Annotated in this window: 46 protein-coding genes, 1 tRNA gene, 2 pseudogenes and 1 riboswitch (1 of these 50 only partly in view); of the genes and pseudogenes, 18 read left to right on the forward strand and 31 right to left on the reverse strand. The window is 62.5% G+C overall.

What is annotated here, in order from left to right; genetic code table 11:
• From NKK47_RS16340 to NKK47_RS16375, 8 genes and pseudogenes are all read right to left on the reverse strand, one after another.
• Nucleotides 1-159: the start of a heme-copper oxidase subunit III family protein gene (locus tag NKK47_RS16340; protein ID WP_023678903.1), read on the reverse strand. The gene continues 564 nt to the left of window position 1, outside the view; only the first 159 of its 723 coding nucleotides appear in the window; its start codon is at nt 157-159; the stop codon falls past the left edge of the window.
• 13 nt (nt 160-172) lie between these two features.
• Entirely contained in the window at nt 173-877 is a 705-nt protein-coding gene (locus tag NKK47_RS16345; RefSeq protein WP_023678902.1) for a cytochrome c oxidase subunit 3, read from the reverse strand.
• Nucleotides 874-2643 (reverse strand): cytochrome c oxidase subunit I, encoded by a 1770-nt coding sequence (ctaD, locus tag NKK47_RS16350; protein WP_023678901.1) that lies wholly within the window; start codon nt 2641-2643, stop codon nt 874-876. The genes NKK47_RS16345 and ctaD overlap by 4 nt, the downstream gene beginning before the upstream one ends.
• 91 nt (nt 2644-2734) lie before the next feature.
• Nucleotides 2735-3550 (reverse strand): cytochrome c oxidase subunit II, encoded by an 816-nt coding sequence (coxB, locus tag NKK47_RS16355; RefSeq protein WP_352454467.1) that lies wholly within the window; start codon nt 3548-3550, stop codon nt 2735-2737.
• A 167-nt stretch (nt 3551-3717) separates the two neighbouring features.
• Nucleotides 3718-3910, reverse strand: a pseudogene (locus tag NKK47_RS16360) (efflux RND transporter permease subunit); the annotation flags it as partial.
• Nucleotides 3911-3916: 6 nt separating this feature from the next.
• The gene (locus NKK47_RS16365; RefSeq protein ID WP_352577607.1) at nt 3917-5263 is read right to left on the reverse strand and encodes a PQQ-dependent sugar dehydrogenase; all 1347 of its coding nucleotides are present in this window, start codon (nt 5261-5263) and stop codon (nt 3917-3919) included.
• The gene (locus NKK47_RS16370; protein ID WP_352454465.1) at nt 5263-5712 is read right to left on the reverse strand and encodes a DUF2231 domain-containing protein; all 450 of its coding nucleotides are present in this window, start codon (nt 5710-5712) and stop codon (nt 5263-5265) included. The genes NKK47_RS16365 and NKK47_RS16370 overlap by 1 nt, the downstream gene beginning before the upstream one ends.
• Before the next feature lie 129 nt (nt 5713-5841).
• The gene (locus NKK47_RS16375; RefSeq protein ID WP_352451366.1) at nt 5842-6198 is read right to left on the reverse strand and encodes an SPW repeat protein; all 357 of its coding nucleotides are present in this window, start codon (nt 6196-6198) and stop codon (nt 5842-5844) included.
• A gap of 494 nt (nt 6199-6692) precedes the next feature.
• Here NKK47_RS16375 and NKK47_RS16380 point away from each other — a divergent pair, with 494 nt between their 5' ends.
• The 3 genes from NKK47_RS16380 to NKK47_RS16390 all read left to right on the forward strand — a co-directional run bounded on the left by NKK47_RS16380 (nt 6693) and on the right by NKK47_RS16390 (nt 11821).
• Nucleotides 6693-7787 carry a glycosyltransferase family 4 protein gene (locus NKK47_RS16380; RefSeq protein WP_352454464.1) on the forward strand — a complete coding sequence of 365 codons (1095 nt, stop codon included), beginning with the start codon at nt 6693-6695 and terminating at the stop codon, nt 7785-7787.
• Between the two features lie 237 nt (nt 7788-8024).
• Nucleotides 8025-8891, forward strand: a complete 867-nt coding sequence (locus NKK47_RS16385) for a class I SAM-dependent methyltransferase (RefSeq protein ID WP_352454463.1) — start codon at nt 8025-8027, stop codon at nt 8889-8891.
• Nucleotides 8892-9241: 350 nt separating this feature from the next.
• On the forward strand, nt 9242-11821 hold the full coding sequence (locus NKK47_RS16390) for a bifunctional diguanylate cyclase/phosphodiesterase (RefSeq protein ID WP_352454658.1): 2580 nt from the start codon (nt 9242-9244) through the stop codon (nt 11819-11821).
• 88 nt (nt 11822-11909) lie between these two features.
• On the opposite strand, the gene radC is transcribed toward NKK47_RS16390, so the two are convergent.
• Nucleotides 11910-12656: a RadC family protein gene (gene radC / locus NKK47_RS16395; protein WP_023678891.1), complete on the reverse strand. Its 747-nt coding sequence runs from the start codon at nt 12654-12656 to the stop codon at nt 11910-11912.
• Nucleotides 12657-12708: 52 nt separating this feature from the next.
• A complete protein-coding gene (map, locus tag NKK47_RS16400) occupies nt 12709-13536 on the reverse strand; it encodes a type I methionyl aminopeptidase (RefSeq protein WP_352454462.1) in 828 nt (275 codons plus the stop codon).
• Nucleotides 13537-13831: 295 nt separating this feature from the next.
• Between map and NKK47_RS16405 the strand changes: the two genes are divergently transcribed.
• The gene (locus NKK47_RS16405) at nt 13832-14128 is read left to right on the forward strand and encodes a DUF982 domain-containing protein (protein ID WP_352454461.1); all 297 of its coding nucleotides are present in this window, start codon (nt 13832-13834) and stop codon (nt 14126-14128) included.
• 124 nt (nt 14129-14252) lie between these two features.
• Here the strand turns inward: NKK47_RS16405 and NKK47_RS16410 are convergent.
• The 3 genes from NKK47_RS16410 to phaC all read right to left on the reverse strand — a co-directional run bounded on the left by NKK47_RS16410 (nt 14253) and on the right by phaC (nt 17778).
• Nucleotides 14253-14327 (reverse strand) — tRNA-Glu (locus NKK47_RS16410).
• Between the two features lie 175 nt (nt 14328-14502).
• Nucleotides 14503-15726 (reverse strand): YcbK family protein, encoded by a 1224-nt coding sequence (locus NKK47_RS16415; protein WP_352454657.1) that lies wholly within the window; start codon nt 15724-15726, stop codon nt 14503-14505.
• 216 nt (nt 15727-15942) lie between these two features.
• Nucleotides 15943-17778 (reverse strand): class I poly(R)-hydroxyalkanoic acid synthase, encoded by a 1836-nt coding sequence (phaC, locus tag NKK47_RS16420; RefSeq protein ID WP_352454460.1) that lies wholly within the window; start codon nt 17776-17778, stop codon nt 15943-15945.
• Nucleotides 17779-17875: 97 nt separating this feature from the next.
• On the opposite strand from phaC, the gene NKK47_RS16425 reads away from it, so the two are divergent.
• The 5 genes from NKK47_RS16425 (at nt 17876) to recJ (ending at nt 23905) form a co-directional block, all read left to right on the forward strand.
• Nucleotides 17876-18262, forward strand: coding sequence for a hypothetical protein (locus NKK47_RS16425; protein ID WP_023678887.1), 387 nt, complete (start codon nt 17876-17878; stop codon nt 18260-18262).
• A gap of 40 nt (nt 18263-18302) precedes the next feature.
• Nucleotides 18303-19520, forward strand: coding sequence for an LL-diaminopimelate aminotransferase (locus NKK47_RS16430; protein ID WP_023678886.1), 1218 nt, complete (start codon nt 18303-18305; stop codon nt 19518-19520).
• A gap of 40 nt (nt 19521-19560) precedes the next feature.
• Complete coding sequence (locus NKK47_RS16435) at nt 19561-20874, forward strand: homoserine dehydrogenase (RefSeq protein WP_352454459.1); 1314 nt, start codon at nt 19561-19563, stop codon at nt 20872-20874.
• A gap of 202 nt (nt 20875-21076) precedes the next feature.
• Nucleotides 21077-22060 (forward strand): class II fructose-bisphosphatase, encoded by a 984-nt coding sequence (gene glpX / locus NKK47_RS16440; protein WP_352454458.1) that lies wholly within the window; start codon nt 21077-21079, stop codon nt 22058-22060.
• 60 nt (nt 22061-22120) lie between these two features.
• Nucleotides 22121-23905 (forward strand): single-stranded-DNA-specific exonuclease RecJ, encoded by a 1785-nt coding sequence (gene recJ / locus NKK47_RS16445; RefSeq protein ID WP_352454457.1) that lies wholly within the window; start codon nt 22121-22123, stop codon nt 23903-23905.
• A gap of 18 nt (nt 23906-23923) precedes the next feature.
• On the opposite strand, the gene NKK47_RS16450 is transcribed toward recJ, so the two are convergent.
• From NKK47_RS16450 to folE, 3 genes are all read right to left on the reverse strand, one after another.
• On the reverse strand, nt 23924-24895 hold the full coding sequence (locus NKK47_RS16450; protein WP_352454456.1) for a patatin family protein: 972 nt from the start codon (nt 24893-24895) through the stop codon (nt 23924-23926).
• 84 nt (nt 24896-24979) lie between these two features.
• A complete protein-coding gene (gene hisI / locus NKK47_RS16455) occupies nt 24980-25450 on the reverse strand; it encodes a phosphoribosyl-AMP cyclohydrolase (RefSeq protein ID WP_352454455.1) in 471 nt (156 codons plus the stop codon).
• A gap of 10 nt (nt 25451-25460) precedes the next feature.
• Nucleotides 25461-26123: a GTP cyclohydrolase I FolE gene (folE, locus tag NKK47_RS16460; RefSeq protein ID WP_023678880.1), complete on the reverse strand. Its 663-nt coding sequence runs from the start codon at nt 26121-26123 to the stop codon at nt 25461-25463.
• Between the two features lie 240 nt (nt 26124-26363).
• Between folE and NKK47_RS16465 the strand changes: the two genes are divergently transcribed.
• Entirely contained in the window at nt 26364-26810 is a 447-nt protein-coding gene (locus NKK47_RS16465) for an iron-sulfur cluster assembly scaffold protein (RefSeq protein ID WP_352454454.1), read from the forward strand.
• On the opposite strand, the gene NKK47_RS16470 is transcribed toward NKK47_RS16465, so the two are convergent.
• The gene (locus tag NKK47_RS16470; RefSeq protein ID WP_352454453.1) at nt 26807-27721 is read right to left on the reverse strand and encodes a LysR substrate-binding domain-containing protein; all 915 of its coding nucleotides are present in this window, start codon (nt 27719-27721) and stop codon (nt 26807-26809) included. The genes NKK47_RS16465 and NKK47_RS16470 overlap by 4 nt on opposite strands.
• Nucleotides 27722-28060: 339 nt before the next feature.
• On the opposite strand from NKK47_RS16470, the gene yidD reads away from it, so the two are divergent.
• The 3 genes from yidD to thrS all read left to right on the forward strand — a co-directional run bounded on the left by yidD (nt 28061) and on the right by thrS (nt 31538).
• Nucleotides 28061-28435, forward strand: coding sequence for a membrane protein insertion efficiency factor YidD (gene yidD, locus NKK47_RS16475; protein ID WP_352454656.1), 375 nt, complete (start codon nt 28061-28063; stop codon nt 28433-28435).
• A gap of 146 nt (nt 28436-28581) precedes the next feature.
• Complete coding sequence (blaOXA, locus tag NKK47_RS16480) at nt 28582-29397, forward strand: class D beta-lactamase (RefSeq protein WP_352454452.1); 816 nt, start codon at nt 28582-28584, stop codon at nt 29395-29397.
• Between the two features lie 167 nt (nt 29398-29564).
• Nucleotides 29565-31538 (forward strand): threonine--tRNA ligase, encoded by a 1974-nt coding sequence (gene thrS, locus NKK47_RS16485; RefSeq protein ID WP_352577608.1) that lies wholly within the window; start codon nt 29565-29567, stop codon nt 31536-31538.
• Between the two features lie 265 nt (nt 31539-31803).
• Here the strand turns inward: thrS and NKK47_RS16490 are convergent, their stop codons facing one another.
• Nucleotides 31804-32769 (reverse strand): RgsD C-terminal domain-containing protein, encoded by a 966-nt coding sequence (locus NKK47_RS16490; RefSeq protein ID WP_352454655.1) that lies wholly within the window; start codon nt 32767-32769, stop codon nt 31804-31806.
• Nucleotides 32770-32925: 156 nt separating this feature from the next.
• Here NKK47_RS16490 and NKK47_RS16495 point away from each other — a divergent pair, with 156 nt between their 5' ends.
• The gene (locus tag NKK47_RS16495; protein ID WP_352454450.1) at nt 32926-33510 is read left to right on the forward strand and encodes a nitroreductase family protein; all 585 of its coding nucleotides are present in this window, start codon (nt 32926-32928) and stop codon (nt 33508-33510) included.
• Between the two features lie 19 nt (nt 33511-33529).
• Here the strand turns inward: NKK47_RS16495 and NKK47_RS16500 are convergent, their stop codons facing one another.
• Entirely contained in the window at nt 33530-34411 is an 882-nt protein-coding gene (locus tag NKK47_RS16500) for an HpcH/HpaI aldolase/citrate lyase family protein (protein ID WP_352577609.1), read from the reverse strand.
• A 3-nt stretch (nt 34412-34414) separates the two neighbouring features.
• Nucleotides 34415-34906 carry a MaoC family dehydratase gene (locus tag NKK47_RS16505; RefSeq protein WP_502901046.1) on the reverse strand — a complete coding sequence of 164 codons (492 nt, stop codon included), beginning with the start codon at nt 34904-34906 and terminating at the stop codon, nt 34415-34417.
• A 110-nt stretch (nt 34907-35016) separates the two neighbouring features.
• On the opposite strand from NKK47_RS16505, the gene NKK47_RS16510 reads away from it, so the two are divergent.
• Nucleotides 35017-36138, forward strand: a complete 1122-nt coding sequence (locus NKK47_RS16510; RefSeq protein ID WP_352454447.1) for a DUF2336 domain-containing protein — start codon at nt 35017-35019, stop codon at nt 36136-36138.
• On the opposite strand, the gene NKK47_RS16515 is transcribed toward NKK47_RS16510, so the two are convergent.
• Together NKK47_RS16515 and parE are read right to left on the reverse strand one after the other, a co-directional pair.
• Entirely contained in the window at nt 36135-38204 is a 2070-nt protein-coding gene (locus tag NKK47_RS16515; protein WP_352454446.1) for an FUSC family protein, read from the reverse strand. The genes NKK47_RS16510 and NKK47_RS16515 overlap by 4 nt on opposite strands.
• A 42-nt stretch (nt 38205-38246) precedes the next feature.
• On the reverse strand, nt 38247-40298 hold the full coding sequence (gene parE, locus NKK47_RS16520; protein ID WP_352451346.1) for a DNA topoisomerase IV subunit B: 2052 nt from the start codon (nt 40296-40298) through the stop codon (nt 38247-38249).
• Between the two features lie 274 nt (nt 40299-40572).
• Between parE and NKK47_RS16525 the strand changes: the two genes are divergently transcribed.
• Nucleotides 40573-41742 (forward strand): GGDEF domain-containing protein, encoded by a 1170-nt coding sequence (locus tag NKK47_RS16525; RefSeq protein ID WP_352454445.1) that lies wholly within the window; start codon nt 40573-40575, stop codon nt 41740-41742.
• Between the two features lie 72 nt (nt 41743-41814).
• Here the strand turns inward: NKK47_RS16525 and gcvP are convergent, their stop codons facing one another.
• From gcvP to gcvT, 3 genes are read right to left on the reverse strand one after another with little or no spacing between them, the layout of a single operon-like run.
• Entirely contained in the window at nt 41815-44625 is a 2811-nt protein-coding gene (gene gcvP / locus NKK47_RS16530; protein WP_352577610.1) for an aminomethyl-transferring glycine dehydrogenase, read from the reverse strand.
• A 16-nt stretch (nt 44626-44641) separates the two neighbouring features.
• Nucleotides 44642-45010 carry a glycine cleavage system protein GcvH gene (gene gcvH, locus NKK47_RS16535; RefSeq protein ID WP_352454443.1) on the reverse strand — a complete coding sequence of 123 codons (369 nt, stop codon included), beginning with the start codon at nt 45008-45010 and terminating at the stop codon, nt 44642-44644.
• A gap of 5 nt (nt 45011-45015) precedes the next feature.
• Complete coding sequence (gene gcvT / locus NKK47_RS16540; protein ID WP_352454442.1) at nt 45016-46134, reverse strand: glycine cleavage system aminomethyltransferase GcvT; 1119 nt, start codon at nt 46132-46134, stop codon at nt 45016-45018.
• 148 nt (nt 46135-46282) lie between these two features.
• A riboswitch (glycine riboswitch) is annotated at nt 46283-46369 on the reverse strand.
• A gap of 204 nt (nt 46370-46573) precedes the next feature.
• On the opposite strand from gcvT, the gene NKK47_RS16545 reads away from it, so the two are divergent.
• A complete protein-coding gene (locus NKK47_RS16545; RefSeq protein WP_352454441.1) occupies nt 46574-47572 on the forward strand; it encodes a hypothetical protein in 999 nt (332 codons plus the stop codon).
• Nucleotides 47573-47586: 14 nt separating this feature from the next.
• Here the strand turns inward: NKK47_RS16545 and NKK47_RS16550 are convergent, their stop codons facing one another.
• Nucleotides 47587-48405 carry a transporter substrate-binding domain-containing protein gene (locus NKK47_RS16550; protein ID WP_352454440.1) on the reverse strand — a complete coding sequence of 273 codons (819 nt, stop codon included), beginning with the start codon at nt 48403-48405 and terminating at the stop codon, nt 47587-47589.
• Nucleotides 48406-48503: 98 nt separating this feature from the next.
• Between NKK47_RS16550 and NKK47_RS16555 the strand changes: the two genes are divergently transcribed.
• On the forward strand, nt 48504-49106 hold the full coding sequence (locus NKK47_RS16555; protein WP_352454439.1) for a DUF3011 domain-containing protein: 603 nt from the start codon (nt 48504-48506) through the stop codon (nt 49104-49106).
• Between the two features lie 23 nt (nt 49107-49129).
• On the opposite strand, the gene NKK47_RS16560 is transcribed toward NKK47_RS16555, so the two are convergent.
• The 5 genes and pseudogenes from NKK47_RS16560 to NKK47_RS16580 all read right to left on the reverse strand — a co-directional run.
• Nucleotides 49130-49939 (reverse strand): molybdopterin-binding protein, encoded by an 810-nt coding sequence (locus NKK47_RS16560; protein ID WP_352454438.1) that lies wholly within the window; start codon nt 49937-49939, stop codon nt 49130-49132.
• Between the two features lies 1 nt (nt 49940).
• Complete coding sequence (locus tag NKK47_RS16565) at nt 49941-50813, reverse strand: cytochrome b/b6 domain-containing protein (RefSeq protein WP_352577611.1); 873 nt, start codon at nt 50811-50813, stop codon at nt 49941-49943.
• Nucleotides 50814-50915: 102 nt separating this feature from the next.
• Entirely contained in the window at nt 50916-51593 is a 678-nt protein-coding gene (locus tag NKK47_RS16570; RefSeq protein WP_352454436.1) for a DUF1345 domain-containing protein, read from the reverse strand.
• A 5-nt stretch (nt 51594-51598) separates the two neighbouring features.
• Nucleotides 51599-52066 carry a YaiI/YqxD family protein gene (locus NKK47_RS16575; RefSeq protein ID WP_352454435.1) on the reverse strand — a complete coding sequence of 156 codons (468 nt, stop codon included), beginning with the start codon at nt 52064-52066 and terminating at the stop codon, nt 51599-51601.
• Nucleotides 52067-52132: 66 nt separating this feature from the next.
• A pseudogene (locus NKK47_RS16580) lies at nt 52133-52218 on the reverse strand (S-(hydroxymethyl)glutathione synthase); the annotation flags it as partial.

Genomic DNA, 52218 nt, shown 5'->3' on the forward strand with positions numbered 1-52218 from the left:
GATGAACGTGTCGCTGAGTAGGAAGATCCACATCATGGCCTTGCCCCAGGACACGTTTTTGAACGCCCGCTGATCCGAGGACCAGTCGGCGGCGATGCCTTGCCAGCCTGCGGGCCGCGGCTCTGTTCGGCCGATGTGGGCCAGTGTCGTCTCTGCCATCCGCCCGTTCCTCCTAGGTCAGCAACCCTCGGCAAATGTCGATTAGAGTCGAAGCCCAGCCGGCCAGAAGCGCAAAGATGGCGAGCCAGACGAAAAGCAGGAAATGCCAGTACATGGCGCACAGCTCGACACTGAGGCGAAGCCGCTGCGGCTGCGCTCCGTTCCAGGCGCCGACGCTCGTTCTGCCCAGCCCGACCAGTCCTCCCAGTATATGCAGGCCATGCATTCCCGTTAGCAGGTAGAAGAAGCTGTTGGCCGGATTGGATGCCAGAAAATAGCCGTCCGCACTCAGTTCCCGCCATGCCACAAGCTGTCCAATCAGGAAGACGAGCGCCGTGAGTCCAGCGGTGGCGAGGCCAAGCCTGACCATGTCCACTTGGCCCTTGCGCGCCGCGAGCGAAGCGCACTGTATTGCAATGCTGCTCAAGACCAGTACGCCGGTGTTAAGCCAGAGCAGGGGCGGGATGGGCAGCGGCCGCCAATCCGACAGCGCCATGCGCATGAAGTAAGCACTGGTGAACAGCGCGAACAGGCAGCCGACGACGGCAAGGAAGACGCCGAGACCGATCTTTGCGGTCGGCAGCGCCGATCGGTCCAGAGCGACAAAATCCCCGATCATACCTTGCTCGAGCCACGGCTTCGTCATTAGCCGCTGATGGGAAAGCCACCACCCGGCAATACCGGCGATCACGAGCAGGAAGACCAGGATTACGCTCATGCCGGCTCCCTGGAGGGCGCGAAGGAGCCCGGAACGTTTTGCGGTATGAAGTCCTCCTTGGCTCCCGGTACGCTGTAGTCATAGGCCCAGCGATAGACGATCGGCAGATCCTTGCCGAAATTGCCGTGGGCGGGCGGTGTTTCGGGCGTCTGCCACTCGAGCGTCGTTGCCCGCCACGGATTGCCGCCAGCCTCACGGCCATGGCGGATGCTCCAGATGAGATTGAACAGAAACACAATCTGAGCAAAACCGACTATAAAAGCCATGATGCTGATAAACGAGTTCAGGTGGTGGGCCGATTCCGTCATGATCGTCATGTCGGTCAATTCGTTGTACCGCCGCGGCACGCCCATCAAGCCGAGATAGTGCATGGGAAAGAAGATCAGATAGGCGCCGAGGAAGGTGACCCAGAAATGGAACCGGCCCAGTGTCTCGTTCAGCATCCGGCCGGTGACCTTCGGATACCAGTGATAGATCGCGCCGAAGATTACGATGATCGGGGCAACCCCCATGACCATATGGAAATGGGCGACGACGAACATCGTGTCCGACAGCGGAACGTCGACGACGACATTGCCGAGGAACAAGCCGGTCAACCCGCCATTGACGAAGGTGACGATGAAGGCCAGGGCAAAAAGCATCGGAATCGTGAGGTGGATGTCGCCGCGCCACAGCGTCAGCACCCAATTGTAGACCTTGATGGCTGTTGGGACGGCGATGATCAATGTCGTTGTGGCGAAGAAAAAGCCGAAATAGGGATGCATGCCACTGACATACATGTGGTGCGCCCAGACCACGAAGCTCAGCGCGCCGATGCCGACGATGGCCCAGACCATCATGCGGTAGCCGAAGATGTTCTTGCGCGCATGGGTGCTGATCAGGTCGGATACGATGCCGAAGGCCGGAAGCGCCACGATGTAGACCTCCGGATGGCCGAAGAACCAGAACAGATGCTGGAACAGGATCGGGCTGCCGCCGCCGTGCTGCAACTGTTCGCCCATCTCGACGATCGCCGGCATGAAGAAGCTGGTGCCGAGCGCCCGGTCGAGCAGCATCATCACGCAGGCGACGAACAGCGCCGGGAAGGCGAGCAGCGCCATGATGGTGGCGGTGAAAATACCCCAGACAGTAAGCGGAAGGCGCATCAGCGTCATGCCGCGCGTGCGCCCCTGCAGCACCGTCACGACATAGTTCAAGCCGCCCATGGTAAAGCCGACGATGAACAGGATCAGCGAGACAAGCATCAGGATGATGCCCCAGTCCTGGCCGCCTGGCGTACCGGTCATGATTGCCTGCGGCGGATAGAGCGTCCAGCCGGCACCCGTCGGTCCGCCGGGCGCAAAGAAGCTCGACACCAGGACCAGCACCGCGAGCAGATAGATCCAGTAGCTCAGCATGTTGACATAGGGAAAGACCATGTCGCGAGCACCAACCATCAACGGGATCAGATAGTTGCCGAAGCCGCCCAGGAAGAGTGCCGTGAGCAGGTAGATCACCATGATCATGCCGTGCATGGTGATGAACTGGTAGTAGGCTTCCGGGGTGATGAAGTCGAATGTGCCGGGGAAGCCGAGTTGCAGCCGCATCAGCCAGGATAGCACCAGCGCGACCATGCCGATCGCTGTCGCCGTCGCCGAATACTGGATGGCGATGACCTTGGCGTCCTGCGAGAAAACGTATTTCGTCCACCAGCTGTGCGGATGGTAGAGTTCCATTTCCGCGACTTCGGCCGGCGGTACCGCATCTGCAGGTGTGATATCGACCATAGGAACACCTCCGTGCCCTTTTCGGCCAGCCCGACAGTTCGGGCTTGCCACACTAATTTCAATCCCGACGGCGCGCCGTCGTTCCGGTTTCCTACTCTGCCGAGCCCATCTGCTGGGGGGCGGACAGCTGCGCAAAAGTCTGCTGCTGGCCAAGCCACGCCAGATAGTCTTCCTGAGTATCGACCATGACCACGCCATGCATCATCGGATGTCCCTGGCCGCAGAGTTCGGCACACAGGACCTGGAAGGTTCCGGTCTTGGTCGGAGTGAACCAGAAATAGGTGACCGAGCCCGGGATCATGTCCATCTTGGCGCGGAATTCCGGCACGTAGAAATCGTGCAGCACATCGACCGAGCGGAGCAGCATCTTGACCGGTTTGCCTATCGGGAGGTGCAGGTCGGCCGCTTCCACTACGACATCGTCCTGGCCGTTGGCATCGGTGGCGATGACGCCGAGTGGATTTTCAGCGTTGACGTCGCGAGTGTCGGATGTGCCGAGCTTGCCGTCCTTGCCGGGGAGGCGGAAACTCCATTGCCACTGCTGGCCGACGACTTCGACCTCGGTTGCGTCGCTTGGAACGTTAACGAACCGGCTCCAGACGAACAGGCCTGGAACGAGCAAAGCGGTGACGCCAACCGCGGTGACGACCGTCAGCCAGGATTCGAGCCGCCTGTTCTCAGGTTCATATGCCGCCTGATTGCCTTCCCGATGACGGAAGCGGAAGACGCAATAGGCCATGAAAAGAACCACGGCGGCGAAGACGACACCGGTGATCCAGAAAGTTATGATGATGGTGTTGTCGATATAGTCCCAGTTCGAGGCAATCGGCGTCCACCACCATGGGCTCAGGAAGTGGAACAACACCGAGCCCACGACTATCAGAACGAGTACAAGCGCAACCGCCATGTCCCGGTTCCTCCCGGTATTCCAAGCGGCGCAAGCCGTCCCGGGAAATACCAAGTGCATCATAACTTGATTTGCGATGAAAATTCTAGAGCCGGCTGTGGGAAGGGCAAAAATACCATTTCGGCGCTGGCGGTCCTTCGGTTCGGCGGTGATCAGCGGCAGCGGGTGGCAAACATCGTCAGCGTCGAGTAACCGGCAAGGGCGGGCACGCCGAATGTGCCCGGCAGAGTCACCGGAACGGCGATCGTCGGGGATCGTCGCGCGCAGGTTCTGCAGGAACAGCAGCATGACGAAGAACGTCAGCACGATTGCTTCGACCAGTGTCCGTTCACCTGCTCGACGCTCGACGAAGGGAGTGGAGCCACTTTATTGGCCGGCAGATGTCACCCGCCAAACTGTGTTGCCGACGTCGTCGGCGATGAGCAGGGCCCCGGTTTTGTCGACAGCCAGGCCGACAGGCCGGCCGCGCGCCTTGTTGTCCTTGTCCAGGAAGTCAGTCACCACGTCGGTAGCGACGCCGCTCGGACGGCCGCCGCTGAATGGTACGAACACTACCTTGTAGCCATTGAAGCGCGTGCGGTTCCAGCTGCCATGCTCGCCAACGAAGGCGCCGCCGCGATATGCCTCGGGAAAGCTGGTTGCCGTATAGAAGGCCAGTCCCAGAGGGGCGACGTGGGAACTCAGTGCATAATCCGGAACGACCGCTTTTGCGACCAGGTCCGGACGTTGGGGCATGACGCGGGGATCGAGATGCTGGCCGTAATAGCTGTATGGCCATCCGTAGAAGCCGCCATCCTTTACCGAGGTCAGATAATCCGGCACGAGATTGGGGCCGAGCTCGTCGCGCTCATTGATCACTGCCCAGAGCGCCCCGGTCTGCGGCTCCCAGCTCAGGCCGTTTGGATTGCGCAAACCGCTGGCGAAAATGGGCGACCGGCCGGTGGCCCTGTCTACCTGCCAGATGGCGGCGCGGTTCTTCTCCGCCTCGATGCCGTTTTCGGCGACGTTGCTGTTCGAGCCGATGCCGACATAGAGCAGCGAGCCGTCGGGGCTTGCCACCAGGCTCTTCGTCCAATGGTGGTCGATCGGGCCGCCGGGCAGGGCGGTTAGCGGCGTCCCGGGCGCGGTGATCTTTGTGTCACCGGTGTTGTAGGGATAGCCGACGATGGAGTCGGTATTGGCGACGTAGAGATCGCTTCCCACCAACGCCACGCCAAAGGGGGAGCTCAGGTGGTCGAGGAATACGCTGGTCAGCTCCGGCTTGCCATCGCCATCGGTGTCGCGCAGCAGCGTAATGCGGTTGCTTGGGCCGCTGTCGCCGCCCGAGGTGACCCAGGATTCGATCCAGCCCATCACCAAATCCTTGGGCCGTTTGATCGGTTCGCCACCCGGCGCCTTGGACTCGACCACCAGGACGTCGCCATTGGGCAGCACGTAAAGCGACCGCGGATGCTGCAAGCCGTGGGCATAAGCCTGGATCTGCAGCCCCTGCGCGACGGTCGGCTTTTCGTCGTTCTTCCATCCGACCACGGAAGCGAGATGCATGGGCGGGAAGAAATATTGGATCGGCTCCGGCAGGTTTGGATTCGGCCCTATCTGACTGCTGGGATCCGGGTCGTTGCCGCTGCACGCTGCAAGAGTGATCGCCGCAGTGCAAACGAGGACGGACACCGCGATGCGCCTGGTCTGACCGATGGAGCTTGCTATGCGCATCAATCCGCCACTCCGACGTGATGCCGGTACACCATGGACCAGCCCAGCCAACCAGTGAAGATGAGGATGAGCACGACAACCGCCGAGAGGATCAAGCCGGTAGGAACGATGGAGGTCCATGCATCGCGGGTGTGCACGAGCATGTTGATGATGGATAACGCCAGCGCCAGAAGATTGCCGAGCACGTGCGGCCAGGCGGGGGGCTGTGCCCTTATCAGCGGATTGGCCAGGAAATCGATCAGCCCCGCGATCGCTGCTAGGCAGCCCATGATCACGCCGATGGTAACCAGCCAAGCGGAGAAGTCAGCCCACATCATCTCCGCTGTTCGCCAATAGGCTAGATCCGTCAGCAGGGTGCCGGCGAAGCAGGCGATCGGAAATGGCACGAGCATCGGATGAATAGGATGTCCCGCAATCCTGGCCGTCGAACGCGGATTGTCACCGACCATAATGCGCCACCCTTCCTATTCTCGTCCAAACAACCGCCTGCCCGGCCTCCGGCGGCTGTTGCCGAGAGACCGGCAGACGACCGATAGATCCGTCAGGCCCAAAAAAGGGGCGCTGGCTGGCTGCGCCTGTTAGGCGGCGGACTGGGTCGGCGGGTTCTGATACATCATCCAGAGCTCGATCGCCGCCAGCACGGCGACCAGAATGCCGATCACGACATGCACGGTCATCGCCGTGGTCGCCTGGAATCCAAGCACCCAGGGCGATGCGAGAACCCACAGTCCGACGACCAGGTTCACCCACTCTTCCCACACGGCAAATGCTGCGAGGGCGGCAACCGAAAGCACGACGATCAAGATTCCGCTGCCGAGGGCGTTCTGCGTCTGCGGGCCTGCCGCAAATGTGAAGATCCAGGGAGAGAAGAACAGAATTGCCCCAAGGATCAGGTTGGCTACGTCACAGAGCCTGGCGTTTGTCCACTGGTTCATGGCATCCTCCATAAGGAGCGTTTATGGCTCCCGAGTTCGGCAAGGTGGTGCCTGAGTTCGGCGCGATACGCCCGAAGCCGCTCACTCCGTGTCACGGCAGTGCCCTTGCCCGGCCGGAGTTGCGCATGTGGCGAACTCCAGTCAAATCCGGCTATCTAACTGAATTCCGGGCTTTATGTTCCATTGGGCACCGGCAGGCCTGGATCAATTGATGGTGATCGAACAAATCCAAACCTGCCTGTCAGGGGGCGGCGGGGCGGCGGCGCGTAGCTCATTCTGTCTTTTTATCGAGCCGGTGAAACATTTCTCATGGATCGCAGTTCTTGGATCCAGAGGAGTTGAATAAGGGCAACCTGATTGCACGGGAGGAGCGCGGACGGCACAACTATAAATACGCTCTGCATAGAATACTTCGCAACTGGAAGCTCTCGCTTGTCTTGGTTGCCGCCGAAGCTTGTTTGAAAGACGGCGGTCGCCGCCGAAAAGATTTCTAAATGAAAATAGCCCAGATCGCACCGCTAACCGAATCCGTGCCGCCCCGAACCTACGGTGGAACCGAGCGAATTGTTTCGTATCTGACCGAAGAACTTGTCCGACAGGGCCATGAGGTGACGCTGTTCGCCAGCGCCGATTCTCGTACCTCAGCCGAGCTGGTGCGATGTTGCGACGTCGCGCTGCGCCTGAACCCCAGGGTCCAGGACGGTGGTCCGCACCATGTTATGATGCTTGAACGGGTGCGCCGGCGAGCCGATGAATTCGACGTTTTGCATTTCCACGTCGATGTTCTGCACTTCCCCATAATTCGGGATTTTGCCAGACGAACGGTTACCACGCTTCACGGCAGGCTCGACCTGCCCGATCTGGCGCAGCTTTATGCGATGTTCGACGACGTTCCCCTGGTCTCGATCTCCTTCGACCAGCGTCGGCCCATGCCGCCCGTCAATTGGGTTGGAACCGTGCATCACGGCCTGCCCCGCGATCTTCTACCATTCCACCCGAACACCTCTGGCTATCTTGCGTTTCTCGGTCGCATCTCGCCGGAAAAGGGGCCGGAAACGGCTATAGAAATAGCAGCGCGGGCCGGGTTTCCCCTGAAGATCGCCGCCAAAATCGACAAGGTGGACCAGTCGTTCTGGAAGGAAAGGGTCGAGCCGCAAGTGCTGCGGCATTCGAACGTGGAGTTCATTGGCGAGATCGATGAGCGGCAAAAGGCGGATTTTCTGGGCAATGCGATAGCGCTTTTGTTTCCGATCGACTGGCCGGAACCCTTCGGGCTCGTAACGATCGAAGCAATGGCCTGCGGTACGCCGGTGGTTGCGTTCCGGCGTGGCGCCGTCCCGGAGATCATCGATGACGGTGTGTCCGGATGGATCGTGGATACGGTGGAGGAAGCCGTGGGCGCGCTCCGGCGCATAGACAGCCTCGATCGCGCACGAGTGCGGCAGACGTTCGAGAAGCGGTTCACGGTCGAGCGCATGTGCAGCGATTATGTGGCACTCTACCGAGCACTCACGAGCGGCACGGCAGACGCAGTTGCCCCCACAAACGAGCTCTCCAGAAATATCGCGATGGTGGCTGTGCCGGGCTGAGGAACCGACTAATCCACATACAGACCACGACGGCGGAGTCCGGGAGCGCCTGCGGGGTCTTGTCGCCGGGCGCGGCGATCGCGCCAGAAGCCTTCGATCAGCAGCAAGCCTTCCCGGGGCTGATGCTTTCGCGAGCGGCGGCGCACTGCCGCCCGGTCCGGATTGACGCGCGCTACTTTCGCTGCAAAGGTGCTTTAACGACTTGTTTACCATGCGTCAGTCAGGGGTGGGGGGAATTTGGAACGGTTTCTGGGCGCGAACCGCCTTAATTGGGATGATCGGGCCGAACTGCACTCGACCGACACAACGGGCAGCTACCACATCGAGAATGTGCTGGCCGGCGGATCCAATCTCTATGAGCTGGAAACACGCGAGCTCGGCGATATCGCCGGCAAGGATATCGTCCACCTGCAGTGTCACATCGGTCTTGACACGATCAGCCTGAAGAATCTCGGCGCAGGCAGCGTGACCGGGCTCGACTTTTCACCGACGGCGATCGTGGCGGCGCGGGATTTTGCTGCGAAGGCAGGCACCGACGTGCGCTTCGTGGAAGCGCCACTGTTCGAGGCGGTGGAAGCGCTCGGCCGGACCTTTGATATCGCTTACGTTACTTGGGGTTCGGTAAACTGGCTGGACGACGTGTTCCGTTGGGCGCGGGTGGTTACCGATCTTCTGCGACCCGGCGGCCGCCTCTACATGGCCGAGGGCCATCCATTGATGTTTCAGTGCGATCGAAAGGCCGCGGTCCTGGAATTGAAGCACGACTGGCGAACGCCGATAGCTCGGCCGCTCGCCTGGAACGAGGAACTGACCTACACCGGCGATGATCGCATCTTGAAGCATCCTCGCTATTATGAATGGATCCACCCGATCAGTGACGTGGTGAATGCGCTGATTTCAGCTGGTCTGACGCTCGATTTTCTCAATGAGCATGACACGGTTTCGTGGCAGCACTTTTCATTTGCCGTGCGGGCCGGCAAGGATATGTACGGCCTACCCGAGAACTCTCCCAAGATACCGATGGCCTATTCCATTGGCGCGACGAAGCGCAGCGTCGGCAAGATACCATACCTTGTGTCTCCCAAGGCGATCGAGGGCCACTAGTCCAAGGTCAATGCTCTGACGTACTCGGGTCGGAGCGTCGAAATGTGCAATGGCGCTCGTGCGCCTCGATCTTCCGAACAAGGCTGATCTAGCTGGCGTTTCATGTTGGTCCGCATCGTGCAGCCCGCCTTCAGCATCGCTGTCGGTATCGCAGCCGGCGTCAGCCGTCGGAAAATGAAATTTCTCAGGAGTATGAAGGTCAAATTAAACATTGAAAGCTAATGTTCCTCATCGGGTCGACACCGAGAACCTGAAAACGGCACTTGAGGAATCGCCTATTGGCTTTTTTCCGCGCTAGGTTCAACGGCATCAAGGAGGCCGTCTTTTCGTCGGCAAATATTCCGGCGGCGATCGCGTTTGTCGTCATCCTTGTCAGCGCAGCATTCGCGGAGCACCAGAACAAAATCGTCTCGGACCAGGCCGTCCGTGCGGACGTGCTGACCAAGGTCAATCTCATCCGCGCCAAGCTCGAAGGCAATATCAATGGAAACCTCCAGCTCGTGCGTGGACTGGTCGCCGCGGTCGTGACCGAGCCCTATATGGGACAGCAACGCTTCGCCTCGCTCGCGAGCAATCTATTTGGCGCCGACTCGCAATTGAACGATATTGCCGGCGCGCCCGATCTGGTCGTTTCCCTTATGTATCCGATGGAGGGTAACGAGCAGGCGATGGGTCTGGACTACCGCAAGAACGAGCGGCAGCGTGCGGCTGCGCTAAGGGCGCGAGACGAACGCAAGCTGGTGCTTGCCGGTCCCGTCGACCTGAAACAGGGAGGACAAGGCTTCATCGGCCGCTTTCCGGTCTTCGTGCCGAGCGCTGGCAATACGGAAAGGTTCTGGGGTATCATTTCCGCCGTTGTCGACGTGCAGCGCCTTTACAGAGCGAGCGGCTTGCTTGACGACGATCTCGGGATCGACGTAGCGCTGATCGGCAGGGACGCCCTCGGTCACCGAGGTGGTCAATTCTACGGCAATGAGGAGATCAGCAAAAGCGATCCGGTGACGGCTGACGTTTTGCTTCCTTCCGGCTCGTGGCAGCTCGCGGCCATTCCCAAAAATGGCTGGCCTTCGACGCCAAGCAACGCATGGTTGTTGCGCGCGATCATGGCGACGGCCGGAGCCTTGGTTGTGTTCCCTTTCCTGGTCACAGGCCGCCTGATTGGCGAAAGACAGCGCAATTATGCGGAATTGCGTCGATTGTCACGACGCTTGGAACTCGCTCTGGAAGCTTCGGCTATTGGGGTTTGGGAACACGATCTCGCGACCAACGAGCTTACGTGGGATGATCGCGTCAACGAAATATATGGCAAACCAACCGGCGAGCACCGGGGCTACCCAGACTGGGCGGGAGCAATCCACCCAGATGATTTGGCTGGCGCTAACGCGGACTTCGACAGGGCGGTGGCCAGCGGACGACCATATTTGTCGGAGTACCGGATTGTGCGTCAGGATGGCGAGATCCGTCATGTCCGGTCCAAGGCGATCCTTTACCGGGTCGCAAACGACACCCCAAAAATGATCGGCGCGGAATGGGACGTGACTGCCGACGTCCTGCTGAACAAGGATCTGGTTCGTGCAAAACAGCTGTCCGAGTCGAAAAATGCAGAACTCGAGTCGGCCAAAGCGCGCATAGAGCACATCGCGCTTCATGATTCGCTGACCGGCTTGCCCAACCGGCGTTACCTCGACCAGGTACTGGAACATTACGCGGCAAACGCCAGGCGCTCAGGCGGGCACGCGGCACTGCTTCACATAGATCTGGATCGGTTCAAGCACATCAACGATACGCTGGGCCACGCCGCCGGTGACGCGATGTTGGTTCACGCGTCAACCGTGCTCAGGTCGAAGGTCGGCGACGAGGGATTCGTCGCCCGTATCGGGGGAGACGAATTCATCGTTCTGTGCGTGGTGCGCGACGATACCAAGCAACTGGCGCTGCTCGCCGACCGCATCATCAGCCAGATGCGCGAACCCGTCTACTATCAGGGTCATCGATGCCGTTTTGGTGTCAGCGTGGGAATCGCTGTCGATAACGCAAAAGATGTCGAAGCCAAACACCTGCTGGTGAACGCCGATATCGCGCTTTACCGAGCAAAGGGGCGGGGCCGCAATCGATACGAATTCTTCACCGACGCGATGCAAAGCGAAATCGTCGATACTAAGCGGATTGCCGACGAAATTCTCGGCGGCCTCGAGCGCAACGAGTTCATCCCCTTCTACCAGCCCCAATTTGACGCAAAGACGCTCGAAATCGTTGGGGTTGAGGCGCTGGCGAGGTGGAAACATCCAATAAAGGGTATTTTGGCGCCCGACATCTTCCTGAGGATTGCAGAAGAACTGAACGTCGTCTCGATCATCGACCAAGCCATATTGAAGCAATCGCTTTCGGATTTCGAAGAGTGGTCCGCGGCCAAACTTCACATTCCGCGGGTGTCGGTCAATGTCTCGGCCAGGCGCCTTCAAGACGAGGAGCTCATCAAGAGCCTGCGAGAACAAAATATCAAGAAAGGAACAGTTTCGTTCGAGCTTGTTGAGTCGATTTTCCTGGACGAGAACGACGACCTTGTCACCTGGAATATCGAGCAGATAAAAGAGCTGGGGATTGACGTCGAAATAGACGATTTTGGTACCGGCTACGCTTCGATGGTCAGTTTGCTGAAGTTGCAGCCGCGCCGGCTGAAGATAGATCGGCAGCTGGTCACCCCAATCGTCAAATCTCCGCAGAGAAGGCAGGTTGTCTCGTCGATCATTGAAATCGGCAAGTCGCTGGGTATCGAGGTCGTGGCGGAAGGCGTCGAGACGATGCAGCATGCACGGCTACTCGAGGGCCTGGGCTGCGACATATTGCAGGGTTATGCCTTCGGCCACGCATTCGATTCCGAGGGACTTAAGACCTTTGTCCGATCGCGACGCCTGCGCACGGCCAGCTGAGCCTCGGCGCCAGAATTTATCGAGCCGACCGCCTTGACGTTGCGGTACAGAGGCGCACAGCGGACAAAGCTGAAAACAACGCCAAACCTCAGATCAGCAGCAGGCCCTTCATGCTGGAGTGGCCTTTCCTGCCGATGATGATGTGGTCGTGAACGGCAATGCCAAGCGGTTTGGCCGTCTCTATGATCAGCTTGGTCATCTCGATGTCGGCGCGCGACGGCGTCGGGTCTCCCGACGGATGGTTATGCGCCAGAATGATCGCCGTGGCGGAGAGCTCCAAGGCGCGCCTGACCACCTCGCGCGGATAGACCGGTGTGTGGTCGACTGTGCCGACCTGCTGGACTTCGTCGGCGATCAGCGCGTTTTTCTTGTCGAGGAACAGGATGCGGAACTGCTCGCGCTCCTCGAAGGCCATCACCGACCGGCAGTATTCGAGAACCTGCGTCCAGGTCGACAACAACTCGCGGCCGGCGATCTCGCCGCGCGCCATGCGCTGCGCCGTTGCCGCAACCACCTTGAGGTCGAGCGCCACCGCCGGGCCGATGCCCTTGACCTCCTGCAGGCGCTCGACGGGCGCACCCAGGACCTCGGCCAATGTACCGAAGCGTGCCAGCAATGCCTTGGCGACCGGCTTGGTGTCGGCGCGCGGGATCAGCCGAAACAATAAAAGCTCGAGCAGTTCGTAGTCGGGGAGGGTGTTGGTACCGGCGGCGAAGCGCTCGCGCAGGCGGTCGCGATGGCCGAGATAATGCGGCTTGTCGGCGGCCACCGCCTTCGCGGGCGATCGCACTGGCCTTTCGGGAAAGAAGGCCCGCTCGTCGTCGTCACCGTTCATGGCTGCCCCACCCAGCATTTGCCGGGCAAGGTAACGCCCGATCTGCCAGACACTAGGCCCGCAGGCCGGGGCGGTCGAGGTTTTTTGGCGACAGCGTGAAGATCTCGCAGCCGGTCTCGGTGACGCCGATCGTGTGCTCGTACTGCGCCGACAGCGAACGGTCGCGCGTCACCGCGGTCCAGCCGTCCGACAGCACTTTCACATGCGGCCGGCCGAGATTGATCATCGGCTCGACGGTGAAGATCATGCCCGGCCGCATCTCGACGCCTTCGCTGGCGCTGCCGTAATGCAGGATATTCGGCGCGTCGTGAAACAGCCGGCCAACCCCGTGGCCGCAGAAATCGCGCACCACCGAGCAACGCTCGGCTTCGGCATAGGTCTGGATGGCGGCGCCGATGGCGCCGGTTCGGGCGCCCGGCTTGATTGCTGCGATGCCGCGCATCAGGCACTCATACGTGACTTCGAGCAGCCGCTCCGCGGCACGCTTGATCGTGCCCACCGGATACATGCGCGAGGAGTCGCCATGCCAGCCGTCGAGGATATAGGTGACGTCGATATTGACGATGTCGCCATCCTTCAACGGCTTGCTGTCGGGTATGCCGTGACAGACGACGTGGTTGATCGAGGTGCAGGATGATTTCGTGTAGCCACGGTAGTTGAGCGTCGCCGGAAGCGCGCCATGGTCCATCCCGAACTCGAAGACGAAGCGATCAATCGCTTCGGTGGTGACGCCGGGCGCCACAATCGGTACCAGTTCGTCGAGGCAGCGCGCGGTGAGATCGCAAGCCTTGCGCATGCCGACAAAACCTTCCTCGTCGTAAAGACGGATCTGGCCGGTGTTTCTGAGCGGTGCCGTGGCGGCGTCGAGATAGGTGACCATTTTTATCCGTCTTGCAGGGATGCGGGGCTGGATGAGCCTCCGCGAGAGAAACCTTCCCAGATTTGGCACTGGAAAGCGCAAGGTTCAAGGACGAACTGCCGGCGACGGCCGAAGACTGGCGATATTCACGCCTGGGGGCATTCTCCTTGCCTCTAGCGGCCCATGCTTCGCCGGGTTCATTGACCACCGTAGTGACGACACATTTCTAGGCGAGAAGCGGCCCAAGCATTAAGCCGCCACGGCAATTTTTTGCGACGAACGGCGTTGCTGCGGGGGTCGGTTCGGGAGAGATCGAATGGACAGACTGCAATTCGAGGTGCCGGTGCGGATCGCGCCTGTGCCCGGCCAGCCGGTCGAGGAAATCTACAGCGTCGAGCAGGCGCTCGATTTCCTGCAAACGTGGCCGGTTCGCCGGAACGGACCAACCTACCAGGCCGCGTTCAATGCCTGTTTTGGCGCCACTGTGGACATCGTCGAGACCGAAGACGCATGGCGGGCCTTCATGGCCTTTTGCCGGGTGAGCGGCCTCCTGGCCAGGGACATGATGGTGCCGCGCAAGCGCGGCGGCGAGGCGAGGGGGCTGAGGGCGTAGGGAGCCTTCGACGTAGTCCTCAGTCGTCTTCGCCTCTTCTTGCCGACATCCCTATCAGAGTGGCGGGTCCAGCAAAGCTTGCGCAGCATCACGCTGGCGATAGACATATGCCAAGTTGAAATGCTGGTACGCCCAAGGGGAATCGAACCCCTGTTACCGCCGTGAAAGGGCGGTGTCCTGACCGCTAGACGATGGGCGCGCTCAGATGTGAGCGCTTATAGTTGCGTCGCGACAAACCGGCAACCCGTCTGCCGCCGGCTGCGACAACTTTTTTCCTTTGGCTCCAAAGCGCGTCTTTCCAACAGCCAAGCTGGTTTTGCGGCATGATGCAACGCCGCCGAAGGGGAGCTTCGCAGTGCTGGAAGAAGCTCGCCCTAGCCGCGCCTGCGGCAACGCCAGTTCCAGTCGCGCTCGGGGCCGACATCGACATGAACGGATTCGGTGTGGCAGTAGGTGCCGACGCCACCGCGGCCCGGCATGGTGCGGATGTAGCTCGCCAGTTCCCATTTCGAGACGCCAGGAACCTGGATGTCGGCGGCGGCGCAGTACATGTGCAGCGAATTCTTGGCGCCGTTGGCGCGGCGGTTGCGGGCTGGGTCGCGATAGCCGGAGGTGACCGTCATCTTGCGGCCGTAATGGCCTTCGATCGTCTTCAGCACGCGAACCAGCGACGGCTTCAAGCAGGCGACATCGACGCTTTCGTTCTGTTTCAGAAGGCCGTTGGGTGCCAGCCGTGCGAGGCCAGCGGCGGAGGCGACCTGGTAGGCGCCACCCGAACCTTCGTCTTCGTTGAGATCGACGTCACTCTCATCGTCGAGGCCGGATTTGCGCTTGATCTCGAACAGCGCCGTCTGGCGCACGCCGGGCAGCGCATCGGCCGTGAAGTGGCTGGTATCGCCCGTCGACACCAGCTGCACCGGCTTTTCAGCCGGATTGGCCGAGGCCAGGGTAACGGTGGGTTTTGCCGCAGGCGTCGCCTTGGCCTGCACGACCGTTGGCTGCCCGCCCGATCTGCTGTTGGCCGGCGATGCTGCCGAAGCGGGGGTGGCGCTGAACAGCGAGGCCAGGAAATTTTTCTTCGGTGCGTAGGCCTGTGGCTGCGGCATCTCGCCGGCGGTCACATAGACCGGGTTTTTCATCGCCGGCGCTGCGGCCTTGGCGTCGGGCTTCGATGCATCAGCACTGTTCTGTGCCACGGCCTGATCGGCCGTCTGGGCGTTTGGTTGCAGCGGCTGCGGCGTGTGTCCCGCGATCGTCCCGGCTGCCGTGGGAACGGCGATCGGGAAGCCGGCATCGGGCTTGGCCCCTGGCTTGGCCACTGGCACATAGGCCACCTGCTCGGGAAGGTTGGCGTCACCGTCGGCATTCATCGTCATTTGTGCGGTTGTCATCTGCGACGATGATGCGGCCGTGCTGGCCTGGGGCGCACCGGCGACCGTGCTGATTTCGGTAGCCGAGGTATTGTAGCCTGGCATGCCGACCGACATGGTCGGGTCGCCGGCCGAGGTGCAGGACGCCAGGAGCACCGAGAAAAGCGCCGCCACAATGGCGCGGCTTTCTCCCTTCGCGAGGCGCGATCCTGCTGATCTCAAAACAATATTCCCCCTCGATATCCGACCGGTTCGTCATTGGCGCGGCGTCGAAACGTCTCGTCGAAATGACCCTTGTTCCCCGAACCGGAAACGAGACCTGTGTCAAATCTGCAAGCCTCAAAGTACTTTGGCGGCTAGAGGATGAATCAAGGCTGCTCAGGGTTGACGGCACCATTTCGCCCGCTTTTGGCGGCGCGTCAACTCACCACACATTACAGATGGTTACACGCGCACCTTGACATAGGTGCCGGGGGCTTCGCCTAGAACTTGCATATGCTCGCCCGGTTTGCGGGCCGGTACGCGGGTATTGTCCTTGGCTTCGATCCAGCGTTGCCAGTGCGGCCACCAGGAACCGGGATGGTCGGTGGCCCCGGCGAGCCACTGGTCGAAGTCGCCGGCCGGCTTGCCGCCGGTCCAGTAGTGATATTTCTGCGCTGCCGGCGGATTGACGACCCCGGCGATGTGGCCGGAGCCGGCCATGACGTAATCGACCTCGCCGCCGAAATATTTCGAGCCGAGGAATACCGACAGCGCCGGCGCGATATGGTCCTCCTTAGAGGCGAGGTTGTAGACCGGCATGGTAACGTCCTTCAGCGAAACCGTGCGGCCCGCCAGTTCCATCATGCCTTGCGAAAGCCTGTTCTCGAGATAGCAATTGCGCAAATAGAAAGAATGGTTGGCAGCGCCCATGCGGGTCGAGTCGGCATTCCAGTACAGCAGGTCGAAGGGCAGGGGATCCTTGCCGCGCATGTAGTTGTTGACGACATAGGGCCAGATCAGGTCGCCCGAGCGCAGCATGTTGAAGGCGGTCGCCATCTTGGTGCCGTCGAGATAGCCTTTTTCGTTCATCGCCTTTTCGACGGCCGCGACCTGTTCCTCGTCGACGAACACTTTTAGATCGCCGGCATAGGTGAAATCGACCTGGGTGGTGAAGAAGGTGGCGGATTTGATGCGGTGGTCGCCTTCCTGCGCCATCAGCGCCAGGGCCGCCGCCAGAAGCGTGCCGCCGACGCAATAGCCGATGGCGTTGACTTGCCTTTCGCCGGTGGCCTTTTCAATCGTGTCGAGGCCGTATTGCAGGCCCTCCCTGATATAGGCCTCCCAGCTCTTGGCGCCATGCCGCTCGTCCGGGTTGATCCAGGAGATGACGAAGACGGTGTGGCCTTGCTCGACTGCCCAGCGAATGAAGGATTTTTGCGGGTTGAGGTCGAGGATGTAGTATTTGTTGATCCATGGCGGGCAGATCAGCAGCGGCCGCTTGAGCACGGTGTCAGTCGCCGGCTCATATTGCAGGATCTCGGCGACGTCGCTGCGGCCGACCACCTTGCCGGGCGTGGTAGCGAGATTCTTGCCGATCTCGAAAGGCGAATAATCGGCCTGCCGCAGCCTCAGGTCGCCCTTGCCGGCGGCGATGTCCTCGGCAAGCATCTTCATGCCGCGCACCAGGTTTTCGCCGTTCGAGGCGACAGTCTCGCGAAACAATTCCGGATTGGTCAGGATGAAATTCGACGGCGAGATGGCGTTGGACACCTGCCTGACATAAAAGCTGGCCTTATGGCGGGTGTGCTCGTCCAGGCCGTCGGCGTGCTCGACCAGTTCGGCCGCCCAGCGCGAGGTGACCAGATACGCCTGTTTGAGGAAATCGAAGAAGGCGTTGCGGCCCCATTCCGGGTCCTGGAAACGCTTGTCGCCGCGCTCGGGCTTGACCGCGTCCTCGGCGTCCTCGGCGCCGGCGCCGATGCGCTGGACGGCGTTGGCCCAGACGGTCATGTAGCCGGAAAACAGCCGCGTTTGCGCCTCCAGCGCGCGCTGCGGGTCGGAGAGCCAGTACTCGGTGAGCTTGGAGAACGTCTTCACCATGTCGACGACCGGCTCGGCGACGTGATCGCGCACCTCGCCCTTTTCCCGCGGCTCGGCCCATGCCGAGGCGGCCTTGCCGGCCTGCTCGATCATGCGGGCCATGTTCAGGGCGAAGCGTTCCGGGTCCTTCACCAGATATTGCTCGACGGTCGAAGGTTGGTCATCTTCCGCTTTGCCCGAATCGGGTGTTTTGGACATGGTTCGCGGGGTTCCTCCCGAAGCGTTTTGTTGACATATTACCATGGGATATCGAACAGGGTCCAATGTGCTCTAACCCGGCCGCCAGGAAAACAATATGACGATTAATATTGGCAAGAACGTTTTTTCCGGCACTGGTCGTTTTTGCCGCATGGCGCTCGTCCTGTTGGCGATGGCCGGTTGCACGAGCAGCAACATAGAAGGTGCAGCGCCCGCCACCGGCCTTGTCGGCGCGAAGGACACCGGTTCCTATCCGAACCTGAACATCCGGCCGCAGGTGGCGGCCGAGCAATTCACCGACGAGGAAAAGAACGCCAAGCTCGCCCAACTGAAGGCCGAGGAGCAGAGCCAGGCCGCCAAGGGCGGCGGCGTCAAGGTTGCGGACCAGGCAGCGCTGGACCAGCTGGCAAAAAAACACGGCGCCGAGGCGCTGAAGCAGATCGAAGGCAAATGCGACCCCGCTCTCGACCCTAGTTGCAAATAAGCTTATACGCGCGACCGCAACCTCACTGTCTGGAACTGCCATGGAAGAATTTCACAAGGTCCGCCGGCTTCCGCCCTATGTCTTCGAACAGGTCAACCGGCTGAAGGCCAGCGCCCGTTCGCGCGGCGCCGACATCATCGACCTTGGCATGGGCAATCCGGACCTGCCGACGCCCAAGGCCATCGTCGACAAACTCTGCGAGGTGGTGCGCGATCCGCGCACGCACCGCTATTCGTCGTCGCGCGGCATTCCGGGCCTGCGCCGTGCCCAGGCCAACTACTATGCCCGCCGCTTCGGCGTGAAGCTCGACCCGGACAGCCAGGTGGTGGCGACGCTCGGCTCGAAGGAGGGCTTTGCCAATATGGCGCAGGCGATCACCGCCCCCGGCGATGTGATCCTTTGCCCTAATCCGACCTATCCGATCCACGCCTTCGGCTTCATCATGTCGGGCGGCGTCATCCGCTCGCTGCAGGTCGAGCCGGACGACGGCTTCATCCCGGCCCTGGAGCGCGGCATCCGCCATTCGATCCCGAAGCCGCTGGCACTGATCCTCAATTATCCGTCCAATCCGACGGCACTGGTCGCTTCGCTCGATTTCTACAAGGAGGTGGTGGCCTTCGCGAGGAAGAACGACATCATCATCCTGTCGGATCTTGCCTATTCGGAGATCTATTTCGACGGCAATCCGCCGCCTTCGGTGCTGCAGGTGCCGGGCGCCATAGACGTCGCCGTCGAGTTCACCTCGATGTCGAAGACCTTTTCGATGCCGGGCTGGCGCATGGGTTTTGCGGTCGGCAATGAACGGCTGATCTCGGCGCTGACGCGAGTGAAATCCTATCTCGACTACGGCGCCTTCACGCCAATCCAGGTGGCGGCGGCGCATGCACTCAACGGCGACGGCGCCGACATCGCCGAAGTGCGCGACGTCTACCGCAAACGCCGCGATGTCATGGTCGACGCTTTCAGCCGCGCCGGCTGGACCATTCCCGCACCGGCGGCTTCGATGTTCGCCTGGGCGCCGATCCCGGAGCCGTTCAAGCACCTGGGCTCGCTTGAGTTCTCCAAGCTCCTGATCGAGCACGCCGACGTCGCGGTGGCGCCGGGCGTCGGCTTCGGCGAGCATGGCGACGATCACGTGCGCATCGCGCTGGTCGAAAACGAGCACCGGATCCGGCAAGCGGCGCGCAACATCAAGCGCTTCCTCGCATCCAGCGCCAAGCAGCCGAATAACGTCGTGCCGCTCGCCGCGCATCGCTGATTTTCTACACATCAACCGACTGAATGGGGCGTCGCCGGATATGGCTGAAGCGTTGCGTGTTGGAATTGCCGGGCTCGGCACCGTCGGTGCGTCGGTGGCCCGCGTGCTGCGCGACAAGGCGGCCGAACTGACGCGGCAGTGCGGGCGCGACATCGTCGTGTCGGCGGTTTCGGCCCGCGATCCCAAACGCGACCGCGGCGTTGATCTTGGCACAGCACAGTGGTTCGACGACGCCGTCAAGATGGCGCAGACCGCCGAGATCGACGTCTTCGTCGAGCTGATCGGCGGCGACGAAGGCCCATCACGCTCGTCCGTCAAAGCGGCGCTCGAGGCCGGCCGACATGTCGTCACCGCAAACAAGGCGTTGCTTGCCAAACACGGGGTGGCATTGGCCGAGATCGCCGAGAGGAAAGGCGTGCTGCTCAATTACGAGGCGGCGGTGGCCGGCGGCATTCCGGTTATCAAGACAATGCGGGAGGCGATGGCCGGCAATTCGGTGACCCGCGTTTTCGGCATCCTCAACGGTACCTGCAACTACATTCTGACGCGCATGGAAGCCGAGGGCCTGTCTTTCGATGCCTGCCTGAAGGATGCGCAACGGCTGGGCTATGCCGAAGCCGACCCGACCTTCGACATCGAGGGTCACGACACCGCGCACAAGCTGTCGATCCTGACCAGCCTTGCCTTCGGCACGAAGATCGCCGCCAACGATATCTACATGGAAGGCATCTCCAACATCAGCCAGGCCGACATCCGCGCGGCCGGCGATCTCGGCTACCGGATCAAGCTGCTTGGCGTCGCCCAACGCACCGAAAGCGGCATCGAGCAGCGCGTGCACCCGACCATGGTGCCGACGGCCTCGGTCATCGCGCAGGTGCACGGCGTCACCAATGCGGTGGCGATCGAAACCGACATCCTCGGCGAATTGCTGCTTTCCGGCCCTGGCGCCGGCGGCAACGCCACCGCGTCGGCGGTGATCGGCGACATTGCCGACATCGCCAAGAGCCGGCCTGGCTTCCAGCATGGTCCGGTCTTCGGCCGGCCGGCGAAGGAATTGAAGCCTTACAAGAAAGCGCAGATGCGCAGCCATGCCGGCGGTTATTTCATCCGGCTGACCGTACACGACCGCCTCGGCGTCTTCGCGGCAATAGCCAAGCGCATGGCCGACAACGACATTTCGCTGGAATCGATCGTCCAGCATGCCGCCGGGCCGGAAACCGAGGCACAGAAGACCGTCATCCTGGTGACCCACGAGACGACCGAGGCGGCGGTGCGCAAGGCGGTCGACGGCATCACCAGGGACAGCCTTCTGACCGACAAGCCGCAAGTCATCCGCATCGAGCGGGCCGGATAGCAGTCTCACATTTTGCGTTTAATCGATTGATATTGCTGTGCTTTCAAAAAGGTCCAGCGCAGGTCTTGCTGTTGTCACGGGGCTTTGACACAAGAAGCGCGTCTCTGGCGGGAGGCTAATGCATGTCGCCCAAAAGTGGGCAGCGGTTTTGGGACAACGACATGCATAATAAAAACAAAGTGCCAACGAGGATTGTCCATCGATGAATGTGGCCCAGAACATTGTCGCCGGCCTCGACCGGATACTGACCATGGAATTGGTGCGCGTCACCGAACGCGCCGCGGTCGCGGCCGCCAGATTGCGCGGACGTGGCGACGAGAAAGCCGCCGACCAGGTCGCGGTCGATGCCATGCGGCAGGAGCTTAACCGTCTTGCCATCAACGGCACGGTGGTGATCGGAGAGGGCGAGCGCGACGAGGCGCCGATGCTCTATATTGGCGAGGAGGTCGGTACCGGCAAAGGCCCGGCTGTCGACATAGCGCTCGATCCGCTCGAAGGCACGACGATCTGCGCCAAGAACCTGCCCAACGCATTGGCCGTTATCGCCATTGCCGAAAAAGGCAGCCTTTTGTTCGCGCCGGACGTCTATATGGACAAGATCGCGATCGGCCCGGGCTATGCCGACGGCATCATCGACATCGATGCCTCGCCGGCCGAAAACATCGCCAGCCTGGCCAGGGCCAAGGGCGTGCCGGTGGCGGAGATCACCGCCTGTATTCTCGACCGGCCGCGCCATGGCGCCTTGATCGAAGCCGTGCGGGCGACCGGAGCCGCAATTCGTCTGATCGGCGATGGTGATGTCGCCGGGGTCATCCATACCACCGACCCGGACGAGACCGGCATCGACATCTATCTCGGCACCGGCGGCGCGCCGGAAGGCGTGCTCGCAGCTGCCGCCTTGCGCTGCACCGGTGGCCAGATGCAGGGCAAGTTGATCCTCGATACGCCGGAAAAGCTGGCGCGCGCCGCCAAGATGGGCATCTCCGACCCTAAACGGATCTACCACACGCAAGACATGGCACGCGGCGACGTGCTGTTTGCCGCGACCGGCGTCACCGGCGGCAATATGCTGGCCGGCGTCAAGTTCGGCCGCAATTTCATCACCACGCACACGATCGTCCTGCGATCGTCATCGCGGACCGTGCGCGAAATCAAGGCCAGGCACCAGGATCTGGAAAAGTTTTGATTTCGACTCAGTTAGCCGTTGCATACTGTGCGCAATGACAAATTGCAGACGGCGCGTCACGTGACGGGGGAAAGACGCTTTTTCCTCGATGTCAGGCAGTCGGCCACCGGCGTTTCCTGGGAACACCGGCTGACCGAGCGTCAGGACATGGCCGCGCTCGCCATCGCGCAAGGGTATGGCGTGCCCGATATCGTGGCACGCGTGCTGGCCGGGCGTGGCGTCACCGCCGAGCAGACCGAGCAGTTTCTGGATCCGACCATCCGCAACCTGCTGCCCGACCCGGCATCGCTGACCGACATGGACAGGGCCGCCGCTCGCATCGCCCAGGCGGTGATGGCCAGAGAAAAGGTGGCGATCTTTGGCGACTACGATGTCGACGGCGCCGCCTCGTCGGCGCTGCTCAAGCGCTTTCTCGCGCATTTCTCGGTGGCGTCGGAGATCTACATACCGGACCGCATCTTCGAGGGCTACGGCCCCAATCCGGAAGCGATGCGCGAACTCGTTTCGCGCGGCGCGACGCTGATCGTCACCGTCGATTGCGGCACCAATAGTGCTGCTTCCATCGACGCGGCGAAGGCCGTCGGCGCCGACGTCGTGGTGCTCGATCACCATCAGGTCGGCGGGCCGTTGCCGGCGGCGGCTGCGGTCGTCAACCCAAATCGCGAGGACGACCTTTCCGGCCAAGGCCATCTTTGTGCCGCCGGCGTCGTCTTCCTTTGCCTGGTGCAGACCGCGAAGATCCTGCGCGGCCGCTTGCCCGATGCCGCACCGCCGGACCTGCTTGCCCTGCTCGATCTGGTGGCGCTGGGCACAGTCTGCGACGTGGTGCCGCTCACCGGCGTCAACCGCGCCTTCGTGGTCAAGGGGCTGCAGGTGGCGCGGCAGCAGAGAAACGAAGGGCTGGCGGCGTTGGCGCGGGTCTCGCGTATAGGCGAGCCGATCAGCACGTTCCATCTGGCCTTTCTGATCGGTCCGCGCATCAACGCCGGCGGGCGCATCGGCGACGCAGCACTTGGCAGCCGCCTGCTTGCCACCGACGACCCGGTCGAAGCCCGCACCATCGCCGAGACGCTGGATCGGCTCAACCAGGAACGGCAGTCGATGGAGCAGGAGATGCTGGCCGCGGCGCGCTCAGAGGCCGACGCCGAGCTTGCCGGCGGCAATGGTCCGGCCATCGTGGTCACAGCCAGCAGCAACTGGCACCCGGGCATTGTCGGCCTGCTTGCCTCGCGGCTCAAGGACCATGCGCGCCGGCCCGCGTTTGCCATCGCCTTCAACGCCAATGGTGTCGGTACCGGTTCAGGCCGTTCAGTGTCTGGCTTCGACCTCGGCCGGCTGGTGCGCGAGGCCGCCGATGCCGGGCTGATCGTCAAGGGCGGCGGCCACGGAATGGCGGCCGGCATCACTGTCGAGCGGGCGAAGCTCGGCGAACTCAGGGCTTTCTTCGAAGAACGCGCGGCGGTGGATGTATTCCGGCTGCAAGGCGAGGAGAGCCTGGCGATCGACGGTGCGCTAGCCGCCGAGGGTGCCACGCTTGGGCTGCTCGATGCACTAGAGAGGGCAGGGCCGTTCGGCGCTGGGCATGTCTCGCCGGTGTTCGCGCTGCCGCGTCACCGGCTTGTTGATGCGCGGGCGGTCGGCACCAACCACATCCGCGCCGACCTGCAGTCGGAAAGTGGCGGCCGCATCCAGGCGATCGCCTTTCGCGCCCTCGATACTGCGCTCGGCGAATTCCTGTTCAAGAACAGGGGCAAACCGGTGCACGTCGCCGGCTCATTGTCGGGCAATCACTGGAACGGCAACCGCACGGTGCAGTTCCGCATCGTCGACGCGGCGCTTGCCTGAGAGCTCTGACCGCTCGGCCTAGGCGAGGACGGTCTGCAGCCGGGTCAATTCGCCGATTTGCGCCATCGTTGCCTGGTAGCCGATACGGATCGCTTCGTCTGCGCGGTGGAATTCGGTCAGGCCGATATGGCTGAGCTTCGGCTGCAGCGATATGTCCGGCGGATCGCCGGCCAGTCTGGCGCGCGAGATGCGGTCCTGGATGATGTTGAAGGCTTCGACCATGACGCCGGTGATGCCGAGCCGTGTCTCGCGCGACTGACGTTCGGGATCGGCGTGGCCGGCCCTCGGCGCGTCTTTCTCGACGACCAACTCGCCGGCATTGTGCTTGATCACAGCGGCGCGGCCGAACAGATCGTAGTGAAGGTTCACCGCAACCACGAGCGGCTGCTCGTAGGCGCGGCAGACCGAGACCGGCACCGGATTGACCAGTGCGCCATCAACCAGCACGCGCCCATTGCAGGCGACCGGCTCGAACACGCCGGGCAGCGCGTAGGAGGCGCGCATTGCGGTACTCAACGAGCCGCTCGACAGCCAGATTTCATGGCCGGTACGGATTTCGGAAGCGACGCAGACGAACGGTTTTGGCAGGTCCTCGAAGCGGATGCCGGCTATGTGCTCGCGCAGCCGTGCGTCGAGCTTCATGCCACCGAACAGTCCGCTGCCGCGTAGATTGAGGTCGAGAAGGCCAAAAATGCGCCGCCTGGTCAGGCTGCGCGCGAATTCTTCCAGCTCGTCAAGCTTGCCGGCAACATAGCAGCCGCCGACCAGCGCGCCGATCGAGGTGCCGGCGATCATCGACACTTCGATGCCGGCTTCGTCAAGCGCGCGCAGCACGCCGATATGCGCCCAGCCGCGCGCACAGCCGCCGCCCAATGCCAGCGAAATCCCTGTTTTGCCCGGAGATTTGGTTTCGGATGCGCCCGCGGCCGAGGAGAGGCCATTGGCCTCCCGAACGTCAGGTCTGTTGCGCAATGACGCCCAGTCGAGCATCACAATCTCCCTTGTCCCACGGCCATCCTATAGGCGGGCCGTATCGAAATCATGAATATACGTGGCTGAAGTGCTGCGAATGGTTCATATTGATGGTGTATTGCGCTTTTGATACGTTTTTTCCGCATCGAACAGCGGCTTGCTGCCGTCGCTGGCAAGTGTCCCTTTGCCATCGCTCAGCCCCACCGTCCGATAAAAGCATGAACGTCGGCCGGTGTGACAAGTTGCTTGGTGACCCAGCACTTTGACGCGCAACCATATCGCGTCCTGGTCACAATCCGTGAGCATCTCGACAACCTCCTGGACATTGCCCGAGGTTTCGCCCTTCTTCCACAGCGCGTTGCGCGAACGCGACCAGTAGTGCGCGAGGCCGGTCTCGAGCGTCAGCGCCAGTGCCTCGGCATTCATGTGCGCGACCATCAGCAGCATGCCGTCTTCGGCATCGGTGACGACGGCGGTGACGAGGCCGCCGGCATCGAAGCGCGGCGAAAGGACCGTGCCTTCCTCAAGCGCCTTCTTGTCTGAGGGAGCTTTCGGGAACTCCAATGCCGACATTCGCCGGTCCTTATTTAACTAAGGTGGGGCGGGTCTGATCAGTTCCGCCGCCGCGCACCATGGTGACGAAGCGGACCTGCTCTTCGGGTGTATCCTTGAAGACGCCGGTGAAGGTCGAGGTCAGCGTGGTGGAGCCCTGTTTGCGGATACCGCGCATGGCCATGCACATATGCTCGGCCTCGAGCATGACGGCGACGCCACGCGGATTGAGCACGTCCTGGATGACCCCGGCAATCTGCGCCGTCATCGCTTCCTGGGTCTGCAAGCGATGGGCGAAGATGTCGACGACGCGGGCGATCTTGGACAGGCCGACGACCTTGCCGTCCGGCAGATAGCCGACATGCGCCTTGCCGATGATCGGCACCATGTGGTGCTCGCAATGCGAGTGGAACGTGATGTCCTTGACGATCACGAGGTCATCGTAGCCGGCGACTTCCTCGAAGGTGCGGCCGAGTTCCTCGGCCGGACACATGTCGTAGCCGTTGAACATTTCGCGGAACGCCTTAGTGACGCGCTTCGGCGTGTCGATCAGACCCTCGCGGTCAGGGTTGTCGCCGGTCCAGCGCAGCAAGGTGCGCACCGCGGCTTCGACTTCGGCCTCGCTTGGCCGGTCGGTGACCGGCTTTTCCATATAGGCCGACTGCGGCATGAGTTTCTTGATAACGGCGTCCATAAAGGCGTCTCCCGTAGTTCCTCTCTTAGGAGGAACGAGTTGAACGGACCACGACCTTTCGGGTGTTAGAAACTCGCCCGGTTTCCAGCCCGTAAGTGGCGTGAACAGATTTGGGCACGACGAGGTTTGTGGTCGCCTTGTCGATACCCGACTACCGCCATTATATATGTTCGTGCCGAGCGAAAGGAAGACGCCAGAGCGGCAATCGCTGTTCGCTGGGCAGCGACGAATTGGAAAAATATGATCGACGATGTCTACAATGCGAAAATTCTGGGTTTTGCCGGAAATATCGCACGGATCGGCCGGCTCGACCGGCCCGACGCAACCGCACGAGCACATTCCAAACTGTGTGGCTCGACGGTGACCGTCGATCTGAAGATGGATGACGGCGTCATCAGCGATTTCGCGCATGACGTGAAAGCCTGTGCGCTTGGCCAGGCGTCGTCTTCGATCATGGCGCAGCACGTCGTCGGCGCCAGTGCAGAAGAATTGCGCAGCGTGCGCGAGACGATGCTGAAGATGCTGAAGGAAAATGGCCCGCCGCCCGAAGGCCGCTTCGCCGACCTGAAATACCTGGAGCCGGTGCGCGACTATAAGGCGCGCCACGCCTCGACCATGCTGACCTTCGACGCAGTGGTCGACGCGATCGGCCAGATCGAAAAGAAGCGGGCGGAAGAGGCGGCTTAAACCTTGGCGAGAAAACGCCGGCTTTCGGCGAATTCCGCCCGGACCCAGTCGGCAAAAGCCCTGGCCGGCTCGGAAAGGTCATTCAGCCTTCTGGCCACTAGCCAATAGGCGCCCGACGCGACGTCGATGTCGAAAGGCTTGATCAGCGCGCCGGACGCAAGTTCTTCGCCGATCTGCAAAAGATCGCCCAGCGCGACACCATGTCCAAGCAAGGCTGCCTGCTTCGAAAGCGAAGCATCGGCCAGCATCGGGCCGCGCGCAGGCACGGCATCAGCCGTCACGCCCGCCGCTTCGAACCAGCGCGCCCAAGCCTGACGGTTTTCTTCGTGCAGCAATGTATAGCGACCAAGGTCGATCGGCTTTTCCAGAGCTGGGCCGGATGCAAGAAGTGCCGGCGACAGAACTGGGGAATCGACGACCGCGGCAAGCTGTTCGGCTTCGCTGCGTGGCCATGAGGTGGCGTGCGCACTGAAACGTAGGGCAAGTTCGGGCTGATCGCTGCGAAACTCTATCAACCTCGGGTCGACCTCAAGGGAAACGTCGATGTCGGGTCGCAACTCGCGAAACCGGTTGAGCCGCGGCACCAGCCATACGGATGCGAGCGATGGCTCGACGCTGACACGTACCACGGACTGCGTCGGGGCCGCCGTCAATTCCGAAAGCAGCCTGTCGATGCCCTCGAAACTTCTGACCAACTGGTCGTGCAGCCGCCGGCCGGTGTCGGTCAACTCGACGCGGCGATGATGGCGGAAGAACAAAGGTTGGCGCAGGAAGGTTTCGAGCTCGCGGATCTGTCGGCTGATCGCCGCCTGCGAAACATAAAGCTCCTCGGCCGCACGGCTGAAGCTCAGGTGACGACCGGCTGCTTCGAAGCTTCTGAGAGCCGTCAGGGGGAGGTGTCCGCGCTTCATTCGCATAACTCAGAGTTATCTGACGTGGACGTTATACTCGTTTGAAGAGCAAGGCCAGCGGCGCTCTAATCGGTGCTCAAGGAGTGCCGCCATGATCCAGTTTCTCAACGTTCTGGGCGATGTCCTGCGGATCGCGACGTTTCAGTGGTACGACGAGAAACCGCATAGGGATTGGTGCGAGGAGAGGCCGCCGACCAGCGTCCCCGTATGTCGAAGGCCGACGCCCGACCGCTACCCGGTTCGCCGTACCCAGGCCATGACCGGATTGCCGGAACGGCATTGCCTTCCTGGCCCGATTCGCACATCTATCGCGTAGGGAAACGCGATGTGGAGACTGCGGTGGTCGGCCAACATCGGCAAGCGCACGGCGCCAGACCGATTCGACAAGGACGCAATTGGCCCGGCCCGTGGCGCAAGACGCCGGGCCGCGTCTTCGGCACGTCGCTTGTCCGACTCTACCAGCTGACGCTGTCCGGCTTCGTCGGCAATTCCTGCCGGCATCTGCCGACCTGTTCCGAATACGCGCACGAAGCGATCGCCCGCCACGGGCTATGGGCCGGCGGCTGGATGGGGTTTTTCCGGGTGCTGCGCTGCGGACCGTTCGGCACGCACGGCATCGACCGGGTGCCTGAGGCACTGGCTGATCGCTACCTCTGGTTCACGCCATGGCGGTACTGGCGGATCGGGAAAAAACGCGGCGACCTGGACAGTTGACCGCAGCTGTGCGGTGCACAAAGGGATCGCTTTTTACGATCTGGTAGGGTTAACCGCAGCTTGCGCTGACATAGCGCATTTGAGACAAAATCGAGACAAGACATCTCGCTAAGCCGCTCCTGACACCCTTCAGGAGAGATTACCAAATGCGCCGGATAGATCGTCTTCCCTTCGTTTTCGCCGTGGTTCTCTATGTCCTGGCGTGGCTGATGGGTTTTCCGATCCGTGCGCAATCGGCGCCGCTCGGGGACGTCGAATGCACGCTGATCGTCGACGCCGCAAGCGGCGAGACGCTGTATCGCCAAGGGACCTGCGATCAACGCTTCAGCCCCGCCTCGACATTCAAGGTTCCGCTGGCGCTGATCGGCTATGATGCTGGAATCCTGAGCGACGAGCATACGCCAAGCTGGGAGTACAAGGCAGAGTTCAATGCCCCGAAACGGGACCGCAAGACCGTCGACCCGACGATCTGGGAAAGGGATTCGGTCCTTTGGTTCTCACGCGAGATTACGCGCCGGCTCGGCAGCAAACAGTTTGCCGGCTATGTGTCCAGATTGGACTATGGTAACACCGAAGTCTCCGGCACTGCCGGCAAGAATGACGGCCTCACCCATTCCTGGGTGAATTCTTCGCTCAAGATATCTCCGGTCGAGCAGGTCGATTTCCTGCGCAAGCTGCTGGCGCGGAAACTGCCGGTCTCGGACAAGGCCCATGCGATGACCAGCGCGATTGTCCCGACCTTCCGGGCAGGCGGCTGGACGGTGCAGGGCAAGACTGGAACGACCAGGCTCGGCGACAGCGCCGACAAGCGCTCGCTTGGCTGGTTTGTCGGCTGGGCGCAGACCGATGCTCGCAAGATCGTCTTTGCCCGCCTGGTAGTCGATACGAAACGTTCCGACACGCCAAAGGGGCTCAAGACGCGGGCGATGTTCCTGAAAGATCTGCCGAATCTCCTCAGGTGATCTACATCCGGCTTTACGGCGCCGAAAACTGCCCATAAAAGACCGCTCGCCGCCGGACGCATCCGGCTCTTACTGATGCATGTCGTAGCCCCAAAACCGCTAAGCAGTCTTGGGCGACATGCATTTCACCACCCGCGCTCGTTTGCGGGACTGGATAGGAGAATCTTATGCTGAATTCCGTTTCCCTGACATTTCCCGATGGTTCCGTTCGCGATTACGACGCGGCGATGACCGGCGCCGGCCTGGCGGAATCGATCTCGAAGTCGCTGGCCAAGAAGGCCGTCGCCTATTCGATCGACGGCACAGTGCGCGATCTTTCCGACCCGATCGGCAGATCGGCCAAAGTCGAGATCATCACCCGCGAGGACCCGCGTGCGCTGGAGCTCATCCGCCACGATGCAGCCCATGTGCTGGCCGAAGCCGTGCAGGAACTTTGGCCGGGAACGCAGGTGACCATCGGGCCGGTGATCGAAAACGGATTCTACTACGATTTTGCCCGCAACGAGCCGTTCACGCCCGACGATTTCCCGGTGATCGAGAAGAAGATGCGCGAGATCATTGCGCGCAACAAGCCGTTCACCAAAGAGGTCTGGTCGCGCGAAAAGGCGAAAAGGATCTTTGCCGACAAGGGCGAGCGCTACAAGCTCGAGCTGATCGACGCCATCCCAGAGGATCAGGATCTCAAGATCTATGCGCAGGGCGAATGGTTCGACCTCTGTCGCGGTCCGCATATGGCCGCGACCGGCCAGATCGGCAGCGCCTTCAAGCTGATGAAAGTCGCCGGTGCCTACTGGCGCGGCGATTCGAACAACCCGATGCTGACGCGCATCTACGGCACCGCCTGGGCCGACCAGGCGCAGCTCGAAGCCTACCAGACGATGCTGGAGGAGGCCGAGAAGCGCGACCACAGGAAGCTCGGCCGTGAGATGGACCTGTTCCACTTCCAGGAGGAGGGCCCCGGGGTCGTGTTCTGGCACGCCAAGGGCTGGAGGATGTTCCAGAACCTGGTCAATTATATGCGTCGCCGCCTCGACGAACAGGGCTATCAGGAGGTCAACGCGCCGCAGGTGCTCGACAAGAGCCTGTGGGAGACGTCAGGCCACTGGGGCTGGTACCGGGACAACATGTTCAAGGTGACGGTTGCTGGCGACGACACCGACGACGACCGGGTGTTTGCGCTGAAGCCGATGAACTGCCCCGGTCACGTCCAAATCTTCAAGCACGGGCTGAAATCCTACCGCGATCTGCCGGTAAAACTTGCGGAATTCGGCAATGTGCATCGCTATGAGCCGTCCGGCGCGCTGCACGGGCTGATGCGCGTGCGCGGCTTTACCCAGGACGATGCGCACATCTTCTGCACCGAGGAACAGCTCGCCGACGAGTGCATCAAGATCAACGATCTGATCCTCTCGACCTATGCCGATTTCGGCTTCGACGAAATCACCGTCAAGCTGGCGACCCGCCCCGAAAAACGGGTCGGCACCGACGCGATGTGGGATCATGCTGAGGGCGTGCTGCAGGACGTGCTCGACAAGATCGCGGCGCGGTCGGGCAACCGGATCAAGACGGGCGTCAATCCGGGTGAGGGCACGTTCTACGGGCCGAAGTTCGAATATGTGCTGAAGGACGCCATCGGCCGCGACTGGCAATGCGGCACCACGCAGGTTGATTTCAACCTGCCGGAACGGTTCGGCGCCTTCTACATCGGCTCGGATTCGGAAAAGAAGCAGCCGGTGATGGTGCATCGCGCCATCTGCGGCTCGATGGAGCGTTTTCTCGGCATCCTGATCGAGAATTATTCCGGCCATTTCCCGCTCTGGTTCGCGCCGCTGCAGGTGGTGGTGGCGACGATCACTTCCGATGCCGACGATTACGCCCAAAAGGTCGTTGCGCAGCTGAAGGCGGCGGGGCTGATCGCCGAAGCCGATCTGCGCAACGAGAAGATCAACTACAAGGTCCGCGAGCATTCGCTGGCCAAGGTGCCGGTCATCCTCGTCTGCGGCAAGCGCGAGGCCGAGGAAGAAACGGTCAATATCCGTCGTCTCGGGTCGCGCGACCAGGAATCACTCGGCCTCGCAGCCGCCGTGAAGCTGCTTGCCGACGAGGCGGTGACACCCGACCGCAAGCGCCGCGCGGCCTGAACCAGTCGACCAGCAACGAATGGCGGTGGAGCGATCCACCGCCATTTTCATATGCCTGTCACGCCGCGAGCCTATCCGGCAAGATCGATCGACGTGCGCATCGGCGACGTGCTGGAGTGGGACGAACTGGAAGCCGCTGCGCGACCGCAAGATCTTGCTCGACCGCCTTCACCGCTGCGTCTTCGACCTGCCTTCGGCCGTACCGCGTGGCCGCGCGCAGTTGCTGGCGCGACGCATGCGCAAAGCAGCCTAGAGGGGCGCGGCTTTAGTCGGCGCCTTCCTCGGAATCGATGGCCGAAGCCTCGGTGGCCAGAACTTCGATGTCCTGATTGTGCCCGGCCACCACGGTAAAGTCCTTCTGGTAGATGCGGTCGCGGTTCTTGGCGATGATGGTGTAGTCGCCCTCGGCCAGCACCATCGAGGCAAAGGCGCCGACGGTTTCCTTGATCGGATCGCCGGACTCGTTGAGCAGGGACCAGGAGGTGTCGGCGATCGCCTCGCCGCCCGGCTCGCGCACCAGCTTCATGGTCATCTCGGCGGCACGGTGCTCGACCGTCGCTTCGGTCAGCTTGCCGGCCTCGACGCGGATGTCGGAGCGGATGACCGCGTTCACCGCCCCATAGGTCGAAACAACGTGGTAGGTGCCGGCATTGAGCCGCACGACGCTGTTCGGCTCGACATCGGGTATGATCAGCGCGCGATCGCCATCGGGCTCGGTATGGCTCTCATAGATCGAGAAGCGCAGCTTCTTCGGCGGTATGCGTACCCCGCCCGACAGCACGGCATCGAGCTTGAGGCCACCGGCATCGAGCACGAGGCTCTCGCGCTTGGCTTCCTTGCCGACGGTGATGCGCTTGGTGGCGCCGGCCCGCCCGTAGGAGGCGTGGACCAGATACGAACCCGGCTCGAGCTGGAATATGGCGGTGCCGCCATGAGCGGAGGCGACCATCGGCAGCTTGCCGTCGCTGGCCGATTCGGGTTTGAAGACGCGCCAGACTATGCCGCGCGTGATGTCGGTGCCCTTGTCGGTCAATTGCGCCGACAGCGTGATCGCCCCGCTGCTGCCCAATGCCAGCGATGTCTCGCTTTTCGGAGGCGCATAGCCCGAAATTCCGGGAAGCTTCAGCTCGCCGAGGCCGTCCACATCCTGGGCGACGGCAAGCGAAACCGGCACCATCAACAGTGCGGCAGCGAGCCCTATCAGGAAAATACGCAATGTCCCCTCAAACATGCCTTGCGTTGAAGCCCAAGGCGGTGGCAATTTCAAGGCTTAAGAGTCCGGTCGGCTTCTGCTACAGGGCTCTTTGTCCGGCGCGCCGCGCCAATGCCCAAGCCGCCCGATGTCCCGATGGTGCGCTTCAGCTCAAATTCCAGGAGACTTGCGCCCATGGCGTCGCCGATCATCGATCTTCTGCTGACCCGAAATTCCGCGCCGATCCCGGATTTGAAAGAACCGGCACCGGGCGATGCGGAGATCGCGACGATGATCGCCGCCGCCTCGCGGGTGCCGGACCATGGCCGGCTGGAGCCTTGGCGTTTCATCCTTTATCGCGGCGAGGCTCGCATCGAGATCGGCAAGAAGCTGGCAGAACTTGCCGATCAGCGCGAAGGGCCGCTGCCGGAAGGCCGCCGCAACCAGGAACTGGCGCGCTTTTCGCGCGCGCCGCTGGTCATCGGCGTGATTTCTATCCCCAGGGAAAACCCAAAGATCCCGCAATGGGAGATGTTCCTGTCCGGCGGCATGGCGGCGATGAACCTGATGCTTGCCGCCAATGCGCTGGGCTACGGCACCAACATGATCAGCAACTGGTATTCCGACGTGCCCGAGGGCAGGGCGATCCTCGGCCTGGCGCCGCATGAGCGGGTCGTCGGCTTCGTCCATATCGGCTCCTACCAGGGGCCAGCGCCGGAACGACCGCGGCCCGATCCAGCAAAGCTCTATGCCGACTATTCAGGGCCGTGGGTGGGATAATTTCGGCGCGGAACAGACCCTAAGCGTCAAGCCCCGCTGCCTTGGCTCGCGCCAGGAGCCGTTCGGCGAGCTTGAGATGCGGCCGATCGTACATCTTGCCGTCGATGCCGACGACGCCGGGATTTCCTGCCGCCTCGAACGCCTCGACGATCGCCAGGGCGCTTTTCACCGCTTGCGCCGAAGGCGTGAAGGCGGCGTTGATGACCGGCACCTGCGCCGGATGGATGGCCATCTTGCCGGTGAAACCGTCGCGCTCGGCCTCGGCGCATTCGGCCTCGAAGCCGGCCATGTCGCGAAAATCCGGAAAGACGGTGTCGATTGCCGCGACTTCCGCGGCACTTGCGGCAAGCATGGTCATGGTGCGGGCGAGGCGGAACACATCCGTGTAGCGGCCATTCGCGTCGCGCGTCGCGCGCGCGCCAATCGCCGCCGACAAATCTTCCGCCCCCCAGGTGACGCCGACAAGCCGCGCGCTTGCACGGGCGTAGGTCGCTGCGGCCAAGACGCCTGCGGCCGTTTCTGTGATGATCGGCAGGATCCTTATCGCTCCATCCGGCAGGCCGCTTTCGGCTTCGTGCACCCTGAGCTTGGCCGAGAGATGCTGGACATCCAGTCCGCTGTTCGACTTAGGCAGCATGATGCCGTCTGGTTTTGCTGGCACGAGCGCCGCCAGATCGTCGTCGGTCAGTCCGGTCGAAAGGTCATTGACGCGCACATAGATCGCGGAGCTGGTCCGGTGCCTGTGCGCGCCGATAAAACGCGCCGCTGTGTCGCGCGCCAACCCCTTGTTCTGCGCAGCAATCGAGTCCTCGAGATCGATGATGACCACGTCGGCGCCCACGCCAAAGCCCTTCTCCAGCTTCTTTTCCGAATCGCCGGGAACGAAGAGCAGAGAACGCATCGGCTATGCCTTTTTCATCATCATGGCTTGCCTCGTGCATTTGGCAACCAGCACATCGTTCTGGTTATAGGCGCGGTGCTCGAACTCGACGATACCGCGGTCCGGCTTCGATCTGGATTCACGCACCGAAACCACCGTGGTCTCGACGCGAATGGTGTCGCCATGGAAGACGGGGTGCGGAAACACCGTCTCCTTCATGCCGAGATTGGCGATGGTGGTGCCGACGGTGATGTCATTGACCGAGATGCCGATCATCAGGCCAAGCGTGAACAGCGAATTGACCAGCGGCTTGCCCCATTCGCTCTTCGCCGCGAAGTCGAAGTCGATGTGCAGCGGCTGCGGGTTCAACGTCATCACCGAAAACAACATGTTGTCGCTTTCGGTCACGGTTTTGCGCAGCGTGTGCGTGAACACTTGGCCGACAGCGAACTCCTCAAGATAAAGCCCGGCCATGGTCGATCTCCTCCGCTGCTTCAGGGTTGATAGGCGTTGCATATCGGGCTCGCAAGCCAGTTAACGAACATGGTGAACCGTTCGTAAACCATTTGTGCCTACGGTCTCCGCCAGGGTCAGAAGCGTTCTGGCAAGGGGCGTAAGCAGGCGACATGGTCGTTTCGCATTTCCTGAAATGGATCCATACGGCGAAGGTGTCGGAGCGTGCTGCGGCGGCAAGCGCGCTGGCTCGCGCCTATGTCGACTCGGAGCTGCCTTTCGAGGACCGCTGCGCTGCCGAGGCGGCGCTGACGTTGCTGCTCGATGACGTATCGTCGAAGGTGCGGCTGGCGATCGCCGACGCGCTTTCCATGAGCCATCATGCGCCGCCGCAGATCGTCAGCGCGCTGGCCTCGGACCAACCGGAAGTCGCAGCCTTGGTGCTGGCGCGCTCGCCGCTGCTCACCGATGCCGACCTGATCGATCGGGTTGCCGGCGCCCAGAAAGCGACGCAGAAGGTGATCGCCGACCGGCCGCGTGTCTCGATGTCGGTCGCGGCGGCGATCGCCGAGATCGGTGAGCCGGAGGCTTGCACCACGCTGCTCGCCAACAGCGGCGCCGACATCGCATCCGTCAGCTTTCGCCGCATGGCCGAGCGGCACGGCCATCTGCCTCTAGTGCGCGAGGCGCTGATTGCCGACGCGCGCCTGCCCGCCGACTGCCGGCATATGCTGCTGGTCAAGCTCGGGGAGATGCTCAAGGGGTCGCCGCTGGTGCTGGCGCTGATGGGCGCCGCCAGGGCCGAGCGCGTCACGCGCGATGCTTGCATCAAGGCTTCGGTGACGCTGATCGAAGGCACGCGGACAGAGGAACATACCGCACTTGTCGAACATCTGCGCCTGCGCGGCGACCTGACCGCAAGCTTCGTCGTCCGCACCATTGCGCACGGCAAGGTCGACTTCTTTGGTTCGGCGCTGGTCGCGCTCAGCCAACAGTCCGAACAACGGGTGAGAGCACTGCTGGCCGGCGGGCATGACGTGGCTCTGCAGGCACTGTTCCGCAGTGCCGGGCTTACCGCCGCCACCCACGCCATCATTCTGCGCGCGCTGAAGGTCTGGCGCGAGGTCGCCAATGGCAAACGCCTCGCCGGCGTCCAGGAAGTCAGTTGGCTGATGCTGAAGGAATTGGGCGGACAGTCCGCAGAAGGCGATCTCGCCGGGCTGGTCAAATCGATCCATCTCGACGCGCTGCGCGAGAACGCACGCGGGCACGCGCTGGCGATCGCTGCTGCCTAAACCCGGTCCTTCGCGAAAAAATCCGGAAAATCCTCAATCGCGGCGGCGATGATGCGCAGCGAGGCGGCGGTCTGCAGCATTTCGGCCGCGACGCTGCGCTCCGCGATGCCTGCTGCATACTGCCTGGCGACTGCGACGGTCGCCGTCTGCGGCTCGCCGGGCCGCCTGAACAGCAGCTCGCGTGCCAGACCGCGCAGGAAATTGGCGATGGAAAGTGCTGTTTCAGGCGGGATCGCGGAACTTTGCTGCGCGTTGCGCAGCCGTAGGATTTCGAGGCCGACGGTAACCGCAGCTATGCCGCCGCCGAGAACCGCGTCGCCTTTCTTGCCGGCGTTCTGCAGCAGTGGCATCAACTGGTTGATCCGGTCGTAGGCAAGGCTTTCGAAGGCCGATCGCCGCGGCAGGCGGTCGTGCAGGCAAAGGCGTGCAAGATCTTCGCGCATGGTTTGCAGGATGCGGTTGACTGTAACCCAGGGGTCGGCGGGCAGCACGACGGCGAAGACGCCGATCGCCAGAAGAATGCCGACAAGGACCGCTGCCGAATTGGCGAGGAACGGCTCCGGATCGTAGGTCATGACCTGATGTGGGCTGAGGAAGGCGAGGAAATTGATGGCAAAGGCCGTTGCCACGCCGACGTAGCGCGGATTGGCCATGCCCAGTGCCGCTGGCACCAGGATCGGGACGACGAAAACCGCGAACCAGCCAAAGCCCGGCAGCGCTGGAAGTGCTATCTGCCCGACCACAAACGCGAACGGCAGGGCGAGCAACGTGCCCTCGAAGAAGTTCCATGCCGACCGGATCGGATCGGCGCGCGCGGCGAACAAGCTGGAGACGACGGCGACCAGAATGACCGTGCCGGTCGCGTCCGACCATTTCGTCGCCAGCCAGAAGCCGGCGACCAGGAGCGTGGCGATTGCTGCGCGCACGGCATTGCGCGATGCCGCACGGTAATCGCGGTGCACCACCAGCGCTGGCTGCCGCCGTTCGCGACTGGCACGAGACGGGGGAGAGCGCAGTGCATCCAGGCCGCGCAGCACTTGCTGCATTGCCTCGGCGAAGTCGGCGGCAATGGTCAGGCGTGTGACAGTGCCAGCCCAGTTAATGTCTTGCCCGGCCGCGATGTCAGGCATCTGCCGCGCCTTGCCGGCGATTGCGTCGAGCCGCGCCACCCAGGGCGCCGTATCGTCCAGCGCGCCCGGCTTGGCTACCAGTTCGCCGACAACGGCCTGCAACTCGGCGCGAACGGGGATGAGGGCTGCATTCTTCGGCGCGGCGGCGTGGGCATGCAGCGCACGCGCCGCTGACAGGGCCGACAGAAGCTGGCCGATGGTACGCCGGACCGGATAGGCGCGGGTGGCGAGGCTCGGCCCCTCCAGCCTTGCGTAGGTGCGCATCTCGCCGAGCGTCTGGACGTCGCCGATCAGCTTGCGGTGCAGCCCGGCAAGCTTTTCCGCATCACCGCCGGAAAAAGCGCCGTCCGCATAGGCCGCCAGGTCGAGAATGCTGCGTTTCAGTCTTGAGATGATGGCGTCGGCGGCCAGTTTCGGCAGGATCAGCCGGCTGGTCAGCGCAGCGCAGACGATACCAAGCACGATTTCCGCGCAGCGCGCCACGGCGAGATCGATGACGAGGTGCGGCTGGCCGAAAGCCGGCAGGCCGATGATCATCGCGGTGTAGCCGGCAAGCGCCGCGCCATAGGCTTCCGGATTGCGTAGCAGCGACGAGACCAGCGAGCAGATGCCGATCCAGACGGCAAGAACTGCAACCAGCAACCACGGGTTGGCATCGAAAACAGTGGTAATGCCGATCGCCGCCAGCGCGCCGGCAAGCGTGCCGAGGAGACGATAAAACCCCTTCGCCAGCACCATGCCGGCGACCGGCTGTGCGACGATGAACACCGTCATCATCGCCCATTGCGGGTGGTCGAGCTTCAGCGCATAGGCGGCCAAAATCGCGATGAGGCCGGCCGAAACGGTGCGCAGGGCAAAGATCCAGTCCGAGCGCGTCGGCCGCGTCAGGCCAGCGATCCGCGTGCCGATATCGTCCTTCAGCCGCGCCCAGGTCAAGTGCTCGTCTCCAGCCCAGAAGGCCAAGCTAGCGGCGGGAGCTCAGATATCCAGCACTTCCGTCTCGGCGAATTCCGCGCGTTCCTGGATGAACCGGAAACGGGCCTCGGGCTTGGTCCCCATCAATGCGTCGACCGCATCCTTGGTCGCCGCCTCGGCATCGATAACGTCGACCCGCAGCAGTGTGCGCTTTTTCGGGTCCATGGTGGTTTCCTTGAGCTGGGCGGCCATCATTTCGCCCAGCCCCTTGAAGCGGCCGATTTCGACCTTGCCGCGCCCGGTGAATTCGGTGCGCAGGAGTTCGTCCTTGTGCGCGTCGTTGCGGGCATAGGCGACCTTGCCGCCTTGCCGGATCGAATAAAGCGGCGGCACCGCCAGATAGAGATGGCCGCCGCGGACCAGGCTTGGCATCTCCTGGTAGAAAAAGGTGATCAGCAGCGAGGCGATATGGGCGCCGTCGACGTCGGCATCGGTCATGATGATGACCCGGTCGTAACGCAGGTCCTCGTCGCGATATCTCGAGCGCGTGCCGCAGCCAAGCGCCTGGATGAGGTCGGATATCTGCTGGTTGGCGGCAAGCTTGTCGTTGCCGGCGCTGGCGACGTTGAGGATCTTGCCGCGCAGGGGCAGCACCGCCTGGCTGGCGCGGTCGCGCGCCTGCTTTGCCGAACCGCCGGCCGAATCGCCCTCGACGATGAACAGCTCGGCACCGGCGGCGGCATTCTGCGTGCAGTCGGCGAGCTTGCCGGGCAGGCGCAGCTTGCGCACCGCACTCTTGCGCGACACTTCCTTTTCCTGGCGGCGGCGCACCCGCTCGTCGGCGCGGGCGATCACCCATTCGAGCAGTTTCGAAGCTTCCTGCGGATTGTCGGCCAGCCAGTGGTCGAACGGGTCGCGGATAGCGCTTTCGACGATGCGGATCGCCTCGATCGTCGCCAGCCTGTCCTTGGTCTGGCCGACGAATTCCGGTTCGCGGATGAACACCGACAGCATGCCCGCCGCCGAGATCATCACATCCTCGGAAGTGACGATCGAAGCGCGCTTGTTGCCGACCAGGTCGGCATAAGCGCGCAAGCCGCGCGTCAGGACGTTGCGGAAGCCGGCCTCATGCGTGCCGCCTTCGGCGGTCGGAATGGTGTTGCAATAGGAATTGATAAAACCGTCGCCGCCGAACCAGGTCACCGCCCATTCGAGCGAACCGTGGCCGCCCTGCTTCTCGCTCTTGCCGGCAAACATTTCACGGGTCACCTGGAATTCGTCGCCGAGCGAGGCTTTCAGATAGTCCTTGAGGCCGCCCGGAAAATGGAATTCTGCCTTGGCCGGCGTCGTGTCCTTTTCCTTGATCAGCGACGGATCGCAGGTCCAGCGGATTTCGACACCGCCGAACAGATAGGCCTTTGACCGCGCCATGCGGTAGAGCCGCGCCGGCTCGAAAGCAGCACCCTTGCCGAAAATCTGCTCGTCTGGATGGAAGCGGATCTTCGTGCCGCGGCGGTTGTGCACCTCGCCGAGCTGCTCCAGGCCGGTCACCGGAACGCCTCGCGAGAAGCGCTGGCGATAGAGCTTGCGCCCAATCGCGACCTCGACCTCGAGATGGTCGGACAGCGCGTTGACCACGGAAACGCCCACACCGTGCAGGCCGCCGGACGTCTCGTAAACCTTGCTGTCGAACTTGCCGCCTGAATGCAGCGTCGTCATGATGAGTTCGAGCGCCGGCTTCTTGAATTTCGGGTGCGGATCGACCGGAATGCCGCGGCCGTTGTCGGTTACGGACAGGTATCCGTCGGCGGAAAGCTCGACATCGATGAAGGTCGCATGGCCGGCGACCGCCTCGTCCATCGAATTGTCGATGACCTCGGCGAACAGATGGTGCATCGCCTTGTCGTCGGTGCCGCCAATGTACATGCCCGGGCGGCGGCGCACCGGCTCCAGCCCCTCCAGCACTTCGATATCGGCGGCACTGTAGCTCTCGCTGGCGTCGCGGGGCGCCGGCCGCTTCGCCGCCTGCACCAGCGGGTCGGCCGGGCGCGCGGCGGCGCGAGCCGGTTGCGGCTGCTTGTCCAATTTGGCGAAAAGATCGTTATTGTCGTCCATGCCGGTCCTGGATTCCGATGCTGCGAATCACCACCCGATACTGCCACGCTTTTCGCGGGCAGGCGACGGAGGTTCCTGTTACGTTCGAGGATAGGGCCTCTTACTGCAAAACCATTCGACAACCAAGCGGCGGAAATGGGGTCGAAGCCTGGAGCATCGACGCTTTGTAAACCCTGTCCGAAGGTTACGCCGCAAGATTGGCTGAAAAAACGGTATTTGCGGACTGTCGCTGACCTAGAATGCAGCGGAACCCTCAAGAGGCTGTCGCTTAAGCATGTTGGATTACAGTTCGCTCCTGCTCGCGGCGGCGCTGTCGGGCACGGGCCTTAGCATCACCATGTTTGCGATCTGGTTCACCGCGCCACAGGCACGCTTTGTGCTGACGGTGGCGTGCGGCATTCTCGTGCTGGTCGCACATGTCGTGTTGTTCTGGCATTACACCAGGGATCCAAGCGCCTGGCTTTGCCAGATCGTGCTTGCGCTTCTCAGCCTCGGTTTCCTGATTATCTGCCTGTCGGCCATGCAATATCTCGGCATAGGCGACTACAGGCGCGCCATCTTGCCGACCTTGGTTGCGATGGCTGTTTGCACAGGCGCGACGTATCTCGGATTTGATGGTGTCGGCTTTATTGTCACCTACGCAACGGTAACGGCGCTGCTCTCGCTCATCGGGGCGATGTTCTGGATTGAGGGTGGTCACGATCGCCGGATATTGCTGGTCGTCTCGTTCCTGAGCGGCGTCTGTGCCCTGTCGTTCGGACTTTGCGGCGCGGTCCTGCTGGTCAAGGGCCAATGGGTGCTGGGTGTTGCGCCCGACAATTGGGCCGAGCGGGTGAATTCCGTCGTGGCCGTCGCCTGCATGACCGGGCTCGGCGCATTGACGCTCTCCCTGCACCATTTGCAGGCGCAGATCGAATTGAAGGCCGAGACGATGACCGATCCATTGACCGGGCTGATGAATCGGCGGGCGTTGACGGCACTCTACGGCGAGCGGGTCTTCGGTCCGTTCATGTCCGTTGCCATGTTCGACCTCGACCATTTCAAGAGGACGAACGACGTATTTGGTCACCCGGTCGGCGACCAGGTTCTGTGCCGCTTTGCCGCCGTCGTCAGGAAATACGCCCGGACCGGCGTCGACGCCTTCCGGTTGGGCGGCGAGGAATTCGTGCTCGTCATGTCGCGGATGACGGAAGAGAAGGCCTATGACATTGCGAGCAAGATCAGCGTCGCCTTCGGCACGGAAGTCGTGGCCACCCAACTCGGTCCGTTGCGAAGCACAGTCAGCGGCGGCATCGGCTTTGGCGGAACAAACGGCACCGGTCTCGACGATGTGCTGGCCGAAGCCGACGCAGCACTCTATGCGGCAAAGCGCGCCGGGCGAAATCGCGTCGTCGTCCGGGACCGGGCGAGCAAGGCCGACGGGCCGGCCTTGCGTTCTGCCTGATTGAGGTTTCTATCTTCTTGTTAGACCCCATGATCTTGTCCGAAAACCGGATTCCACTTTCGGGATCATGATCTATTCCGCCGCACCCAGATATTCCGACAGCGGCGGGCAGGAGCAGACAAGGTTGCGGTCGCCGGCGACATTGTCGATGCGCGACACCGGCGGCCAGTATTTTGCCGCCGTGTCGGCATCGCCGGCGGGGTAGGCCGCCTCCAGACGCGTATAGGGATGGGTCCACTGGCCGGCCAATGCCTCGGCGGCGGTGTGTGGCGCGTTGACCAGAGGATTGTCGCCCAACGGCCATTCGCCCTTCGCCACCTTGGCTGCCTCGCCGGCTATGGCGATCATGGCCTCGCAGAAGCGATCCAGCTCGCGCTTGGGCTCGGACTCGGTCGGCTCCACCATCAGTGTGCCGGCCACCGGGAACGACATGGTCGGTGCATGGAAGCCATAGTCGATCAGCCGCTTGGCGATATCGTCGACGCTGATGCCGGCGCTGTCTTTGAGCACGCGGGTGTCGAGGATGCATTCATGCGCAACGCGTCCGTTGCGCCCTTTGTAAAGCAGGGGGAAATGCTCGCCGAGACGCGTCGCCACATAGTTGGCGGAGATGATCGCCGTCTCGGTCGCCTGCTTCAGGCCGGAAGCGCCCATCATGCGGATATACATCCAGGTGATCGGCAGGATGGAGGCACTGCCGAACGGTGCCGCCGCCACGGCATGGGCCGAGCCTTCGGTGACGTGGCCGGGCAGATATGGCTTCAGATGCGCCTTGACGCCGATCGGGCCGACACCGGGGCCGCCGCCGCCATGCGGGATGCAGAAGGTCTTGTGCAGGTTCATGTGGCAGACATCGGCGCCGATATCGCCGGGACGGGCGAGGCCGACCAGCGCGTTGAGGTTGGCGCCGTCGAAATAGACCTGGCCGCCATGGCTGTGGACGAGGGCACAAAGGTCGCGCGCGCCTTCCTCGAAGACGCCATGCGTCGAAGGATAGGTGAACATCAGCGCCGCAAGGTTGTGCGCATGCTCGGCCGCCTTGGCCTGCAGGTCGGCCGTATCGATATTGCCGTCCTCGGTGCAGCGCACGACGACGACGCTCATGCCGGCCATGGCCGCACTTGCCGGATTGGTGCCATGCGCCGAGGACGGGATCAGGCAGACGGTGCGATGGCCCTCGCCGCGCGACAGATGATAGCCGCGAATGGCGAGCAGCCCGGCATATTCGCCCTGGCTGCCGGCATTGGGCTGCAGGGTCACCGCGTCGAAGCCGGTGATCTCCGCCAGCCAGCCTTCCAGCTCCTCGATCATGGCGCGATAGCCTGTCGAATGGTTTGCCGGGGCGAAGGGATGCAGGTTGGCGACATCAGGCCAGCTCACCGGCATCATTTCGGCGGCGGCGTTGAGCTTCATGGTGCAGGAGCCGAGCGGGATCATGGCGCGGTCGAGCGCCAGGTCCTTGTCGGCCAGCCGGCGCAGGAAGCGCATCATGTCGGTTTCCGAGTGGTTTTCGCGGAAGACGGGCTGGGTGAGGAACTCCTTGCCGCGCGTTTTTCCGGGCATGGAACTGCCGGCGGCAACGCCGGCCTTGGCGCCGAAAAGCGCTGCGATTGCCTCCAGATCGGCTTCGGTGGAGGTCTCGTCGAAGCTGATGCCGACATGGTCGGCGTCGATGACGCGCAGCAGCCGGCCGGTCTTTTCTGCGGCGGCGGCAATCGCGCCGGCTCTGCCCTTCATTTCCACGGTCACAGCGTCGAAGCGGCTGTCGCCGAGCACCGAAACGCCCGCTGCCTTGAGGCCGGCAGCCAGGCGGTTGGCCAGCGTGTGGATGCGGCCGGCAATCGCCTGCAGCCCGGCAGGGCCATGCCAGATCGCATAGGCCGTCGCCATATTGGCGAGCAGCGCCTGTGCGGTGCAGATGTTGGACGTCGCCTTGTCGCGGCGGATATGCTGCTCGCGTGTCTGCAACGCGAGGCGATAACCGGGACGGCCCTTGCTATCCGTCGACTGGCCAACGAGCCGGCCGGGCATCAGCCGCGTCAGCCTGTCGGAGACGGCGCAATAGGCGGCGTGCGGCCCGCCAAAGCCCATCGGCACGCCAAAACGTTGCATCGGGCCGACGGCGATGTCGGCGCCAAGCCTGGCCGGCGCATCGGTCAGCGTCAGGCCAAGCGGGTCGGCGATGAAGACGACCAGCGCGCCGGCAGCACGGGCCCTGTCGATCGCTGCCTTGTGGTCGCCGTAGACGCCGAATGTATCGGGCCAGGAGACCAGCAGGGCGGCGGTGTTGTCGTCGATCACCTCGCCGTCGACCTCGATGCCGAGCGGCTCGGCGCGGGTGCGCACGACGTCCAGCGTCTGCGGGTGCGGCGTGCCGGCCAGTGCCACCTTGGTGCGCTTGTCGCGATGATGGCGCAGCGCAATGCCGACAGCTTCGGCCACCGCCGTCGCCTCGTCGAGCAGCGAGGCCGACGCCACCGGCAGGCCGGTCAGTTCTGTCACCAGCGTCTGGAAGTTGAACAGCATTTCCAGCCGGCCCTGGCTGATCTCGGCTTGGTAAGGCGTGTAAGCCGTATACCAGGCCGGGTTCTCGAACAGGTTGCGCTGGATCACCGGCGGCACGTGGACGCCATGATACCCGGCACCGATGAAGCTCTTCAGCACCGTGTTCTTTGCCATCGTCGCCGCGAGCTCGGTCAGCGCTTCCGCTTCGCTTGCGGGGGCGGGCAGGGCCAGCGGCCGGTCGAGCCGGATCGACTTCGGCACTGCCTGGCTGATCAGGGTTTCGACCGAAGGAACGCCGATCGTCGCCAGCATGGCTCTGACGTCATGGAGGCCCGGGCCGATATGGCGAGCCGAGAAGGGGTAGGGTGCTGCGGTCATCTTCCTGGTCCTGCTATCAACCAATATGGGCTTTGTAAGCGGCTTCATCGAGGAGCCCGTCGAGCTGGCTTTCATTGGCCAGCTTCATCTTCCACAGCCAGCCGTCGCCGGTTGCCGCCGAATTGACGAGTGAAGGATCCGATGACAGCGAGGTGTTGGCCTCGGTGATCTCGCCGTCGACCGGCGCGTAGACATCCGATGCGGCCTTGACCGATTCGACCACCACGGCGGTGTCGCCCTTGGCCAGTTTTCTGCCCAATTCCGGCAGCTCGACGAAGACGAGGTCGCCGAGCTGCTGCTGTGCGTAGTCGGTGATGCCGACCGTGGCGATGCCGCCCTCGACGCGCAGCCATTCGTGATCTTCGGTGAAATAGGTCTTTGCCATTGAAATCATCCTTTGCGGTAGCGATGGGGCGTGAAGGGCAAGGGGTGGATGTCGACCGGGATTTTCGTCCCGCGGACATCGGCGAACAGTTTTGCGCCGGATTTGGCAAGCGGCGTCTGGACGTAGCCCATGGCGACCGGATGACCGGCCGAGGGGCCGAAGCCGCCTGAGGTGACATGGCCGGCAGGGTTGCCGTCAGCATCGAAAAGGGCAGCACCGGCGCGCACCGGCTGGCGGCCTTCCGGCTTCAGGCCGACGCGTTTTTGCGCCGGACCACGCTCCAGGATGGCGCGCAGCGCATCGGCGCCGATGAAGGCGCCAGAGGCGCGAACCTCCTTGGGGATGGCCCACATCAGCCCGGCGCTGGCCGGATCGATCTCCGGCGTGATGTCCAGCCCGTGCAGGCACAGTCCGGCTTCGAGCCGCAGGCTGTCGCGGGCGGCAAGGCCGACCCACATCACCCGCTCGTCCTCGAGCAGCCTGGCGACGAGGTTTCTTGCATCCGCTTCCGGCAGGCCGATCTCGAAGCCGTCTTCGCCGGTATAGCCGGACCGGCTCATGAACCATTTTTTGCGCGGTTCGATGCCGTGCATGAACACCAGCGAACCGGTCTCGATGCCGGCGCGGGAAAGGGCAGCCCACGCCTCGGGGCCCTGGATGGCCAAGAAGACGCGGTCGAGTGCATCCACTTTTACATCGAAATCGCCCTCTGCATCGAAATTTTTGGCCAGTGCGCGCAGATGCTTTTCGTCGGCGGCGGCGTTGCCGGCATTGGCGACCATCATGAAGCGCTCGGCGCCGAGCCTGGTGACGATCAGATCGTCCAGAATGCCGGCCGCCTCATTGAGGAAGAACGTGTATTTGGACTGGGAAATCTCAAGCGCGCCGGCATCGAACGGGCAGGCGCGGTTCAGAAGCGGTGCTGCGCCCGGGCCGCTGATTTCGAACAGCTTCATGTGCGAGATGTCGAACAGGCCGGCATGCTCGCGGCTGTGCAGGTGCTCCTTCATCACGCCGGCCGGATAGGTCAGCGGCATCGACCAGCCGGCGAAGGCGCCGAAACGCGCACCGGCTGCCATGTGCAGATCTTCGAAGGGAAGGTGTTTGGTGTCGTCGCCCGTCATGTCATCTCCAGAGTCGCACGCAAGCGGCCGCGAATGGCGACCAGTCCGTGCCCCTCTGTCTGAAGCCTGAGAGACTCGCGCCCCGTAACTCTGTCGGCAGCGCTTACACCTTCGGCGCGGGGGCAAGCCCCGACTTTCCAGAGTGTCTTTCCCGTCTACGGTTCTTTTGCCTGAGAGATTTCGGGCGATTTCCCCTTCGGCGGCAGCTCTCGCTGCTCTCTCCCGCAAACAGGTAGGACTCGGTCAGGAGCCCTCGACTCGTCATCCATAGCCCGTGGACGACACCTTGTCACCTGCCGGCGACATTTTTACTGCCAAGTCTTCTGCGGGCCTTCTTTACAGGCAAGCCTTCGCTAACCACGCCGCTTGCCGGTTTCTCAAGACCTTGCCGATATACCGCATAAGGGCCGGCAATTACCGGCGGCGGGCGGGGAAGAAAATGGGCGAATTGATCATGAGCGCGCCGGTGGCCGGGCTGACCTCGAAAAATCGGATCACGGCGGAAGACGTGGTCATGCTGCGCGGCGAAGTGTTCGGCGACGGCGTGGTAACGCGCGGCGAGGCCGAGGCGCTGTTTGCGCTGGATGCAACGGCGAGGGACAAATGCGCAGAATGGCTTGAGTTTTTCGTCGAGGCCGTCACCGATTTCATCGTCCACCAGGAAAAGCCGGCGGCCTATGTTTCGCAGGACAATGCCGACTGGCTGATCCGGACGATTTCGCGCGACGGCATGGTCGACAGCCAGACCGAACTCGAGCTGCTGGTTCATGTGCTGGAAGTTGCCAAATCATCGCCGAGCACGCTTTCCAGCTATGCGCTGGAGCAGGTCGCTCATGCGGTCGTGGACGGCAAGGGGCCGCTGATGACCGGCGGCAGGCTTATCCCTGGGTCGATTGCCAAGGCTGAGGTCGAGCTGTTGCGCCGCATCCTTTACGCCTACGGCGGCGATGGCAACATCGCCATCAGCCGCGCCGAAGCCGAGGTGCTGTTCGAGATCAACGAGCGGACAGCGGCGGGCGACAACGATCCGTCCTGGAACGATCTGTTCGTCAAGGCGATCGCCAATTTCGTCATGTGTTCGGCCGGCTACGAACCGCCGGTGCGCGACGTGGCGCTGCGCCGGGATTCGTTCTTCGAGCAGGCCGATCCGGAGATCGGCGGGTTCTTCAGCCGCATGGTATCGGGCGGCCTGTCCGGCATCATTGAAGCCTATCGCTCACCGGGCGACATCGAAGCCGAGTGGGAGTCCAAGAACAAGGCAGCCGAGGCACTGGCCCGCCGCGCCGAGACGGTCGATGCCGGCGAAGCGAAGTGGCTTGCTGAACACATCGGCGACCGGCCGCTGCAGGAGAACGAGCGTGCGCTGCTGACGCTGATCAAGCACGCCTCGCCGGAAATCCACCCGGCGCTGAAGCCGCTGATCGACAAGGTCGCATAAGCAGTCGCGCGACGCTATTGTTTGGCGGGCTCCGGCTTGGCGCTGGTGTCGAACCGCGACATCCATTTGAAGCTGCCGAACCAGTAGCGGCGCACGCCGCCTATGGTGCCGTCGGCGGTACGCGCGCCGATCCAGTTGTTGACGTATTGGATGAGGCGCACATCGTCCGGCCGCATCGCAAACGCCTCCGGCGTCCGCAACAGCGGGCCGCCCACCATTGTCAACTTCGCGTCATAGAGCCTGGCGGCCATTTGGGGCGTTGGCGATGTCGCGACCATTGCCTGTGCGTCGCCGCCGATGATCGCGGCGAAAACATCAGAGGTATTGTCGAAAGACAGGATAGTCGCCTTGGGAAAAGCTTCCTTCGCGGCGGCTTCATCGGTGGAATTGGACAGCACGGCGATCTTGTATCCCGGCGCCGCCACTGCCTTGCCCGGCCTTTTCCCAAGACTGGCGATCGTCGCAACCATGCGGATATCGGCAGTGCCGGTCTGGTTGGAGAACACCACCTCGCGTGCGCGTTCCGGCGTGCTGGCGTAGCCCGCCGCGATCATGTCGAAATCACCCTTGAGCAGTCTTGTCTTGAGGTCGTTCCAGGGCACCTCGACCAGCTTCAGGTCGACGCCGAGATCAGACGCCAGCGCACTGGTCAGGTCGACATCATAGCCGGCGAACTTGCCGTCGGCCTTCTTGAGGATCCATGGCGGGTTGAGCGCCACGCCGACCGTCAGTGTCTTCTGGTCGATGATGCGCTTGAGGCTGTCGTCCGCCCGGGCCGGCAGCAGCGACAAAGCCAACCAAGCAGAAAGGGCAAGTATAGTTGTGGCGATCATCTTAGCGCGCATTAATATAACCTCGCTGAGCCCGTCCGGTTGTCAGATTTACACAGAGGTGCCATTCTGTCGATAGCGGACCCTGATGGAGAGTTGCGATGTCGGCACGGATGGCGGTTACCGGTTCGATGGTGTTCCTGGCTTGCATCCTGGGCAATCCGGCGAAGCTTTCGCTGTTGCCGGCGGCAGCGCAGGCTGCGGGGGCAAAACGCGTGGTCTGCTCCAGCGCCGATTACCGCTATTCCTATTGCGGGGTCGATACGCGCCGCGGCGTGCAGTTGACCTCCAGGCTGTCGAAGGCGCGTTGCGTATACGGTAGAAGCTGGGGCTATGACGGCGGCGGCATCTGGGTCGACAATGGTTGCTCGGCCGAATTCGCAGTCGCCGGCCCCAACCGCAATCCCTCTGCTGGCGACGTCGCCGCAGCCATTATCGTCGGCGGCGTGGTAGGCGCCATTCTCGACAACGGCAATTCGCATCGCCATCATTCCGATAATTACTATCCGAAGCCGCGCCCGCGCCGTTACGACCAATTGATCGATCCGACGCCGCAATTCGACAATCAGGGCAACCCCAACTTCGATACCCACGGCAACTACCAGGGACCGCATGGGCTGGGCAAGCTTGTCACCCCTGACGACAATCCTGACCTGAATCCGGCCCTGCGCAGCGACGGCGACGACAGCGACGACGACAGTTAGATGAAGCTTAGGTCAGGTTTCGGTCAGATGCCGCCGTACCAGTCGTAGCCATTGTCCTCCCAATAGCCGCCTCTGCCGCCGCCGATATTGGCGAAGCCGTCGACCAGCTCGATCTTGTAGAGGTATTTCGGCATCTTGTAGCCGAGCTGGCGCTCGACGCGGACGCGCAGCGGCGCGCCGTTCTCGACCGGCAACGGCTTGCCGTTGAGGCCATAGGCAAGGATCGTCTGCGGATGACGGGCATCGACCAGGTCGATCGAGCCGTAATATTTGATGTCGCCGGCCAGGCTGCGGTCGATCGTATCGAGGCAGTGGAACATGACGTAGCGCGCCTGCGGCTTGACCACTGCCTGGTCGAGCACCAGCGACAGCGGCGTGCCGGTCCATTTGGCAATGCAGCTCCAGCCTTCGACGCAGTCGTGGCGGGTGATCTGGGTGCGGCTCGGCATGTTCATCAGCTGCTCGCGGCTCAGCGACAGCGGTTTTTCGACGAGGCCTGAAACCTCCAGCCGCCAGTCGGCGAAATCGCTGGCGAGCAGGCCCTTGTAGAAATCGTCGTCCGGTGCGGTGACACCGTTCGGCCGCTGCGGCTGGCGAATGTCGGCCTCGGTGAACTCCGGCGCCAGCGCATCAGCGCCGGCAAGCAGTCGCTGCGCCCGCCAGGTCAGGCCATTGGCGCTTTCGAGGAAGCTGCGCAGGCTGTCGCCGACGCCAAGCTGGCTGTCGAAGGCGTCGCAGCCCGACAGCATGATGCCGGAAAGGCCGAGGCTGGCCGAGGTCAGGAACTTTCTTCGGCTTATCTGTAGCTTGGGGCTGATCTCGAATTTCGCCATGTCAGGCACTCCTCTCTGGCGCATTGTCGCCATGCGCCAGCGGGTCGGTTCGGTACCACCCGGTGATGATGGAGCGCAGCTCGTTAATCGGGCCGGCGGCCAGGATCATCAGGATGTGGATAATGAAGAAGGCGACGAGCAGCAGCATCACCGTGAAATGAATGGTGCGCGCCGTCTGCCGGCCGCCGAGCAGATCATTCAGGAACGGCAGCACCGAATCCATGCTCGGCGACATGGCAAGGCCGGTGATGATCATCAGCGGCAGCAGCACGAACAGCACGCCGCCATAGGCCATCTTCTGCAGCGTGTTGTAGTCGCGCGTGTGATGGAACCTGAGCTTGGCGTGCTCGACAATGTCTCGCGGCAGGCGCCTGAAATCATCGAGGCGCGGGGCAAGATCGCGGCGCAAATGGCCGTTGATCAGGCTGGCGACCAGCCAGACCAGCAGCGTGGTGGTCAGCACCCAGGCAAAGAAGAAATGAACGACGCGCGCGGTGCCGAGATCGTAATAGGAAGGGATCGTCGCCCAGGACGGGAAGGCACGGGAGGTCTCCTGGCCGGCCGGACCCGACCAGCCGAGCACGCCAGTGGTATCGAAGCGCTTGCCGAAGATTTCGGTATAGCCGCGCGGGCCAGTATTCTCGGCGCCAATGGCGAAGACGGTGTTGTTGTAGCCAAAACCCGACTCCTTGCCGATGTAGAGCTGTGGGCGGGCGTTAAATATTTGCAGACCGGAAAGCAGCATGAAGAACAGCGCGATCGCCCACAGCCAATGCGTCAGCCGCGTCCAGCGCGACTGCCGATAGATCAGCGTCGCATCACTCGGCGCGGCGGTATCTGCTCCGGCGGCTTGGTTTCTGGCAAGCGATTCCATTTGTTGTTCCCTCCGGCCGCGCGTTCGTCGCGGCCTCGTCAGATCTCTTCTCCTCCCAATACGTCGCCAGCCTAAGCGATGTTTCACCCGATCACGGATTTATTACGGACTGCCGAGGCTGACGGCGAGGTTGACCGCGGCTGCCACGATGACCGTGTTGAAGAAGAACGACAGGATCGAGTGCACAAGCACGACACGGCGCATTTGCGAGGTCGTGATGTTGGTGTCGGCGGTTTGCGCCGTCATGCCGATCACCGTGGCGAAATAGAGGAAATCCGAGCCTTCCGGCCGCTTGCCGCCCGGGAAGTCGAGGCCGCCGACCGGAATTTTCTTTTTTGTGTCGCCATCCATCGCATCGCCATCCAACCAGTAGATATGCGCGTAGTGAAGTGCGGCCATCGCATGGATGGTCAACCAGCCAAGCGGGATAGACAGCAGCGCCACCGTAAGCTCGACGGTGTCCGCGCTCTTCTCCCTGTTGATCAATTGAAACAACGAAATGATGGCAATAGCGACGACAATCAGCGTGACCGCGAAGATGGCCAGTACCGGCAGGTCCGTGTCGCCTGCATTCTTGCGCAGATAGCTGCCGGTAAGCCGCGGCATATGGGCGATGACAAGAACGAGATAGGCGGCAAAGAACACATTGGCGCCGATCGAATAGGCAAGCGGCGCACGCCAGACCAGCGCGGCGCCAAAGGCTGCCACGCCGATGCAGGCCGACACCGCGAACGGCGTGTGGGGTCGCATGGGCATTTTGGTCGGGGTACCAGTCGCCATGGCCTTCAGTCCGCTGACGCGGATTTCAGCGCTCGCCGTAGGATGCGGTCAAGCTCGCCTAGGAACCGCGAGCGATCCTGCGGCGCGAAGCTCGAATTGTAGCCCTTGCTTTCGCCGGTCTCGCGCAGATGCTGCTTGAGATCGCGCATTGCCACCGCCATGCCGATCGTTTCGGGCGTAAACGGGCGTCCGGTCGGACCAAGTACGTGGGCGCCAAGCGCCACCGCGCGCGCGGCAAGCGGGATATCGGCGGTCACCACGATATCGTTGGACCGGGCATTTTCGACGATCCAGTCGTCGGCGGCATCGGCGCCCTTGGAGACGACGACATTGCGGATCATCGGATCGCGCGACGGACGCAAGCCGCCATTGGAGACGAAGGTGACGACGATGCCGTGCCGCTCGGCGACTTTTTCGACCTCGGCCTTCACCGGGCAAGCGTCGGCATCGACGAGAATAGCAGGTGCGGGCATCGTTGTTCCAAATGTGAAAGAGCCGGGCGGCGTCGCCCGGCTCGATCGATGATAGTCGAGCGGCTACTAGGCCGGCAACGCGCCGGATCTCTTGGCCGTCCAGGTGGCGATATAGTCCATCAGTCCTGGATTGAGGCAATCATAAGGTTCGA

This window comes from Mesorhizobium sp. M0019 (assembly GCF_040323975.1).
GTDB lineage: Bacteria > Pseudomonadota > Alphaproteobacteria > Rhizobiales > Rhizobiaceae > Mesorhizobium.

Excerpts from the sequence above, each read along its gene's own strand:
- NKK47_RS16345 (WP_023678902.1), bottom strand. The coding sequence starts at position 877 with ATGAGCGTAATCCTGGTCTTCCTGCTCGTGATCGCCGGTATTGCCGGG.
- ctaD (WP_023678901.1), bottom strand. The coding sequence starts at position 2,643 with ATGGTCGATATCACACCTGCAGATGCGGTACCGCCGGCCGAAGTCGCG.
- coxB (WP_352454467.1), bottom strand. The coding sequence starts at position 3,550 with ATGGCGGTTGCGCTTGTACTCGTTCTGATAGTCGTGGGCTCGGTGTTG.
- NKK47_RS16365 (WP_352577607.1), bottom strand. The coding sequence starts at position 5,263 with ATGCGCATAGCAAGCTCCATCGGTCAGACCAGGCGCATCGCGGTGTCC.
- NKK47_RS16370 (WP_352454465.1), bottom strand. The coding sequence starts at position 5,712 with ATGGTCGGTGACAATCCGCGTTCGACGGCCAGGATTGCGGGACATCCT.
- NKK47_RS16375 (WP_352451366.1), bottom strand. The coding sequence starts at position 6,198 with ATGAACCAGTGGACAAACGCCAGGCTCTGTGACGTAGCCAACCTGATC.
- NKK47_RS16380 (WP_352454464.1), top strand. The coding sequence starts at position 6,693 with ATGAAAATAGCCCAGATCGCACCGCTAACCGAATCCGTGCCGCCCCGA.
- radC (WP_023678891.1), bottom strand. The coding sequence starts at position 12,656 with ATGAACGGTGACGACGACGAGCGGGCCTTCTTTCCCGAAAGGCCAGTG.
- map (WP_352454462.1), bottom strand. The coding sequence starts at position 13,536 with ATGGTCACCTATCTCGACGCCGCCACGGCACCGCTCAGAAACACCGGC.
- NKK47_RS16405 (WP_352454461.1), top strand. The coding sequence starts at position 13,832 with ATGGACAGACTGCAATTCGAGGTGCCGGTGCGGATCGCGCCTGTGCCC.
- phaC (WP_352454460.1), bottom strand. The coding sequence starts at position 17,778 with ATGTCCAAAACACCCGATTCGGGCAAAGCGGAAGATGACCAACCTTCG.
- NKK47_RS16425 (WP_023678887.1), top strand. The coding sequence starts at position 17,876 with ATGACGATTAATATTGGCAAGAACGTTTTTTCCGGCACTGGTCGTTTT.
- NKK47_RS16430 (WP_023678886.1), top strand. The coding sequence starts at position 18,303 with ATGGAAGAATTTCACAAGGTCCGCCGGCTTCCGCCCTATGTCTTCGAA.
- NKK47_RS16435 (WP_352454459.1), top strand. The coding sequence starts at position 19,561 with ATGGCTGAAGCGTTGCGTGTTGGAATTGCCGGGCTCGGCACCGTCGGT.
- glpX (WP_352454458.1), top strand. The coding sequence starts at position 21,077 with ATGAATGTGGCCCAGAACATTGTCGCCGGCCTCGACCGGATACTGACC.
- NKK47_RS16450 (WP_352454456.1), bottom strand. The coding sequence starts at position 24,895 with ATGCTCGACTGGGCGTCATTGCGCAACAGACCTGACGTTCGGGAGGCC.
- hisI (WP_352454455.1), bottom strand. The coding sequence starts at position 25,450 with ATGTCGGCATTGGAGTTCCCGAAAGCTCCCTCAGACAAGAAGGCGCTT.
- folE (WP_023678880.1), bottom strand. The coding sequence starts at position 26,123 with ATGGACGCCGTTATCAAGAAACTCATGCCGCAGTCGGCCTATATGGAA.
- NKK47_RS16465 (WP_352454454.1), top strand. The coding sequence starts at position 26,364 with ATGATCGACGATGTCTACAATGCGAAAATTCTGGGTTTTGCCGGAAAT.
- NKK47_RS16470 (WP_352454453.1), bottom strand. The coding sequence starts at position 27,721 with ATGAAGCGCGGACACCTCCCCCTGACGGCTCTCAGAAGCTTCGAAGCA.
- blaOXA (WP_352454452.1), top strand. The coding sequence starts at position 28,582 with ATGCGCCGGATAGATCGTCTTCCCTTCGTTTTCGCCGTGGTTCTCTAT.
- thrS (WP_352577608.1), top strand. The coding sequence starts at position 29,565 with ATGCTGAATTCCGTTTCCCTGACATTTCCCGATGGTTCCGTTCGCGAT.
- NKK47_RS16490 (WP_352454655.1), bottom strand. The coding sequence starts at position 32,769 with ATGTTTGAGGGGACATTGCGTATTTTCCTGATAGGGCTCGCTGCCGCA.
- NKK47_RS16495 (WP_352454450.1), top strand. The coding sequence starts at position 32,926 with ATGGCGTCGCCGATCATCGATCTTCTGCTGACCCGAAATTCCGCGCCG.
- NKK47_RS16500 (WP_352577609.1), bottom strand. The coding sequence starts at position 34,411 with ATGCGTTCTCTGCTCTTCGTTCCCGGCGATTCGGAAAAGAAGCTGGAG.
- NKK47_RS16505 (WP_502901046.1), bottom strand. The coding sequence starts at position 34,906 with ATGCAACGCCTATCAACCCTGAAGCAGCGGAGGAGATCGACCATGGCC.
- NKK47_RS16510 (WP_352454447.1), top strand. The coding sequence starts at position 35,017 with ATGGTCGTTTCGCATTTCCTGAAATGGATCCATACGGCGAAGGTGTCG.
- parE (WP_352451346.1), bottom strand. The coding sequence starts at position 40,298 with ATGGACGACAATAACGATCTTTTCGCCAAATTGGACAAGCAGCCGCAA.
- NKK47_RS16525 (WP_352454445.1), top strand. The coding sequence starts at position 40,573 with ATGTTGGATTACAGTTCGCTCCTGCTCGCGGCGGCGCTGTCGGGCACG.
- gcvP (WP_352577610.1), bottom strand. The coding sequence starts at position 44,625 with ATGACCGCAGCACCCTACCCCTTCTCGGCTCGCCATATCGGCCCGGGC.
- gcvH (WP_352454443.1), bottom strand. The coding sequence starts at position 45,010 with ATGGCAAAGACCTATTTCACCGAAGATCACGAATGGCTGCGCGTCGAG.
- gcvT (WP_352454442.1), bottom strand. The coding sequence starts at position 46,134 with ATGACGGGCGACGACACCAAACACCTTCCCTTCGAAGATCTGCACATG.
- NKK47_RS16545 (WP_352454441.1), top strand. The coding sequence starts at position 46,574 with ATGGGCGAATTGATCATGAGCGCGCCGGTGGCCGGGCTGACCTCGAAA.
- NKK47_RS16550 (WP_352454440.1), bottom strand. The coding sequence starts at position 48,405 with ATGATCGCCACAACTATACTTGCCCTTTCTGCTTGGTTGGCTTTGTCG.
- NKK47_RS16555 (WP_352454439.1), top strand. The coding sequence starts at position 48,504 with ATGTCGGCACGGATGGCGGTTACCGGTTCGATGGTGTTCCTGGCTTGC.
- NKK47_RS16560 (WP_352454438.1), bottom strand. The coding sequence starts at position 49,939 with ATGGCGAAATTCGAGATCAGCCCCAAGCTACAGATAAGCCGAAGAAAG.
- NKK47_RS16565 (WP_352577611.1), bottom strand. The coding sequence starts at position 50,813 with ATGGAATCGCTTGCCAGAAACCAAGCCGCCGGAGCAGATACCGCCGCG.
- NKK47_RS16570 (WP_352454436.1), bottom strand. The coding sequence starts at position 51,593 with ATGGCGACTGGTACCCCGACCAAAATGCCCATGCGACCCCACACGCCG.
- NKK47_RS16575 (WP_352454435.1), bottom strand. The coding sequence starts at position 52,066 with ATGCCCGCACCTGCTATTCTCGTCGATGCCGACGCTTGCCCGGTGAAG.